Annotated in this window: 63 protein-coding genes; 13 read left to right on the forward strand and 50 right to left on the reverse strand. The window is 69.0% G+C overall.

From position 1 onward, the window contains the following. Positions 1-2,005 (forward strand): glycoside hydrolase family 3 N-terminal domain-containing protein (locus ACFU53_RS05930; RefSeq protein WP_383986460.1); only part of this gene is annotated, 2,005 nt, incomplete at its 5' end. A 209-nt stretch (positions 2,006-2,214) separates the two neighbouring features. Beyond that, on the forward strand, positions 2,215-2,961 hold the full coding sequence (locus tag ACFU53_RS05935; protein WP_383986462.1) for a PH domain-containing protein: 747 nt from the start codon (positions 2,215-2,217) through the stop codon (positions 2,959-2,961). On the opposite strand, the gene ACFU53_RS05940 is transcribed toward ACFU53_RS05935, so the two are convergent. The 4 genes from ACFU53_RS05940 to tsaB are packed head-to-tail and all read right to left on the reverse strand — an operon-like array spanning position 2,909 to position 5,490. Beyond that, positions 2,909-3,187: a hypothetical protein gene (locus ACFU53_RS05940; RefSeq protein WP_383986464.1), complete on the reverse strand. Its 279-nt coding sequence runs from the start codon at positions 3,185-3,187 to the stop codon at positions 2,909-2,911. The two genes, ACFU53_RS05935 and ACFU53_RS05940, sit on opposite strands and share 53 nt — an antisense overlap. Beyond that, positions 3,184-4,287 carry a tRNA (adenosine(37)-N6)-threonylcarbamoyltransferase complex transferase subunit TsaD gene (tsaD, locus tag ACFU53_RS05945; RefSeq protein ID WP_383986466.1) on the reverse strand — a complete coding sequence of 368 codons (1,104 nt, stop codon included), beginning with the start codon at positions 4,285-4,287 and terminating at the stop codon, positions 3,184-3,186. The genes ACFU53_RS05940 and tsaD overlap by 4 nt, the downstream gene beginning before the upstream one ends. 4 nt (positions 4,288-4,291) lie before the next feature. Then, on the reverse strand, positions 4,292-4,828 hold the full coding sequence (rimI, locus tag ACFU53_RS05950; RefSeq protein WP_383986468.1) for a ribosomal protein S18-alanine N-acetyltransferase: 537 nt from the start codon (positions 4,826-4,828) through the stop codon (positions 4,292-4,294). Further along, positions 4,825-5,490, reverse strand: a complete 666-nt coding sequence (gene tsaB / locus ACFU53_RS05955; RefSeq protein WP_383986470.1) for a tRNA (adenosine(37)-N6)-threonylcarbamoyltransferase complex dimerization subunit type 1 TsaB — start codon at positions 5,488-5,490, stop codon at positions 4,825-4,827. The genes rimI and tsaB overlap by 4 nt, the downstream gene beginning before the upstream one ends. Before the next feature lie 124 nt (positions 5,491-5,614). Between tsaB and ACFU53_RS05960 the strand changes: the two genes are divergently transcribed. Next, complete coding sequence (locus ACFU53_RS05960; protein WP_383986472.1) at positions 5,615-6,175, forward strand: hypothetical protein; 561 nt, start codon at positions 5,615-5,617, stop codon at positions 6,173-6,175. A 450-nt stretch (positions 6,176-6,625) separates the two neighbouring features. Here ACFU53_RS05960 and tsaE read toward each other — a convergent pair whose 3' ends face one another. The 4 genes from tsaE to ACFU53_RS05980 form a co-directional block, all read right to left on the reverse strand. Beyond that, positions 6,626-7,168, reverse strand: a complete 543-nt coding sequence (gene tsaE, locus ACFU53_RS05965) for a tRNA (adenosine(37)-N6)-threonylcarbamoyltransferase complex ATPase subunit type 1 TsaE (protein ID WP_383986474.1) — start codon at positions 7,166-7,168, stop codon at positions 6,626-6,628. Further along, the gene (locus ACFU53_RS05970; protein WP_383986476.1) at positions 7,134-8,381 is read right to left on the reverse strand and encodes an alpha/beta fold hydrolase; all 1,248 of its coding nucleotides are present in this window, start codon (positions 8,379-8,381) and stop codon (positions 7,134-7,136) included. Before ACFU53_RS05970 ends, tsaE begins: the two co-directional genes overlap by 35 nt. A 250-nt stretch (positions 8,382-8,631) precedes the next feature. Further along, complete coding sequence (alr, locus tag ACFU53_RS05975; RefSeq protein ID WP_383986478.1) at positions 8,632-9,792, reverse strand: alanine racemase; 1,161 nt, start codon at positions 9,790-9,792, stop codon at positions 8,632-8,634. A 157-nt stretch (positions 9,793-9,949) separates the two neighbouring features. Then, complete coding sequence (locus tag ACFU53_RS05980) at positions 9,950-10,846, reverse strand: L,D-transpeptidase family protein (RefSeq protein WP_383986480.1); 897 nt, start codon at positions 10,844-10,846, stop codon at positions 9,950-9,952. A gap of 230 nt (positions 10,847-11,076) precedes the next feature. On the opposite strand from ACFU53_RS05980, the gene glmS reads away from it, so the two are divergent. The 3 genes from glmS (at position 11,077) to ACFU53_RS05995 (ending at position 15,200) form a co-directional block, all read left to right on the forward strand. Further along, a complete protein-coding gene (gene glmS, locus ACFU53_RS05985) occupies positions 11,077-12,924 on the forward strand; it encodes a glutamine--fructose-6-phosphate transaminase (isomerizing) (protein WP_383986482.1) in 1,848 nt (615 codons plus the stop codon). Positions 12,925-13,016: 92 nt separating this feature from the next. Next, positions 13,017-13,388 carry a holo-ACP synthase gene (locus ACFU53_RS05990; protein WP_383986483.1) on the forward strand — a complete coding sequence of 124 codons (372 nt, stop codon included), beginning with the start codon at positions 13,017-13,019 and terminating at the stop codon, positions 13,386-13,388. Between the two features lie 369 nt (positions 13,389-13,757). After that, positions 13,758-15,200, forward strand: a complete 1,443-nt coding sequence (locus ACFU53_RS05995; protein WP_383986485.1) for an NAD(P)H-hydrate dehydratase — start codon at positions 13,758-13,760, stop codon at positions 15,198-15,200. Positions 15,201-15,288: 88 nt separating this feature from the next. On the opposite strand, the gene ACFU53_RS06000 is transcribed toward ACFU53_RS05995, so the two are convergent. Then, entirely contained in the window at positions 15,289-15,450 is a 162-nt protein-coding gene (locus ACFU53_RS06000) for a hypothetical protein (RefSeq protein WP_351402952.1), read from the reverse strand. Between the two features lie 273 nt (positions 15,451-15,723). Between ACFU53_RS06000 and coaA the strand changes: the two genes are divergently transcribed. Next, positions 15,724-16,713: a type I pantothenate kinase gene (gene coaA, locus ACFU53_RS06005; RefSeq protein WP_383986488.1), complete on the forward strand. Its 990-nt coding sequence runs from the start codon at positions 15,724-15,726 to the stop codon at positions 16,711-16,713. 47 nt (positions 16,714-16,760) lie between these two features. After that, a complete protein-coding gene (locus ACFU53_RS06010; RefSeq protein ID WP_383986490.1) occupies positions 16,761-17,681 on the forward strand; it encodes a DUF389 domain-containing protein in 921 nt (306 codons plus the stop codon). A 109-nt stretch (positions 17,682-17,790) separates the two neighbouring features. Here the strand turns inward: ACFU53_RS06010 and glmM are convergent, their stop codons facing one another. From glmM to rplM, 3 genes are all read right to left on the reverse strand, one after another. Then, the gene (gene glmM / locus ACFU53_RS06015) at positions 17,791-19,149 is read right to left on the reverse strand and encodes a phosphoglucosamine mutase (RefSeq protein WP_383986492.1); all 1,359 of its coding nucleotides are present in this window, start codon (positions 19,147-19,149) and stop codon (positions 17,791-17,793) included. Positions 19,150-19,434: 285 nt separating this feature from the next. After that, positions 19,435-19,962, reverse strand: a complete 528-nt coding sequence (gene rpsI / locus ACFU53_RS06020; RefSeq protein WP_266434993.1) for a 30S ribosomal protein S9 — start codon at positions 19,960-19,962, stop codon at positions 19,435-19,437. Positions 19,963-20,004: 42 nt separating this feature from the next. Continuing rightward, on the reverse strand, positions 20,005-20,448 hold the full coding sequence (rplM, locus tag ACFU53_RS06025; protein ID WP_257566581.1) for a 50S ribosomal protein L13: 444 nt from the start codon (positions 20,446-20,448) through the stop codon (positions 20,005-20,007). A 336-nt stretch (positions 20,449-20,784) separates the two neighbouring features. On the opposite strand from rplM, the gene ACFU53_RS06030 reads away from it, so the two are divergent. Both ACFU53_RS06030 and ACFU53_RS06035 read left to right on the forward strand, forming a co-directional pair. Continuing rightward, positions 20,785-21,159 (forward strand): hypothetical protein, encoded by a 375-nt coding sequence (locus tag ACFU53_RS06030; RefSeq protein ID WP_383986494.1) that lies wholly within the window; start codon positions 20,785-20,787, stop codon positions 21,157-21,159. Positions 21,160-21,222: 63 nt separating this feature from the next. Next, entirely contained in the window at positions 21,223-22,107 is an 885-nt protein-coding gene (locus ACFU53_RS06035) for a hypothetical protein (protein ID WP_383986496.1), read from the forward strand. 21 nt (positions 22,108-22,128) lie between these two features. On the opposite strand, the gene truA is transcribed toward ACFU53_RS06035, so the two are convergent. From truA to ACFU53_RS06200, 33 genes are all read right to left on the reverse strand, one after another. Then, entirely contained in the window at positions 22,129-22,992 is an 864-nt protein-coding gene (truA, locus tag ACFU53_RS06040; RefSeq protein WP_383986498.1) for a tRNA pseudouridine(38-40) synthase TruA, read from the reverse strand. Between the two features lie 140 nt (positions 22,993-23,132). Further along, positions 23,133-23,642, reverse strand: coding sequence for a 50S ribosomal protein L17 (gene rplQ / locus ACFU53_RS06045; protein WP_383986500.1), 510 nt, complete (start codon positions 23,640-23,642; stop codon positions 23,133-23,135). Positions 23,643-23,825: 183 nt separating this feature from the next. Next, positions 23,826-24,848, reverse strand: a complete 1,023-nt coding sequence (locus ACFU53_RS06050) for a DNA-directed RNA polymerase subunit alpha (protein WP_003966937.1) — start codon at positions 24,846-24,848, stop codon at positions 23,826-23,828. 134 nt (positions 24,849-24,982) lie between these two features. Then, positions 24,983-25,387, reverse strand: coding sequence for a 30S ribosomal protein S11 (gene rpsK / locus ACFU53_RS06055; RefSeq protein ID WP_003956432.1), 405 nt, complete (start codon positions 25,385-25,387; stop codon positions 24,983-24,985). A 66-nt stretch (positions 25,388-25,453) separates the two neighbouring features. Continuing rightward, positions 25,454-25,834 carry a 30S ribosomal protein S13 gene (rpsM, locus tag ACFU53_RS06060; RefSeq protein WP_060890912.1) on the reverse strand — a complete coding sequence of 127 codons (381 nt, stop codon included), beginning with the start codon at positions 25,832-25,834 and terminating at the stop codon, positions 25,454-25,456. A gap of 213 nt (positions 25,835-26,047) precedes the next feature. Beyond that, positions 26,048-26,161, reverse strand: a complete 114-nt coding sequence (rpmJ, locus tag ACFU53_RS06065) for a 50S ribosomal protein L36 (RefSeq protein WP_003998809.1) — start codon at positions 26,159-26,161, stop codon at positions 26,048-26,050. A 71-nt stretch (positions 26,162-26,232) separates the two neighbouring features. After that, complete coding sequence (gene infA / locus ACFU53_RS06070; protein ID WP_003948620.1) at positions 26,233-26,454, reverse strand: translation initiation factor IF-1; 222 nt, start codon at positions 26,452-26,454, stop codon at positions 26,233-26,235. 239 nt (positions 26,455-26,693) lie between these two features. Beyond that, positions 26,694-27,530: a type I methionyl aminopeptidase gene (gene map / locus ACFU53_RS06075; RefSeq protein ID WP_383986502.1), complete on the reverse strand. Its 837-nt coding sequence runs from the start codon at positions 27,528-27,530 to the stop codon at positions 26,694-26,696. A gap of 181 nt (positions 27,531-27,711) precedes the next feature. Beyond that, positions 27,712-28,374, reverse strand: coding sequence for an adenylate kinase (locus ACFU53_RS06080; protein ID WP_383986504.1), 663 nt, complete (start codon positions 28,372-28,374; stop codon positions 27,712-27,714). Further along, positions 28,374-29,687, reverse strand: coding sequence for a preprotein translocase subunit SecY (gene secY / locus ACFU53_RS06085; RefSeq protein WP_383986506.1), 1,314 nt, complete (start codon positions 29,685-29,687; stop codon positions 28,374-28,376). The genes ACFU53_RS06080 and secY overlap by 1 nt, the downstream gene beginning before the upstream one ends. A 242-nt stretch (positions 29,688-29,929) precedes the next feature. After that, positions 29,930-30,385, reverse strand: coding sequence for a 50S ribosomal protein L15 (gene rplO / locus ACFU53_RS06090; RefSeq protein ID WP_383986508.1), 456 nt, complete (start codon positions 30,383-30,385; stop codon positions 29,930-29,932). A 2-nt stretch (positions 30,386-30,387) separates the two neighbouring features. Continuing rightward, positions 30,388-30,570, reverse strand: coding sequence for a 50S ribosomal protein L30 (gene rpmD / locus ACFU53_RS06095; protein ID WP_045559458.1), 183 nt, complete (start codon positions 30,568-30,570; stop codon positions 30,388-30,390). Continuing rightward, positions 30,570-31,178 carry a 30S ribosomal protein S5 gene (gene rpsE / locus ACFU53_RS06100; protein ID WP_007384078.1) on the reverse strand — a complete coding sequence of 203 codons (609 nt, stop codon included), beginning with the start codon at positions 31,176-31,178 and terminating at the stop codon, positions 30,570-30,572. The genes rpmD and rpsE overlap by 1 nt, the downstream gene beginning before the upstream one ends. A gap of 39 nt (positions 31,179-31,217) precedes the next feature. Then, positions 31,218-31,601: a 50S ribosomal protein L18 gene (rplR, locus tag ACFU53_RS06105; RefSeq protein WP_383986510.1), complete on the reverse strand. Its 384-nt coding sequence runs from the start codon at positions 31,599-31,601 to the stop codon at positions 31,218-31,220. A 3-nt stretch (positions 31,602-31,604) separates the two neighbouring features. After that, entirely contained in the window at positions 31,605-32,144 is a 540-nt protein-coding gene (gene rplF / locus ACFU53_RS06110; RefSeq protein WP_383986512.1) for a 50S ribosomal protein L6, read from the reverse strand. A gap of 24 nt (positions 32,145-32,168) precedes the next feature. Continuing rightward, on the reverse strand, positions 32,169-32,567 hold the full coding sequence (rpsH, locus tag ACFU53_RS06115) for a 30S ribosomal protein S8 (protein WP_046704424.1): 399 nt from the start codon (positions 32,565-32,567) through the stop codon (positions 32,169-32,171). 214 nt (positions 32,568-32,781) lie between these two features. Further along, positions 32,782-32,967, reverse strand: coding sequence for a type Z 30S ribosomal protein S14 (locus ACFU53_RS06120; protein ID WP_003948630.1), 186 nt, complete (start codon positions 32,965-32,967; stop codon positions 32,782-32,784). Positions 32,968-32,972: 5 nt separating this feature from the next. Further along, on the reverse strand, positions 32,973-33,530 hold the full coding sequence (rplE, locus tag ACFU53_RS06125) for a 50S ribosomal protein L5 (protein ID WP_383986514.1): 558 nt from the start codon (positions 33,528-33,530) through the stop codon (positions 32,973-32,975). Further along, positions 33,530-33,853 (reverse strand): 50S ribosomal protein L24, encoded by a 324-nt coding sequence (gene rplX, locus ACFU53_RS06130; RefSeq protein WP_037694132.1) that lies wholly within the window; start codon positions 33,851-33,853, stop codon positions 33,530-33,532. The genes rplE and rplX overlap by 1 nt, the downstream gene beginning before the upstream one ends. A gap of 2 nt (positions 33,854-33,855) precedes the next feature. Beyond that, positions 33,856-34,224 carry a 50S ribosomal protein L14 gene (gene rplN / locus ACFU53_RS06135; RefSeq protein ID WP_003992364.1) on the reverse strand — a complete coding sequence of 123 codons (369 nt, stop codon included), beginning with the start codon at positions 34,222-34,224 and terminating at the stop codon, positions 33,856-33,858. Positions 34,225-34,354: 130 nt separating this feature from the next. Continuing rightward, positions 34,355-34,642 carry a 30S ribosomal protein S17 gene (rpsQ, locus tag ACFU53_RS06140; RefSeq protein ID WP_037694127.1) on the reverse strand — a complete coding sequence of 96 codons (288 nt, stop codon included), beginning with the start codon at positions 34,640-34,642 and terminating at the stop codon, positions 34,355-34,357. Then, on the reverse strand, positions 34,642-34,866 hold the full coding sequence (gene rpmC, locus ACFU53_RS06145; RefSeq protein WP_003998824.1) for a 50S ribosomal protein L29: 225 nt from the start codon (positions 34,864-34,866) through the stop codon (positions 34,642-34,644). Before rpmC ends, rpsQ begins: the two co-directional genes overlap by 1 nt. Next, positions 34,866-35,285, reverse strand: coding sequence for a 50S ribosomal protein L16 (rplP, locus tag ACFU53_RS06150; protein ID WP_004927269.1), 420 nt, complete (start codon positions 35,283-35,285; stop codon positions 34,866-34,868). Before rplP ends, rpmC begins: the two co-directional genes overlap by 1 nt. Positions 35,286-35,290: 5 nt before the next feature. Further along, entirely contained in the window at positions 35,291-36,127 is an 837-nt protein-coding gene (gene rpsC / locus ACFU53_RS06155) for a 30S ribosomal protein S3 (protein WP_046704426.1), read from the reverse strand. Then, entirely contained in the window at positions 36,127-36,474 is a 348-nt protein-coding gene (gene rplV, locus ACFU53_RS06160; protein ID WP_004571827.1) for a 50S ribosomal protein L22, read from the reverse strand. The genes rpsC and rplV overlap by 1 nt, the downstream gene beginning before the upstream one ends. Before the next feature lie 41 nt (positions 36,475-36,515). Next, a complete protein-coding gene (rpsS, locus tag ACFU53_RS06165; protein WP_013001415.1) occupies positions 36,516-36,797 on the reverse strand; it encodes a 30S ribosomal protein S19 in 282 nt (93 codons plus the stop codon). 12 nt (positions 36,798-36,809) lie between these two features. Next, positions 36,810-37,646, reverse strand: coding sequence for a 50S ribosomal protein L2 (gene rplB / locus ACFU53_RS06170; protein ID WP_037694116.1), 837 nt, complete (start codon positions 37,644-37,646; stop codon positions 36,810-36,812). A gap of 38 nt (positions 37,647-37,684) precedes the next feature. Next, entirely contained in the window at positions 37,685-38,104 is a 420-nt protein-coding gene (gene rplW / locus ACFU53_RS06175) for a 50S ribosomal protein L23 (RefSeq protein ID WP_371577705.1), read from the reverse strand. Further along, positions 38,104-38,763 carry a 50S ribosomal protein L4 gene (gene rplD, locus ACFU53_RS06180; RefSeq protein WP_383986518.1) on the reverse strand — a complete coding sequence of 220 codons (660 nt, stop codon included), beginning with the start codon at positions 38,761-38,763 and terminating at the stop codon, positions 38,104-38,106. The genes rplW and rplD overlap by 1 nt, the downstream gene beginning before the upstream one ends. Positions 38,764-38,770: 7 nt before the next feature. After that, positions 38,771-39,415: a 50S ribosomal protein L3 gene (rplC, locus tag ACFU53_RS06185; RefSeq protein ID WP_200300729.1), complete on the reverse strand. Its 645-nt coding sequence runs from the start codon at positions 39,413-39,415 to the stop codon at positions 38,771-38,773. Positions 39,416-39,432: 17 nt separating this feature from the next. Next, a complete protein-coding gene (gene rpsJ / locus ACFU53_RS06190) occupies positions 39,433-39,741 on the reverse strand; it encodes a 30S ribosomal protein S10 (protein WP_003948644.1) in 309 nt (102 codons plus the stop codon). Positions 39,742-40,149: 408 nt separating this feature from the next. Further along, the gene (locus ACFU53_RS06195) at positions 40,150-40,473 is read right to left on the reverse strand and encodes a hypothetical protein (protein WP_383986520.1); all 324 of its coding nucleotides are present in this window, start codon (positions 40,471-40,473) and stop codon (positions 40,150-40,152) included. 40 nt (positions 40,474-40,513) lie between these two features. Then, the gene (locus tag ACFU53_RS06200; RefSeq protein ID WP_383986522.1) at positions 40,514-41,230 is read right to left on the reverse strand and encodes a YoaK family protein; all 717 of its coding nucleotides are present in this window, start codon (positions 41,228-41,230) and stop codon (positions 40,514-40,516) included. A gap of 164 nt (positions 41,231-41,394) precedes the next feature. Here ACFU53_RS06200 and ACFU53_RS06205 point away from each other — a divergent pair, with 164 nt between their 5' ends. Then, complete coding sequence (locus ACFU53_RS06205) at positions 41,395-43,068, forward strand: RNA ligase family protein (protein ID WP_383986524.1); 1,674 nt, start codon at positions 41,395-41,397, stop codon at positions 43,066-43,068. A 6-nt stretch (positions 43,069-43,074) separates the two neighbouring features. Further along, entirely contained in the window at positions 43,075-45,906 is a 2,832-nt protein-coding gene (locus tag ACFU53_RS06210; RefSeq protein ID WP_383986526.1) for a poly(A) polymerase, read from the forward strand. A gap of 9 nt (positions 45,907-45,915) precedes the next feature. Here ACFU53_RS06210 and ACFU53_RS06215 read toward each other — a convergent pair whose 3' ends face one another. Beyond that, positions 45,916-46,746, reverse strand: a complete 831-nt coding sequence (locus tag ACFU53_RS06215; protein WP_383986528.1) for a hypothetical protein — start codon at positions 46,744-46,746, stop codon at positions 45,916-45,918. 142 nt (positions 46,747-46,888) lie between these two features. On the opposite strand from ACFU53_RS06215, the gene ACFU53_RS06220 reads away from it, so the two are divergent. Next, complete coding sequence (locus ACFU53_RS06220; protein ID WP_383986530.1) at positions 46,889-47,068, forward strand: hypothetical protein; 180 nt, start codon at positions 46,889-46,891, stop codon at positions 47,066-47,068. Positions 47,069-47,129: 61 nt separating this feature from the next. On the opposite strand, the gene ACFU53_RS06225 is transcribed toward ACFU53_RS06220, so the two are convergent. The 4 genes from ACFU53_RS06225 to fusA form a co-directional block, all read right to left on the reverse strand. Further along, a complete protein-coding gene (locus ACFU53_RS06225) occupies positions 47,130-48,200 on the reverse strand; it encodes an endo-1,4-beta-xylanase (protein ID WP_383986532.1) in 1,071 nt (356 codons plus the stop codon). A 13-nt stretch (positions 48,201-48,213) separates the two neighbouring features. Further along, positions 48,214-51,369: a glycosyl hydrolase 115 family protein gene (locus ACFU53_RS06230; protein ID WP_383986534.1), complete on the reverse strand. Its 3,156-nt coding sequence runs from the start codon at positions 51,367-51,369 to the stop codon at positions 48,214-48,216. A 184-nt stretch (positions 51,370-51,553) separates the two neighbouring features. Continuing rightward, positions 51,554-52,747, reverse strand: a complete 1,194-nt coding sequence (tuf, locus tag ACFU53_RS06235) for an elongation factor Tu (RefSeq protein WP_327728180.1) — start codon at positions 52,745-52,747, stop codon at positions 51,554-51,556. Between the two features lie 169 nt (positions 52,748-52,916). Then, a complete protein-coding gene (gene fusA / locus ACFU53_RS06240; RefSeq protein WP_383986535.1) occupies positions 52,917-55,043 on the reverse strand; it encodes an elongation factor G in 2,127 nt (708 codons plus the stop codon). Positions 55,044-55,074 lie beyond the last annotated feature (31 nt).

The following is a 55,074-nucleotide window of genomic DNA, read 5'->3' on the forward strand; positions in this document are numbered from 1 at the left end:
CATCATGACCGCGAACCGTTTCGGCATCCCCGCCGTCGCCCACGAGGAGTGCCTCGCCGGTTTCACCGCCTGGCGCGCGACCGCCTACCCGGTCCCCCTGGCCTGGGGCGCGACCTTCGACCCGCCGCTTGTGGAGGAGATGGCCCGGCGCATCGGCCACGACCTGGCCTCCGTAGGCATCCACCAGGGACTGTCCCCCGTCCTGGACGTCGTCCGCGACCCGCGCTGGGGCCGGGTCGAGGAGACGATCGGCGAGGACCCTTACCTCGTGGGCACGGTCGGCACGGCGTACGTACGGGGCCTGGAGTCGGCCGGCATCGTGGCCACGCTGAAGCACTTCGCCGGATACGCCGCGTCCGTCGGCGCCCGCAACCACGCGCCCGTACGGGCGGGTGTACGGGAGTTCGCGGACGTGACACTCCCCCCGTTCGAGATGGCGTTGCGCGAGGGCGGCGCGCGTTCGGTGATGGCGGCGTACACGGAGACGGACGGAGTCCCGGTCTCGGCAGATCCGGGGTTGCTCACCGAACTCCTGCGCGAGGACTGGGGCTTCACCGGCACGGTCGTCTCCGACTACTTCGGTGTCGGCTTCCTGGAGACGAATCACCGCGTGGCGGGAAGCCGCGCGGAGGCCGCGCACGCGGCCCTGGCGGCGGGCCTCGACGTGGAACTGCCGACCCTGCGCTGCTACGGCGAGCCGCTGGTGGAGGCGGTCCGCGCGGGCGGGATCCCGGAGTCCCTGGTGGACCGTGCCGCCCGCCGGGTCCTGCTCCAGAAGTGCGAGCTGGGCATGCTGGACGAGGGCTGGTCCCCGGAGCCGGCCGTCGACAGCATCTCCCTGGACTCGACGGCGAACCGCACCCTGGCCCGCCGCCTGGCCGAGGAGTCGGTGGTCCTGCTGGACAACCCGGACGGTGCACTCCCCCTCGCCCCCGACATCCGTGTCGCGGTGGTGGGCCCCCGCGCCGACGACCCCCTCGCCATGCTCGGCTGCTACTCCTTCCCCTCCCACGTCCTCCCGGCCCACCCCGGCACCCCCCTGGGCATCGACATCCCGACGGTCCTCCAGTCCCTGCGCACGGAACTCCCCGACGCGAAGATCACCTACGCGGCGGGGAGCGATGTCGACGGCGAGGACACGGGTGGGTTCCCGGAGGCGGTCGCGCGGGCGTCCGAGGCCGACGTCTGCGTGGCGGTACTGGGCGACCGGGCGGGCCTCTTCGGCCGGGGTACGTCCGGCGAGGGCTGCGATGCCGAGGACCTCCGCCTCCCGGGGGTGCAGGCGGAGCTGCTGGACGCGTTGATCGCCACGGGTACGCCGGTGGTGGCGCTGCTGCTCACCGGGCGCCCGTACGCGCTGGGCCGCTGGAACGGGCAACTGGCGGGCGTGGTCCAGTCGTTCTTCCCCGGGGAGGAGGGCGGCCCGGCGGTGGCGGGAGTGCTGTCGGGCCGCGTCTGCCCGTCCGGCCGCCTCCCGGTGAGCGTCCCGCACCGCCCCGGTGGCCAGCCGTGGACGTACCTCCAGCCGCCGCTGGGTCTCCTGGGCGCCGCGAGCAACATCGACCCGACCCCGCTGTATCCCTTCGGGCACGGCGGCTCGTACACGACGTTCGAGTGGACGGACTTCGAGGACGAGAGCGGGGACGTGTCGGTGACCGTCCGCAACACGGGGGAGCGGGCGGGGGCGGAGGTCGTCCAGCTGTACCTGCACGACCCGGTGGCCTCGGTGACCCGCCCGGACGTACGCCTCATCGCCTACCAGCGGCTGGAGTTGGAACCCGGGGACGCCTCCCGCGTGACGTTCCGCTTCCACCCTGACGTGTCGTCGTTCACGGATCGCTCGGGACGGCGCGTGGTCGAACCGGGCGCCCTGGAACTACGGCTGAGCGCGTCGAGCACCGACGTACGCCACCGGGCGCGGTTGACGCTGACGGGGCCGGTACGCGAGGTCGGCCCGGACCGCCGCTTGCACTGCGGGACGGAGGTCCTGGCCGTGGAGAGCTGAGGGCCGCCGGTTCAGTCCGCCTGGGCCGCCGCGTACGAGACGAACGCGGCCCAGGCGGAGGGGCCGAGGCCGAGGTGGGGGCGGGTGGTGTCCTTGGAGTGACCGCCCGATCACCGTACCGTCCACCGAACAGCCGCGCACTCCCCCCTCCGTACACGCCGCACCCCTCCTCTTACCCCACGTTCACAGAGGCGGGCTACAACAACCCGATGAGCAACGGAATCGAGCGGGAGTACCGAAGACGGCGAGGAATGGCACCCGCATCTCTCGTCATGCTGGCCGCGGCGGTACTGATCACCGCCATGGCGGTGAACGCGATGGCAACGCTCGGCCCGTCTGCCGGGGACGCGCTGGCCGTCGCGGCCTGGCTGACCATCGCCACCCGAGTGGTGCTGGAGCAGTTCCGGGCGCGTACGTCCGTCACAGCCGACGGGGTCACCGTACGCGGAGCGATACGCACCCGCGGCTGGGCCTGGTCCGAGATCTATGGCATCCGGGTCGAGGACATCAAGTGGGGCACCCCCCGCTGGTCGGGATACCTCTACGCCACCGACGGAAGCCGGGTCCGCCTCCCCCACGTGGACGAGTACCAACTGACCGACCCGATCGCCGAGATCGCCGACCTGTGCGCCACCGCCCTACAACTCGGGCTCACCTCGCTGGATACGCGACCGGACGTGGAGGAACGCATCGCGCGCGGGACGCGACGGCGCAAGGCGTGGCAGCGGGCGGCCATGGCAAGCGCGGTGGTCATGGGCGCCATGTTCGTCGTCGACTTCTGGCTGCTCCTCACCGACCGGCCGACGGACACGTACCTGCTGCTCCTGGGCGTCCCACTGGTCTGCGCGCCGTTCCTCTTCCTTGCCCTGGACCGCATCGGCGAACGTCAGCACCGACGCGGCCTCACGCCCCCTGCCCCACCGACTCGAACCTCCACCGGTGCACCGCCCGATTGAGCAACTCCCCGTCCGGATCCGGCAGTTCGGGCAACTCGGCATCGTACGCCGCGTCCCACCACGTAATGACCAGCACTCGATCCTGCGGCGCCCGAAGGATCTCCCGCCGTAGCGGCCGTACGGAAAACGCCCGGTCCTGGGCCTGAACCTGGGCCCGAGCCCAGGCGAGAAGGTCCTCCCCCCGCCCGGTGACCGCCCGCGCCTCCCACATCAACGCGACCGTCACGAGTACAGGTTCTCTTTGCTGACCTCGTGCACGTGGTCATGCCCGTGCCCGGCGGCGCGCCCCGGCACATGCGGGTCCGTCACCGGCAGTGAGGAGTCCGCAGACAGGTCCCAGTCCGAAGCGGCCCGCCCTCGCGCCACCATCTCGGCGCCCAGCGCGGCCACCATCGCCCCGTTGTCCGTGCACAACTTCGGCCGGGGCACCCGGAGTCGGATGCCGGCCGCCTCGCACCGCTCCTTGGCGAGCACCCGCAGCCGGGAGTTGGCGGCGACACCGCCGCCGATCATCAGATGATCCACCCCCTGATCGCGGCAGGCCCGTACGGCCTTGCGCGTCAGCACGTCCACCACGGCCTCCTGGAAGGACGCGGCGACGTCCCGCACCGGAACGTCCTCCCCGGCCGCCCGCTTCGCCTCGATCCAGCGGGCCACGGCGGTCTTCAGACCGGAGAAGGAGAAGTCGTAGACGGGGTCGCGGGGCCCGGTGAGCCCGCGCGGGAAGGTGATCGCGTTCGGGTCGCCCTCCTTCGCGTACCGGTCGATGACGGGACCGCCCGGGAACCCCAGGTTCAGCACGCGCGCGATCTTGTCGAACGCCTCCCCCGCCGCGTCGTCGATCGTCGCGCCCATGGGCCGCACATCCGACGTGATGTCCGTGGACAGGAGCAGAGACGAGTGCCCCCCGCTCACCAGCAGCGCCATCGTCGGCTCGGGCAGCGCCCCGTGCTCCAGTTGGTCGACGCAGATGTGGGAGGCGAGGTGGTTGACGCCGTAGAGCGGCTTGCCCAGCGCGTACGCGTACGCCTTCGCCGCCGAGACGCCCACGAGCAGCGCACCCGCGAGCCCCGGCCCGGCGGTGACCGCGATGCCGTCGAGGTCCTTCGCGCTCACCCCCGCCTCCTTCAGCGCGCGGTCGATCGTCGGGACCATCGCCTCCAGGTGCGCGCGGGAGGCGACCTCGGGCACCACGCCACCGAAGCGGGCGTGCTCGTCGACGCTCGACGCGATCGCGTCGGCCAGCAGCGTCGTACCGCGCACGACGCCGACGCCGGTCTCGTCGCAGGAGGTCTCGATCCCCAGGACCAGGGGTTCGTCAGCCATGGACCTAGCCATTGATCTCGGTTCCTTGTACGGATACGGATGTGGAGGGGTCGTTGAGGCGCATGACCAGCGCGTCCACGTTCCCCGGCTGGTAGTAGCCGCGGCGGAAGCCGATCGCCTCGAAGCCGAAGCGTTCGTAGAGCTTCTGGGCGCGGACGTTGTCGACCCGGCATTCGAGCATCACCTGGGCGCACTCGAAGGCGGTGGCGGCCCGCAGCAGCTCGGTGAGGATCAGCGCGCCGAGGCCGGTGCCCCAGTGTTCACGGGCGACGGCGATGGTCTGTACGTCGGCGACGTCCCCGGCGGAGGCCAGGCCCCCGTAGCCGACGATCCGCCCGTCGCCGTCGCCGTCACCGTCACCGTCGCCGTCCGCGTCCTCGGCCACGTAGTACCGCCGGGTCGCCTGGGGTCCACGCGCGTGGGCGAGGTCCGACCAGAACATGCCCCGGGACCAGGCGTCCTCGGGGAAGAGGTCCTTTTCCAGCTCCAGGACGGGCTCGATGTCCCACCAGCGCATCTCGCGCAGCACCGGGATCGTCACTTGGGGGTGACCACCTTGTAGTTCTTGGGCACCTGGGCGTCGGGCCGGCGCAGATACAGCGGCCGGGGCGCCTCCAGTTCCTCGCCCGCCGCGAGCCGTTCGGCCGCCAGCGCCGCGAGGGCGGCCGCGGAGACGTGCTCGGGCGCGCGGGCGTCCGGGAAGGTGTCGGGGTAGAGGACCGCCCCGGCCCCCACGGCGGGCAGCCCGGCCACAAGCTCCGCGATCTCGGCGGGCCGGTCGACGGCCGGCTCCGTCACCCGCGTCCGCGCGTCCTCGTATCTCGCCCAGTACACCTCCTTGCGCCGGGCGTCGGTGGCCACCACGAACGGACCCTCGACCGGTCCCTCGATCCCGGCCGCGTACGCGAGCCCGTCGAGGGTGCACAGGCCGTGGACGGGGACCCCGAGGGCGAGGCCGAAGGTGTCGGCGGTCATGAGGCCGACGCGCAGCCCGGTGTACGGGCCGGGGCCGATGCCCACGACGATGCCGGTGACGGCGCCGAGGCGGGTGCCCGCCTCGGCGAGGACCCGGTCGACGGCGGGCAGCAGGAGTTCCCCGTGGCGACGCGCATCCACCTGGCTCGACGCGGCGACGACGTCCGTCCCGTCGTGCAGCGCGACGGTGACGGCGGGGGTGGCGGTATCCAGAGCGAGCAAGAGCACGCAAACAGCCTACGGCGCTTCGGCCCGCGCCACGGCCGACCCGGTGCACGCTCCCTCTGCTGCTACCGTCACAGCACAGACGTGCTTCAAGGGCGTACGTGGGTACGAGAGGTGGGCTCAGAAGGTGGCCAGTAGCAGCTCGGTATTCGTGGCCGGGCTCACCGCGGCGGCCATCGCCGCAGTCGGTTTCCTCACCTATCAGGCGTCGGCGCACGTGCCCGACGACCTCGGGAAACCGTCCCCCTCCAAGTCCTCGGCGCTCCCGAAATCCAAGGCGCCCGCCGAGCAGGAGAAGGACACCGACGAGGTACTCCCCGACAACTCGGGCAGCGGCGAACGCGTCGTCTACTCCCTCGACGGGGACCGCGTCTGGCTGGTCGGCGCGAACGAGAAGGTGACCCGAACCTTCGAGGTCACCCCCAGCACGGTCGACCCCACCCCCGCCGCCTACACGGTCACGTCCCGCTCCGCCGCCGTCACCGGCTCCGACGGCGCCCCCATCGAGAACGTCGTCCGCTTCGCAACGGTCGACGGCGTCTCCATCGGCTTCAGCGCGGCGGTCGACGGCTCCACCCCCGAGCCCGACCCCACCACCAAGACGGGCGGCATCCGCGAGGCCCGCGAGGACGGCAAGGCGATGTGGGAGTTCGCGGGCATCGGCACGAAGGTGGTAGTGGTCGAGTAAGGGGTGCCTCGTCAGCACGGGGGCGCGAATCGCACGGGCGCGGGGAACTGCGCGACCAGCCCCCACGTACCCGCAGCCGCGACACGACGCCCAACACCCCTCTCAGGGCGTCAGACGGCTACGCGGCCCGGGGGTGTCGCCGCTCCGAAGGCCGCCGCTCCTCCGCTTTCACCGGCGGAGCCGGCGGCGTGGAAATCACCTTCGCCGCCGCACACGCAGCCAACAGGTCCCGCATCGACATACCGCCTGCCCCGGAGGGCTGTCGCTCTGATGCCGGCATGGACGCCTCCTGGTGCCACGGCGAACCAAGTTAGGTAGACCTAACCCAAGGACTGGTTACCATGTGACCACGCCGAGGACGACCAACGCAACATCTTGCCGACGCCTTGTCGGAACAACCACCCGGCGTTACTCGGGCAAACACCCGGCGTTACGCGGACAGCGCACCAGTTACGCGGACAGCACACCCAGCTCGACGGAGCCCCACCGCTCCCCCAGCCCGGTGACGGTCACATGCCGTACCTCGTCGGTCGTGTCGCCGACCGCCCGGTGGATGACGACGTTCAGCCGGTCGTCCGTCAGCTCCTCGACCTTCCCCTCGCCCCACTCCACCACGATCACCGAATCCGGCAGCGAGACATCGAGATCGAGGTCCTCCATCTCGTCCAGCCCGCCGCCCAGGCGATACGCGTCGACATGCACGAGCGGCGGCCCCTGAACCAGCGACGGATGCACCCGGGCGATGACGAAGGTCGGCGAGGTGACCGCACCCCGCACCCCCAGCCCCTCCCCGAGCCCCCGGGTCAGGGTCGTCTTTCCGGCGCCCAACTCCCCGTTGAGCATCACGAGATCACCCGCGCGCAGGAGCTTGGCCAGGCGACGGCCCAGCTCCAGCATCTGGTCGGGAGAATTTACGGTGATCTCAGAAGACGACGAAAAAGACGAAGAGGCCCCGGACTCACCCGGGACGTGCGGTGCTGCTGGCGCTTCCATAGCCACTTACGGTAGCCCCCGCCGGAACGGCCCCCGCGCGGGTGAGAAGGTCGGCGAGCCGGTCGGTCACCACCTCTGGGTGCTCCAGTATCACCAGATGCCCCGCGTCCGGCACGAGCACCAGCTCCGCGTCCGGCAGCAGATCGGCGATGGCCTCGCTGTGCTCGCTCGGCGTGACGAGGTCCTTGACCCCGGCCAGCACGAGCACCGGCAGCTCGGCGAACTCCGTCAACGCCTCGGTCTTGTCGTGCTCGGTGAACGCCGGGTAGAACTCGGCGACGACATCGATGGGCGTGCCCTCGATCATCCGCTCGGCGAACCGCTCGACCGCCGGATCGACGTCCCGCGACGCGAACGAGTACCGCTTGATGATCCCCGCGAACAGATCGGCGGTCGCCCGCCGCCCCCGCTCCACCAGCGCGGCCTGCTGCCCCAGCGCCTTCAGCACACCCGGCAGCACCCGCCGCACCACGTTGACGCCGGCGACCGGCAGCCCGAAGTTGACCTCACCGAGCCGCCCCGACGACGTACCGACCAGCGCGACGGCGACGACCCGCTCGCGGATCAGCTCCGGGTAGTGCGCGGCCAGCGCCATCATGGTCATGCCGCCCATGGAGTGCCCGACGAGCACGATGGGCCCCTCGGGCACCGCCGCGTCGATGACTGCCTTGAGATCGCGCCCGAGCTGGTCGATGGTGACCGGCAGCCCGTCCTGCACCTGGGCCACGCCCCGGCCGGAGCGGCCGTGGCTGCGCTGGTCCCAGTGCACGGTCCGTACGACACCGCGCAGCGCGGCCCGCTGAAAGTGCCAGGAGTCCTGGTTGAGGCAGTAGCCGTGGCTGAAGACGACGGTGACCGGGGCCGGGGCCTTGCGGCCGAAGAGCCGGCGTCTGCGGGGCGAGAGGCCGGCCTCGGGCTCGACGTCGTCGACCTCGTAGTACAGCTCGGTGCCGTCGTCGGCGTACGCCTTGCCGGGAGTGCCGCGCAGCGCCCCGTACGGGGCACTGGAGTCGAGCGCGAGGCGGGCCTTCCTGCGCATGCCGCGCCCCACGGTGAGCCGCTCTATGGCGACGCCGGCCGCCGCACCCGCGGCGACCACGCCTATCGCCGCCCCCGCGACACCGGCTCTGCGCCAGACCCCGTCGCCGGACGCGGCCGTGGCGGCGGCCGCGCTCGCGACGGCCTCCACGGCCTCCGCGCTGCTCTCGCTCACGTCCCGCTCCTCTTCGCCGACGTCCGGTCCCGCTGCCGATCCTGCTACCACTACCGCTCCGCACATCAGTACGGAGTTACCAGTCTCGTTCGTCTTTCACTTACTCGTGTTCAGGCACCGACCGCTCATGCCCTCACGCGCACGTGCCCCGGATCACACACCCGTGATCACACGCCCGTGATCACACGCCCGTTGTCGCACACCCGTGATCACATACTCATGGGCCGCACTCGCGGCCGCACGCGCCCGCTCACTCACCCGTATTGACGTAGACGCGCGGAACGCGGGTTCCAATGCGCGTCACGATCTCGTACGCGATGGTTCCGGCCGCCTTCGCCCAGTCCTCGGCGGTCGGCTCGCCCCCGTCACCGGCCCCGAACAGCACGACCTCGTCCCCGGCGGCGGGTTCGTCCCCGCCGAGGTCGACGACGAACTGGTCCATGGCGACCCGGCCCGCGACCGTCCGCCACTTGCCGCCGACCAGCACGGGCCCGGTGCCGGAGGCGTGCCGGGGGATGCCGTCCGCGTAGCCGACGGGCACCAGGCCGAGGGTCGTGGCGCCCGGCGTGACGTAGTGATGGCCGTAGCTGACACCGTGGCCCCCGGAGACGTGCTTGACCAGCGCGAGAGAGGCGCTGAGCCGCATCACCGGCCGCAGCCCGAGGTCGGCCGAGCTGCCCAGCTCCGGGCTGGGCGAGATGCCGTAGACCGCGATTCCCGTCCGTACGAGATCGAAGTGCGCGTCCGGGCGGGTGAGCGTGGCCGGCGAGTTGGCGATGTGCCGCACCTCCGGGCGGACGCCCTGGCCCTCGGCGTACGTGACCATCTCGCGGAAGCGGGTCAGCTGGGCCTCGATGGAGGGGTGCCCCGGCTCGTCGGCGCAGGCGAAGTGCGACCAGAGTCCGGTGACCGTCACGAGCCCCTCGGCCTCCGCGCGCAGCGCCTCGGCGACGAGCTCCGGCCAGTCGTCGGGCTGGCAGCCGTTCCGCCCGAGCCCGGTGTCGGCCTTGAGCTGCACGCGCGCGCGTGCGCCGACGTGGCGGGCGGCGTCGGTGACCTCCCGCAGCGCCCACATCCCGCTGACCGCGACGTCCAGGTCGGCCTCGACCGCCTCGCGCCAGGGCCCGCCCGGCGCCCACAGCCAGCACATGAGCCGCCCGGACAGCCCAGCCGCCCGCAGCGCCAACGCCTCCTCCGGCGTGGCCGTCCCCAGCCAGGTCGCCCCCGCATCGACCGCCGCCCGGGCACACCGCACCGCCCCATGGCCGTACGCGTCCGACTTGACCACGGCCATCAGCTCGGCCCCCGGCGCCAACGCGCGCAACGTCCGCACATTGGCCCGCAGGGCATCCAGATCGATCTCGGCACGGGCCCGCAGGGGCGCGCTCCGCAGAGGTGCTGTCTCACTCATGTCAGCCCCAGTGTCTCAGAGCCCACGAAAGCCCCTTCGAACGGGCGCAGCCCGGCGCAGAAGGGGCCGCGCCCCTTCAGGGGCGCGGGGAACCGCGCGACAAGCCACGACGGACGAGCACCCCGCATCCGACAGAACCGCCCACCCCGAACCCGCCTCACTTCCCAGGCCGCTTTCCCCAGACAAAAACCCGATCCTTCTCCTTCAAAACCCCCCACAACGCCCGCGCATCCGCCAACCGCAGATTCACACACCCCATGGACCCGATCTCCGTGTAGATGGACCCATAAACCGCATGAAACGCCTGCCCCCCACTGAAGAACTGGCTGTACGGCATAGGCGTGTTGTACAGCGTCGACCAGTGGTTCTTGTGCTTCCAGTACACCTTGTGCCACCCCGCACGCGTCGGATACTGCTTCCGCCCACTCCGCATCGGCACCGGCCCGAACACCACCTTCTTCCCCTTCTGCACCCACGTCAGCTGCCGCGACAGGTCCACACACGCCACCCGGTACGTCCGCACCGGACACTTCCCGGCCGCGTTGGGGTTCTTCCGGGCGGACAGCAACTGCATCCGCGCCCAGGTCACCGGCCCCGCGAAGCCGATCGCCGGCTTGATGCGCTGCTTGATCTGGAACGCCCGGACGGCGAGGCAGTCGGCCCGCGACTGCTTCCCGTCCACCTTCCGCTTCAGATACCGCTCGACCTGCCGCTGGTACGGCCCCGTCAGCTTCGTGCAGGTGACCTTGGCCCCGGCGAACGCCTCGGCCTCGCTCAGCGGCACGTACTCGACGAGGTCGTACGTCCCGGCCGCCGCGTCTCTCGGCTCCGCCGCCTCCTCCTCCCCACCGGGCACGTACACCCGCGGTGGCAGCACCTGGTCGGGCGTGTCGATCTGCCAGGGCTGATGAGGGCCGGGCGGCACGCCGGGGACGAGCTGCTCGGCGCCGGGGCGGGGAGCGGGCGGCGCGGGGTCGGCCACGGCGGCGTCGGCGGGGAGGACGGGGAGGACGGCCACGAGGGCGAGGGTCACGGAGACAGCCCGGAACGTCATTTGTCTGCTCGTCAGTTGCCTGATGGTCGGTTGCCTGGTCGTCATTTGTCTGCTCGTCATGTGATCAGCGATACGTGCCGCACGCACACGTGTGAGGGCGCCGCGCGTACGGTCACCCGATATCCGCGCGGGAAGTCACCCGATATGAGGGCTCACCGGACGCCACCGGCGTCACGTACAGTCACATACGGCACACGACAGGTCGCGAACGGTACGACACAGGGGTTGATATGTGCGGAATCGTGGGATACGTCGGCTCGCAGTCAGCGCTCGACGTGGTCCTCGCCGGGCTGAAGCGGCTGGAGTACCGGGGGTACGACTCCGCGGGCGTGGCGGTATTGGCCGACGGGGGCCTGGCCGCCGCGAAGAAGGCCGGGAAGCTGGTCAATCTGGAGAAGGAACTGGTCGGCCGCCCGCTGCCGGCCGGTTCGACGGGCATCGGTCACACCCGCTGGGCCACCCACGGTGGCCCCACGGACGCCAACGCCCACCCGCACCTCGACAACGCGGGCCGGGTCGCCGTCGTCCACAACGGCATCATCGAGAACTTCGCAGCGCTGCGCGCCGAACTGGCCGAGCGGGGCCACGACCTGACCTCCGAGACGGACACCGAGGTCGTCGCCCATCTGCTCGCCGAGGAGTTCTCGTCGTGCGACGACCTCGCGGAGGCGATGCGGCTGGTGTGCCGCCGGCTGGAGGGGGCGTTCACGCTGGTCGCGGTGCACGCGGACGCGCCGGACGTGGTCGTGGGCGCGCGCCGGAACTCGCCTCTGGTGGTCGGTGTCGGCGAGGGCGAGGCCTTCCTCGCCTCGGACGTCGCCGCGTTCATCGCGCACACGCGGTCGGCGATCGAGCTGGGCCAGGACCAGGTGGTCGAGCTGCGCCGCGACGGCGTGACGGCGACGACGTTCGACGGCCGTCCCGCCGAGGTCCGCTCCTACCACGTCGACTGGGACGCGTCGGCGGCGGAGAAGGGAGGCTACGACTACTTCATGCTCAAGGAGATCGCCGAGCAGCCCAAGGCGGTCGCGGACACGCTCCTCGGCCGTATCGACGCGGCGGGCTCACTGTCCCTGGACGAGGTCCGGATCCCCGACCCGGAGCTGCGCGAGCTGGACAAGGTGGTCATCGTCGCGTGCGGTACGGCGTTCCACGCGGGCATGATCGCCAAGTACGCCATCGAGCACTGGACCCGTATCCCCTGCGAGGTGGAGCTGGCGAGCGAGTTCCGCTACCGGGACCCGATCCTCGGCCCGCACACCCTGGTCATCGCCATCTCCCAGTCCGGCGAGACCATGGACACCCTGATGGCCCTGCGCCACGCGCGCGAACAGGGCGCCCGCGTCCTCGCCATCTGCAACACCAACGGCTCGACGATCCCCCGCGAGTCCGACGCGGTCCTCTACACCCACGCGGGCCCGGAGGTCGCGGTCGCCTCGACGAAGGCGTTCCTGACGCAGCTGGTGGCCTGCTACCTCGTCGCCCTCTATCTCGGCCAGGTACGCGGCACCAAGTGGGGCGACGAGATCCGGGCGGTGATCCGCGACCTCTCCCGCATCTCCCGCGAGGTGGAGCGGGTCCTCGAAACGATGGAGCCGGTACGGGAGTTGGCGCGCACCCTCGCCGACAAGAACACGGTGCTGTTCCTGGGCCGCCACGTGGGCTACCCGGTCGCCCTGGAAGGCGCCCTGAAGCTCAAGGAGTTGGCCTACATGCACGCGGAGGGCTTCGCGGCGGGCGAGCTGAAGCACGGTCCGATCGCCCTGATCGAGGAGGACCTCCCGGTGGTCGTCGTGGTCCCGTCCCCCGCGGGCCGCTCGCTCCTCCACGACAAGATCGTCTCCAACATCCAGGAGATCCGCGCGCGGGGCGCCCGCACGATCGTCATCGCCGAGGAGGGCGACGAGGCGGTCGTCCCGTACGCCGACCACCTGATCCGTATCCCGGCAACCCCGACCCTGCTCCAGCCCTTGGTCGCCACGGTCCCCCTCCAGGTCTTCGCCTGCGAACTGGCCACGGCGAGGGGGAACGAGGTGGACCAGCCACGCAACCTGGCGAAGTCGGTGACGGTGGAGTGAGTTGGTGGGTTGGTGGGTTGGTGGGTGGTGAGTGGTGAGTTGGAGGGCCGGAGTGGGACTCCGCTCGTCGAGGTCACCGTAGGGTGCGGATCATGCCCATCATCGGAGTCGGCATCGACGTCGCCGAGATCGACCGTTTCCGCGCCTCCCTGGAACGCACCCCCAGCATGGCCGAACGCCTCTTCCTCCCCAGCGAACTCCTGCTCCCCAGCGGCGAACGCCGGGGCATCGCCTCCCTCGCGGCCCGCTTCGCCGCGAAGGAGGCCCTCGCGAAGGCCCTCGGCGCCCCCAGTGGCCTCCGCTGGACCGACGCCGAGGTCTACGTCGAACCCTCCGGCCAACCCCGCCTCCGAGTAACCGGCACGGTCGCGTCCCGCGCGTCCGAACTGGGCGTCAAGTCCTGGCACATCTCTTTGAGCCACGACGCGGGGGTGGCATCGGCGGTGGTGATCGCCGAAGGGTGAGAGGCGCCGCCCAAAGCCACCCCAGCTCACCCAGCTCACCCCAGCTCACCCAGCTACCCCGGCTGCCCAGCTGCCCAGCGGCACGACTGCCCGACTGCCCAGCCGCCCGACTGCCCGACTGCCCAGCCGCCCGACTGCCCGACTGCCCGGCCGCCCGGCTGCCCGGCTGCCCGGCTGCCCGGCTGCGGGCAATCGTGCCGCTGTGGCGGCACGGGTGGGCGCAGCGGCACCCGGCGAGCGCCGGTGAGCGCCGGTGAGCGCCGGTGAGCACCGGCGAGCGAAACCGCCCCCCGCCCGGCGGCAGCGGAGGGTGCCCCGACACCCAGGCCCAGCTGCACCCACCCCCCTCCGCAAGGCAGACTCATCCCCATGCGCTCAGCCCACCGCGTAGAAACCGTCCGCACAGCCGAACGCACGCTGATGGCCCAACTCCCCGACGGCGCCCTGATGCAACGCGCGGCCGCAGGCCTCGCCGCGGCCTGCGCCGACGCCCTCCCCCGCCGTGTCTACGGCAGCCGCGTCGTCCTGCTCACCGGCAGCGGAGACAACGGCGGCGACACCCTCTACGCCGGCTCCCGCCTGGCCAAACGAGGCGCGGGAGTGACAGCCGTCCTCCTCACCCCCGACCGCACCCACCCGGAAGCCCTCAAGTCCCTCCTCCGAGCAGGCGGCACCACAGCCACCCCCCAGACCGCCGCCGACCTCATCCACCACGCCGACCTCATCCTCGACGGCATCGTCGGCATCGGCGGCAAGGGCGGCCTCCGCCCCGAAGCCGCCCGCCTCGCCGCCCTCGTCGCCGCCTCCCCCGCCACGGTCATCGCCGTGGACCTCCCGAGCGGCATCGAACCGGACACCGGCGAAGTGCACGGCGCCGCCGTCCGCGCCGACCTCACCGTCACCTTCGGCACCCACAAGCCGGGCCTCCTCATCGACCCGGCGCGCGAGTACGCCGGCTCGGTCCGCCTGATCGACATCGGCCTGGCGAGCACCCTCCCGGCCACCCCCGCCCTGGAGTCCCTCCAGCACGCCGACGTGGCCGCTCTCCTCCCCCACCCGTCCCAGGAGAGCGACAAGTACCGCCGAGGAGTCGTAGGGATCGCGGCGGGCTCGACCCGCTACCCGGGCGCGGCGGTCCTCGCGGTCGCGGGCGCCCTGCGCGGCGGAGCGGGCGCGGTCCGCTACGTCGGCGCGGCCACCGACGCGGTTCTCGCCCGCTTCCCGGAGACCCTGGTCTCGAACACGGGCCCGAAGAAGGCGGGCAGGGTCCAGGCCTGGGTGGCCGGCCCCGGGGCCGGCGACGACCCGGCCCCCGTCGCCGAGGCCCTCTCCACCGATGTCCCCGTCCTGCTCGACGCCGACGGCCTCCGCCTCGCCGACCGCGAAACAGTACGCACCCGCCCGGCCCCGACCCTGATGACCCCGCACGCCGGAGAAGCCGCAGCCCTCCTCGGCATCTCCCGCGAGGAGGTCGAGGCCTCCCGCCTCACCGCCGCCCACGACCTGGCCCGCGCCTACGACGCGACCGTCCTCCTCAAGGGCGCCACCACCCTGATCGCCGCCCCGGACCCCGACACCCCGGTCCGCGTCAACGCCACCGGCACCCCTTGGCTCGCCACCGCGGGCAGCGGCGACGTCCTCTCGGGCCTGGCGGGCTCGCTCCTGGCGGCCGGGCTCTCCCCCCTGGACGCGGCGAGCGTGGCGGCGTACGTCCACGGCCTGGCAGGCCGCTACGCCGCCAACGGCGCCCCGACGGGCGCACACGACGTGGCGAAGGCGATCCCGGCGGCCTGGCGGGACATCACAGCCTGACGCCCGCCCCGCCGGGGACGCCCCTCAGCCCACCGGCTCAGCCGTCTCCCCGCACCGCCCCCTCAACTCCCCTCCCCGCTCTGCGCCCTCAGTCCCCCTCCTCGATCCGGTCGATCGCCTCCCGCACCATCCCCAGATACTCGACCTCCTCGCACCGGGGCTTACTCCCCATCCGGTACATGTCAATCGCGTCGTGGAGATGCTCGCCCAGATCCTCATCCGGTAGATCCGCCGAAAGCTCACTGCACACCCGCCCCGCGAGCTCCGCTTCACCGCGCGTAGACCCACGTCGAACAGCGTCCCGTAACCGCAGACGCACGCCGAAAGCCATCCCAATCCCCCAATTCCCCCTGGTCGACCGGGAGGCGGCTCCCTCCCGACCGCCCGGACGCTAGTCCTCCCCCCACTCAAGGTCCATACCTTCGTCACAGTTCACGCACAGCGAAGGGCAAATCCGCTACTGTGCCCCCCGGCGTGACGGACCCCACCCCGCCACCCGTTCAAACTCCGTTAACAATGGACTGTGATCTCACCGGTCTCCTCGTTGCCGCGGAGCGCCCACCGGCCCAGGCCGGAGGCGACTCCCTACGTCGACCTCACCCGTGCCGAGTGGAGCGCGCTGCGCGAAAAGACGCCGCTCCCGCTGAACGCCGAGGAGGTCGAGAAACTACGCGGTCTGGGCGATGTCATCGACCTCGACGAGGTACGGGACATCTATCTGCCGCTGTCCCGGCTCCTCAACCTCTACGTGGGCGCCACCGACGGCCTGCGCGGCGCCCTGAACACCTTCCTGGGCGAGCAGGGCTCCCAGTCCGGCACCCCGTTCGTCATAGGCGTCGCCGGCTCCGTGGCCGTCGGCAAGTCCACCGTCGCCCGTCTCCTCCAGGCCCTCCTCGCCCGCTGGCCCGAACACCCGCGCGTGGAACTGGTCACCACCGACGGCTTCCTGCTCCCCATGAAGGACCTCCAGGACCGCGGCCTGGTCTCCCGCAAGGGCTTCCCCGAGTCGTACGACCGCCGGGCCCTGACCCGTTTCGTCGCCGACATCAAGGCCGGCAAGGACGAGGTGACGGCCCCCGTCTACTCCCATCTCATCTACGACATCGTGCCCGAGCAGCGGCTCACGGTCCGCCGCCCCGACATCCTCATCGTCGAGGGCCTCAACGTCCTCCAGCCCGCCCTCCCCGGCAGCGACGGCCGCACCCGCGTCGGTCTCGCCGACTACTTCGACTTCAGCGTGTACGTCGACGCCGGCGCCGACGACATCGAACGCTGGTACCTCAACCGCTTCAAGAAGCTCCGTCAGACCGCCTTCCAGAAGCCCGACTCGTACTTCCGCAAGTACACCCAGGTCTCCGAGGACGACGCCCTCGACTACGCCCGCACCCTCTGGCGCACCATCAACAAGCCCAACCTCGTCGAGAACATCGCCCCCACCCGAGGCCGCGCCACCCTCATCATCCGCAAGGGCCCCGACCACAAGGTTCGCCGCCTCAGCCTGCGCAAACTGTGAACCGCAGACTCCCCCAGCTGTAACCACGGCCTGTTAGAAAGGGCGGCATGCTGCATCTCCGCCTGATCACTCCGGCCGACAAGACCGACGAGGTGGTGCGCCTGGTCGAAGAGACGGTCGGCACCACCCATCTGGTCGTCATGCCGGGCGCCGCCCGCAACCCCGCCGGAGACGTCGTGATGTGCGACGTGGCGCGCGAGGCGGGCGACGAACTGATCGGCGCGCTGCGGGCGTTGCACCTGGACAGGACCGGCTCCATCGCCGTCGAGAACATCGACCTGTCGCTCTCCGAGCGCGCCGACAAGGCGGAGAAGGACGCGCCGGGCGAGGGTGCGGACGCGGTCCTGTGGGAGCACCTGACGGACGCGACCCACGAGGAGTCGACGCTCTCCGTCACCTACGTCGCCTTCCTCACCCTCGCCACGATGATCGCGGCCTGCGGTGTGGTCCTCGACAACGCGATCCTGATCGTCGGCGCGATGGCGGTCGGCCCCGAGTTCGGCCCCCTGGCCGGCATCAGCACATCCATCGTCCAACGCCACCCTCGCCTCGCCCTGCGCTCCCTGATCGCGCTCCTCGTGGGCTTCGCGGTGGCCATGGCGGCGACGGTCGGCTTCAGCCTCTTCATGGACGCGCTCGACCTGTTCAGCCGCGAACAGCTGGACGCCGAGCGCCCCAACACGGCCTTCGTCTACGCCCCCGACGCCTTCTCCTTCGTCGTGGCCGTCCTCGCCGGAATCGCCGGCACCCTCTCCCTCACCTCGGCGAAGTCGGGCGCCCTGGTGGGCGTGGCCATCTCGGTCACCACGGTCCCGGCGGCCGCGAACGCGGCAGTGGCCCTGAGCTACGGCGACACGGCCCAAACGGTCGGCTCCACCAACCAACTCCTGCTGAACCTCCTGGGCATCGTCCTGGCAGGCACCCTCACCCTGCTGCTCCAGAAGTGGCTGTGGTCCAGGCCCCGTTAGGGGCGCGGGGCTGTGTCAATATGCGGCTCCGCCGCGCGGGCGCGACAAGCCACGAATCACCCGCAGCCCGCAAAGCACAGCTCCCCGCCCCGAACCCGGAACGCCAGAACTACCCGAGCGCAGACTTCACAACGTCAGCAAGCCGACCCGCAACCGAACGCGCCTGCTCGATGTCCGCAGCCTCCACCATCACCCGAACAAGTGGCTCGGTCCCGGACGGCCGCAACAACACCCGCCCCGTAGACCCCAGTTCCCCCTCGGCCTCGGCCACAGCCGCCGCCAGCTCCGCGGACGTCCCCACTCGCGCCCGATCCACATCCGGCACATTGATGAGCACCTGCGGCAGTCGCTCCATCACCCCGGCGAGATCCTTGAGCGTACGACCGGTCTGCGCGACCCGAGCGGCCAGCAGCAGCCCGGTCAGTGTCCCGTCCCCGGTCGTCGCGTGGTCGGAGATGATCACATGCCCGGACTGCTCGCCGCCGAGGGCGTACCCGTGCTCCTTCATCTCCTCCAGCACATACCGGTCCCCGACCGCGGTCTGAACCAGCTTGAGCCCCTCCCGCTCCAACGCCAGCTTGAAGCCGAGGTTGGACATCACGGTGGCGACCACGGTCTCCGACCGAAGCACCCCCCTCTCCCGCATGTCCAGCGCGAGCACCGCGAGGATCTGGTCCCCGTCGACCTCGTTGCCCTCGTGGTCCACGGCGAGGCACCGGTCCGCGTCCCCGTCGTGCGCGATACCGAGGTGCGCCCCGTGCTCGACGACGGCGGCCCGCAGCTTCCCGAGGTGCGTCGACCCGCACCCGTCGTTGATGTTGAGCCCGTCCGGCTCGGCCCCGATCGTGACGATCTCGGCGCCGGCGCGCGTGAACACCTCCGGCGAGACCCCGGCGGCGGCACCGTGCGCCTCGTCGAGGACGACCTTGATCCCGTCGAGCCGGTTGGGGAGGACGGAGAGCAGATGCTCGACATACCGCCCGAAGCCGTCGTCGTACGAGCTGATCCGCCCGACGCCCGCCCCGGTGGGCCGGTCCCAGGGAGCCCCGGTGCGGTGCTCCTCGTACACGCCCTCGATCCGGTCCTCCAGGTCGTCGGCGAGCTTGTGGCCGCCGCGGGCGAAGAACTTGATGCCGTTGTCGGGCATGGCGTTGTGGCTGGCGGAGAGCATCACGCCGAGGTCGGCGCCCAGCTCGCCGGTGAGGAACGCCACCGCGGGGGTGGGCAGCACACCGACGCGCAGCACGTCGACGCCCGCGCTGGCGAGGCCGGCCACGACGGCCGCCTCCAGGAACTCCCCGGACGCTCGCGGATCCCGTCCGACCACCGCCACCGGCTTGTGGCCCTCGAACGTTCCCACCTCGGCGAGTACGTGTGCCGCCGCGACGGAGAGTCCGAGCGCGAGCTCGGCCGTCAGATCCGCGTTGGCGACACCGCGCACGCCGTCCGTGCCGAAGAGTCGTCCCACTGTGGTGTCCTCCGAATTGCTGAGAATGTGCGGCTCGTACCTGATGGTCCCCTACCGGGCGGTCCCGCACCGGGTGTCCCCGAGTGTCCCGGCATTCCCCGGACCAAGTTCATCCCCTGAGACTGTCCTCCCCCTTTCGGGGTTGTACGGACACTCTGTGCATAAGCCTGCGATAAACGATCGACGCTGCTACGCAAACCGCCCCGGCGGCACGGGGTACGTGCCACCGGGGCGATACGCGCAATGCGCAACGCATGCGAACGCGCGATACCGCGCGAGCGCGATTTAGCGCTTGCTGTACTGCGGAGCCTTGCGGGCCTTCTTCAGACCGGCCTTCTTGCGCTCGACCGCACGGTCGTCGCGGCGGAGGAAGCCGGCCTTCTTGAGGGCGCCACGGTTGTTGTCGACGTCGGCCTCGTTCAGCGCGCGGGCGACACCGAGACGGAGCGCACCGGCCTGACCGGAGACGCCGCCACCGGCGATGCGGGCGATGACGTCGTAGCGACCTTCGAGCTCAAGAACCTTGAAAGGCTCGTTGACCTCCTGCTGGTGCACCTTGTTCGGGAAGTAGTCCTCGAGCGTACGCCCGTTGATCTTCCACTTGCCGGAGCCCGGGACGATCCGGACGCGGGCGATGGCGTTCTTGCGACGGCCCAGGCCGGCGGCCGGCTGCGGGTCGCCGAAGCGGCCGGCGAGGGACTCCGAGGTGTACTCGCCCTCGACGGGGACCTCGGACTCGGTGGTGTAGCTGTCAATGTCGACGAGCTCGGTCTCGGTCTCTTCGACCGGCTGCTCAACGGTGGTCTCGGCCACGATTCTCCTCAGATTTCTTCAGGCTTGGGGGTGTGGCCGGACTTACTGCGCGACCTGGGTGATCTCGAACGGCACCGGCTGCTGGGCAGCGTGCGGGTGCTGGTCGCCCGAGTAGACCTTCAGCTTGGAGAGCATCTGGCGGCCGAGAGTGTTCTTGGGGAGCATGCCCTTGACGGCCTTCTCGACGGCCTTCTCGGGGTTCTTCTCCAGCAGCTCGTCGTAACGGACGGAGCGCAGACCACCCGGGTAGCCGGAGTGGCGGTAGGCCATCTTCTGGGTCCGCTTGTTGCCGGACAGGTGCACCTTGTCCGCGTTGATGATGATGACGAAGTCACCAGCGTCGACGTGGGGGGCGTAGATCGGCTTGTGCTTGCCGCGCAGAAGGGTGGCAGCGGTGGTCGCCAGACGACCCAGGACGATGTCCTGGGCGTCGATGACGTGCCACTGGCGAGTGATGTCGCCGGGCTTGGGGCTGTACGTACGCACGGTTCGTAGCCTTCGCTTCTTCAGTGAGGTTCCTGACAGGTCACCGAAGACGATCACGACAGCCCTTGCCGCACAGCGGTGACGCATACCGCGTGCTGGCTCGCTGGTCATCGGCCCGGTGGACCGGTGTAAGGGCCCCTCACGTGAGAATGAGCAAGCCAATACACATAACGAACACGCAGCTTAGCCGGGCGCCCCCGGGCGGGTCAAAACGGCCCCCGGCCGGGGTCCGTGAGGCCCGTTGATCCACTTCGCCCACGGGTTCGATACGATCCGGCCTCACGCGCCGCGAGGCACGTGATCAGACACGCAAACTGTACAAAACGGGGTCCACGTATGAAGTTTCGCAAGAGTGTTGTCGCCTCGATCGTGGCGGCCGGTGTCGCGCTGACGCTGGGCACCGCCGGGACGGCGTCCGCGTCGACCTACTACTCGGTCCCGGGCGGCCAGGTGAAGTTCACGTCCAAGGGCGAGATCCTCAAGGTCTGGGACACCAAGGCGGGCAAGACCGGTCTCTACGTCTCGGTCTACGACCTGTCCGCGAAGAACCCGACCATGGACTGGTGCAACGTCAAGGGCAAGGGCAAGAGCAAGACCTGCAACATGAAGTTCACGAACGGGCACAAGCTCGAGATCAACGTCTTCTCCTACACGAAGATGAGCGACCACAGCACGCGCAAGCTCGTCGCCAGCTGGAAGGACAAGGCGTAACCCGTTAACCGGCGTAACCCATAACTGAAGAAGGCCTCCCCTCGCCCGTCTAAACTGCGGCCCATGAGCTTTGGGCAGGGGGGGTCTCAGTGGAGCCCCGGGGGTTCCCACAATCCGTGGGACAATCAGTGGAATTCCACCAGTAACCAGACCCCGGACTGGGCGTCACTCGCCGAACAGTCCGAAATACGCAACAGACGCCGCAGACTCCTGTTGATCGTCGGCGGCGCCCTCGCCACGGTCGGCATAGGCGTCGCCGTGGCCGTCGCCGTCGTCGACGCCGACAGGGGCAACACCACGGCGAACGGCCCGAACGACATCCCGGCCACGGCGGACATCCCGAGCGCCAGCGCCAAGACGGACCCGTCGTTCGCACCGACCTCGGCCCCGCCGCCACTGGACCCGAAGGACTTCATCTCCAGCTCGGGCAAGGACAAGGCGCCGATCAGCCCGGACATCCTCTTCCCGGGCTCCCAGCTGACCAAGCGCGACAACGACGTCTACAAAAAGGGTGCCACGGCCTCGACGACAGACTGCGCCTCGGCCGTCGAGGGCACCCTCGACAAGCTTCTGACCAGCAACGACTGCACCCGCTTCATGCGCGTGACCTACTACCGGGACAAGGTCGCGGTCACGGTCGGCGTCGCCCTGTTCGACACCGAGGCCAAGGCCACCAAGGTCAAGGCGGACTGGGACAAGAAGAGCACCATCGTCTCCCTCTCCGGTGAGGGCGTCCCCGCCTTCTGCCGTACGACGGTCTGCCGTACGACCGCCAACTCCTACGGCCGCTACGCCTACTTCACCCTCGCCGGCTTCACCAACGGCACGGACGTGACGGAGAAGGACAAGGCCGCCTTCGCCGCCGGCGACGACCTCAGCAAGTCCACCTTCGACCAGATCCGCCGCCGGGGCGAGACCCAGGCGGCCGCCGCGGCCAACGCGCAGTAAGCCGTATCCGGCCGCCCGGGGTCAGCAGCAGCCGGCCCCGGGTGCCCCCGGCAGACTCCGCCGGTTCCGCGCCTCCTTGTTCCGCGCGGCCAGCAGCTCGTCCGCCGGGTACCCGACCTCCTCCAGGGTCAGCCCGTGCGGCCGTACGACATGCACGGCGGAGTCCCGTACACCGGCGGCCAGCACCTTCCCGGGCCACTCGGCCCCCCGGTGCCCGTCCCCCACGAACAGCAGCGCCCCGATCAGCGACCGCACCATGTTGTGGCAGAAGGCGTCGGCGCGCACGGTGGCGGTGATGATCCCGTCATCGCCCCGCACGAGGCTCAGCTCCTGCAACGTACGAATGGTGGTCGCCCCCTCCCGCCGCTTGCAGTAGGCCGCGAAGTCGTGCTCCCCCAGCAAGCTTCGGGCCGCCTCGTTCATGGCGTTCACGTCCAGCGGCCAGTCGTGCCACAGCACGTGATCGCGAAGCAACGGATCGACGCCGCCGGGATTGTCGGTGACGCGATACGCGTACCGGCGCCAGACGGCCGAGAACCGGGCGTTGAAGCCCTCGGGAGCCTCGGTGAGGGCCCAGACCCGTACGTCCCGCGACAACCGCCCAGCGAGCCGCTTGAGCAGCTTCTCGCGATGCTCCTCCCAGAGCCCGTCGGGCAGATCCACATGGGCCACCTGCCCCCGTGCGTGCACCCCCGCGTCCGTCCGCCCGGCCACGGTCAGCTCGTACGTCTCCTTGGCCCGCGTCACGGTCCGCAGAGCGTCCTCGATCTCCCCCTGCACCGTCCGCTGCCCCCGGGCCTGCTTGGCCCACCCGGAGAACGCACTCCCGTCGTACGACAGGTCCAGCCGGATACGGACATGGCCGGGCGCTGCTTCATCACTCACACGAAGATCCTCTCAGGTACGGAAAAGCGGGCCCGCTCCTCATGGGAACGGGCCCGCTCAAGCGCGCCCCGTAAGGGGCGCGGGGTACTGCGCGAACAACCACGACGAACCGCAGCCGAAATCGCATTCCCCGCGGAGCGCTACGCGTCCTTGGACTCCTCGGCGGCCTCATCGGCAGCGTCGTCAGCCTTGGTGGTGTCGACCTTGGCCTCAGCAGCCTCGGTGACCTCCGCGTCCTTGGCGGCACGCTGGGTGGCAGCCTCGGCCTCACCGGTGGCCTGCTGCGCGACCGTCAGCGCCTCGACCAGCTCGATGACAGCCATGGGCGCGTTGTCGCCACGGCGGTTACCGATCTTGGTGATACGGGTGTAGCCACCCGGACGGTTCTCGTACCGCGGGCCGATCTCGGTGAAGAGCGTGTGCACGATGCTCTTGTCCGTGATGACCTGGAGCACCTGGCGGCGGTTGTGAAGGTCGCCCTTCTTCGCCTTGGTGACCAGACGCTCGGCGTACGGCCGCAGACGGCGGGCCTTCGCCTCGGTGGTGGTGATGCGACCGTGCTCGAAGAGGCTCTTCGCGAGGTTCGCGAGCAGCAGCTTCTCGTGCGCGGCACTGCCGCCCAGACGGGCACCCTTGGTGGGCTTCGGCATGGTGTTTCTCCTAGGTGTCTGCCCCGGCCGTATCAGGTACCGAGGTCAGTATCCGAGCAAGCGGGTGCTAGTCGGAGATCCGGACGACAGCCCCGAAGGGGCTTCGTCCGGAAGGGGCGCGGGGAACTGCGCGACAAGCCGCAGCGCACCCGCACCCAAGAACGTACGGTCGGTCCCGAGCTCTCAGTACTGCTCGGTCTCCACGAACCCGGCATCCGCGTCGTCATCCGCGCCAAAGGCGTCAGCGGCGGCGGTCGGGTCGAATCCGGGCGGGCTGTCCTTCAGGGCCAGGCCCATACCGGCCAGCTTCGCCTTGACCTCGTCGATCGACTTCGCACCGAAGTTACGAATGTCGAGCAGGTCGGCCTCGGAACGAGCCACGAGCTCACCCACGGAGTGGATGCCCTCGCGCTTGAGGCAGTTGTACGACCGAACGGTGAGCTCCAGCTCCTCGATCGGCAGCGCCAGATCGGCGGCGAGCGCGGCGTCCGTCGGGGACGGACCCATGTCGATGCCCTCGGCGTCGATGTTGAGCTCACGGGCGAGCCCGAACAGCTCGACCAGCGTCTTACCGGCGGAGGCCATGGCGTCACGCGGACGCATCGCCTGCTTGGTCTCGACGTCGACGATCAGCTTGTCGAAGTCGGTGCGCTGCTCGACACGGGTCGCCTCGACCTTGTACGTGACCTTGAGAACCGGCGAGTAGATGGAGTCGACCGGGATACGGCCGATCTCCTGGCCCACCTGCTTGTTCTGCACGGCGGAGACGTAACCGCGGCCGCGCTCGACCGTCAGCTCCATCTCCAGCTTGCCCTTGCCGTTGAGGGTGGCGAGGACGAGGTCGGGGTTGTGCACCTCGACACCGGCCGGGGGCGCGATGTCGGCGGCGGTGACCAGACCCGGGCCCTGCTTGCGCAGGTACATCACGACCGGCTCGTCGTGCTCCGAGGAGACGACCAGCTGCTTGATGTTGAGGATCAGGTCGGTGACGTCCTCCTTGACGCCCGGCACGGTGGTGAACTCGTGCAGGACACCGTCGATACGGATGGACGTGACCGCCGCACCCGGGATCGACGACAGGAGCGTACGGCGGAGGCTGTTGCCGAGGGTGTAACCGAAGCCCGGCTCCAGCGGCTCGATCACGAACCGGGAGCGGAACTCGTCGACGACCTCTTCGGTCAACGAGGGACGCTGAGCGATCAGCATGAAGTGAATCCTTCAGTCATGGGCACCCACTATTTGATGCCCTTGAGTACTACAAGGGTACGGGCGGTATGGCCCCGAAGAGCCATACCGCCCGAAAACCTCAGACCAAGCAGCCGTACATCCGACCCGAAGGGTCAGACGCGGCGGCGCTTGGGCGGACGGCAGCCGTTGTGCGGGGTGGGCGTGACGTCCTGGATGGAGCCGACCTCGAGACCGGTCGCCTGCAGCGAACGGATGGCCGTCTCACGACCCGAACCCGGGCCCTTGACGAACACGTCGACCTTGCGCATGCCGTGCTCCTGCGCGCGACGGGCGGCCGACTCGGCGGCCATCTGCGCGGCGAACGGCGTGGACTTCCGGGAGCCCTTGAAGCCGACGTGGCCGGCGGAGGCCCAGGAGATCACGTTGCCCGAGGGGTCCGTGATCGAGACGATCGTGTTGTTGAACGTGCTCTTGATGTGCGCGTGGCCGTGAGCGACGTTCTTCTTTTCCTTGCGGCGCACCTTCTTGGCAGCGCCCTGACGACCCTTGGGGGGCATCTATAACTCCTACGGGAGGTGGTCGGTCCTACAGCGAAGACCGCTGGACGGCGAGTCCGCTGCGGACTACTTCTTGCCCGGCTTCTTCTTACCGGCGATGGCGCGACGCGGGCCCTTGCGGGTACGGGCGTTCGTGCTGGTGCGCTGACCGCGGACGGGCAGACCACGACGGTGACGGAGACCCTGGTAGCAGCCGATCTCCACCTTGCGGCGGATGTCGGCCTGTACCTCGCGACGGAGGTCACCCTCGGTCTTGATGTTGCTGTCCACGTACTCGCGGATCGCGACGAGCTGCTCCTCGGAGAGGTCGCGAACGCGGGTGTCGGGGTTGACGCCGGTCGCTGCCAGCGTCTCCTGGGAGAGAGTCCGGCCGATGCCGAACACGTAGGTGAGGGCGACCTCCACGCGCTTGTCGCGCGGGATGTCAACACCGGAAACGCGTGCCATTCAATGGCTCCTGGTGATTGTCGGAGGTCTTCCGCAGAACCGGATCCCGGCCGCCGGCCTCTTCCGTTTCGAAGAGTAGGTACGACCCGGGTCCCCGGCCTCCGAGCCGGGGGTGTCAGGCACAGTGCGCGCCTGGATCCTGCGTATGAACAATTCAGCTCGCGTCGCGCGAATCTCTGCGATGTCGATGCAGAGGGAGTGGTCGAACGTGCGTCAGCCCTGGCGCTGCTTGTGGCGCGGGTTCTCGCAGATGACCATGACCCGACCGTGACGGCGGATCACCCTGCACTTGTCGCAAATCTTCTTGACGCTCGGCTTGACCTTCATGGGGTGAGGTTCTCCGGGTCAGTGCCACCACCCGTATCCCGGAACCGGGGCACGGAGAGCGGGGGCAAGATCTACTTGTAGCGGTAGACGATCCGGCCACGCGTCAGGTCGTACGGAGACAACTCCACCACGACCCGGTCGTCAGGGAGGATACGGATGTAGTGCATACGCATCTTGCCGCTGATGTGTGCCAGGACCTGGTGGCCGTTCTGGAGCTCGACCTTGAACATGGCGTTCGGAAGAGACTCGACGACAGTGCCCTCGATCTCGATGGCACCTTGCTTCTTGGCCACGCTTCGCCCTTCGAATCGACTACCTTGATCGACTCGGCGTAACCGAATGAAGACACACGGAAACACGAGAGCCGACGAGTCAGTCTACGTCAGGGCCTCCAGAAACACGAATTCGGGTAAGGATGCCCAGGGTGGAAGATCCTTATGCCGCCCGGCAGGAGCGCCCCTTCAGGGGCGCGGGGAACTGCGCGAGCAACCACGCCCCACCCGCACCCGCACCCGCACCCGACGACGAGAACTCAGCCGACCGGATCAGGAGCCGCAGTGATCCCGAACTCCGCGAGCTTCGCCCGGCCCCCATCGGGCGAGGTCAGCACCAGCGGCCCGGCCTCCGTCAACGCCACCGAGTGCTCCCAGTGCGAGGACCACGTCCCGTCCGTGCTCACCACGGTCCAGTCGTCCGCGAGAACCTCGGTCTTCGGCGTACCCAAGGACACCATCGGCTCGATCGCGAGACAGAACCCGGGGACCAGCTTCGGCCCCTTCCCCCGACGCCGCTCGACGTAGTTCAGCAGATGCGGGTCCATGTGCATCTCCGTCCCGATGCCATGGCCGCCGTAGTCCTCGACGATCCCGTACTTACCCCCACCCGGCTTCGGCTGCCGGCGGATGTACGTCTCGATGGCCCGGGAGACGTCCACGAGCCGGTTCCCCACCTTCATCGCGGCGATCCCGGCCCACATGGACTCCTCGGTCACCCGCGACAGCTCGATCAGCTCCGGAGCGTGGCCGGAGCCCACGAACGCGGTGTACGCCGCGTCGCCGTGCCAGCCGTCGACGATCGCGCCGCAGTCGATGGAGATGATGTCGCCGTCCTTCAGGACGACCTCGTCACTCGGGATGCCGTGGACCACGACCTCGTTCACCGATGTGCAGATGGTCGCCGGGAAGCCGCCGTACCCGAGGAAGTTCGACTTGGCCCCGTTCTCCGCGAGCACCTTGCGGGCCACCTCGTCGAGGTCCTTCGTGGAGGCGCCCGGCACGGCGGCCTCCCGAGTGGCCGCGTGAATGGCGGCGACGACCAGCCCCGCCTCGCGCATCTTGGCGATCTGCTCGGGGCTCTTGATCTGCACCATCAGGCTCTCGCCTCTCCACTTCCGGTAAGCACGTCTGGGGTCAAGTGTGCCGCACCCATCAATTGAGCAATCACAACGGCGAATCACCATGTCCGCGAGAGCGGCGGCGGACAGGCCCTAGCCGCAAAAAGCAGCCGCGGCGCCCCTTACGGACACCGCGGCCTGCGTACTGACCGACGACCTACTTGTCGTCGTCCTCGCGCTTGAGCGCCTCCATGGCGCGCTGGGTGACTTCCTCCACCGGGCCGAGGGCCGAGATCGTCACCACGAGGCCCTGGGCCTTGTAGTAGTCGATGATCGGCTCGGTCTGGGTGTGGTAGACCTCCAGACGCTTGCGGACGGTCTCCTCGGAGTCGTCGTCGCGCTGGTACAGCTCGCCGCCGCAGGCGTCGCAGACGCCCTCCTGCTTCGGCTTCTTGTACGTGACGTGGAAGACGTGGGCGGAGTCGTTCCGGCAGATGCGCCGGCCGGCGATCCGCTTGACGACCTCCTCCTCGGGGACCTCCAGGTCCAGCACCGCGTCCAGGTTCATGGACTCGTCCTGGAGCGTCACGTCCAGCGCCTCGGCCTGCGAGACGTTGCGCGGGAAGCCGTCGAGCAGGAAGCCGTGCTCGGCGTCCGGCTGCTCCATGCGGTCCTTGGCCATCGCGATGGTGACCTCGTCCGGCACCAGCTCGCCCTTGTCCATGTAGGACTTCGCGAGTTTGCCCAGCTCCGTCTGCTTGCTGATGTTGGCCCGGAACAGGTCGCCCGTGGAGATGTGCGGGATCGACAGGTTCTGGGCGAGGAACGCGGCCTGCGTTCCCTTACCGGCGCCCGGCGGCCCGACGAGGACGATTCGCATCAGCGGAGGAACCCTTCGTAATTGCGCTGCTGGAGCTGGCTCTCGATCTGCTTCACCGTCTCCAGACCCACACCCACGATGATCAGGATGCTGGTACCGCCGAAGGGGAAGTTCTGGTTTGCCCCGAGGGGGGCCAATGCCATCGTCGGCACGAGAGCGATCAGACCCAGATACAGCGAACCCGGCCAGGTGATCCGGTTGAGTACGTAGCTCAGGTACTCGGCGGTCGGTCGGCCAGCCCGGATTCCCGGGATGAAGCCACCATACTTCTTCATGTTGTCCGCGACTTCCTCGGGGTTGAACGAGATGGCCACGTAGAAGAAGGCAAAGAAGATGATCAGGAAGAAGTAGATCGTGATGTGCGCCGGCGCTGCGGTGTCCGCGAGATTCTTGGTGACCCAAGTCGCCCAACCCGCCGTGGAGTTGGAGAACTGCACGATGAGCGCCGGGATGTAGAGCAGTGACGAGGCGAAGATCACAGGGATGATGCCCGCCTGGTTGACCTTCAGCGGAATGTAGGTCGACGTGCCGCCGTAGGACCGGCGGCCGATCATGCGCTTCGCGTACTGGACCGGGATGCGGCGCTGGGCCTGCTCGACGAAGACCACGAGCGCGACCATGACCAGGCCGACGGCAATCACGATGGCGAACTCGATCCAGCCGCCCGCCAGGTCGCCCTGCTCCTTGATGGCCCACAGCGCGGACGGGAAGGTGGCGGCGATCGAGATGAACATCAGGATCGACATGCCGTTGCCGATGCCGCGGTCGGTGATCAGCTCACCGAGCCACATGACGACGGCCGTACCGGCGGTCATGGTGATGACCATGACCATGGTGGTGTAGATCGAGCGGTCGGGAACGATCTGGCCGGCCAGCTGGCAGCCGCTGAACAGCGAGCCGCTGCGGGCGGTGGCGACGAGGCCGGTGCCCTGGAGGATGGCCAGGGCCACCGTCAGATAACGCGTGTATTGCGTGATCTTCGACGTGCCTGCCTGCCCCTCCTTCTTCAGGGCTTCCAGACGCGGGATCACCACGGTCAGCAGCTGCAGAATGATGCTCGCCGTGATGTACGGCATGATGCCGAGCGCGAAGATCGTGATCTGCAGCAGCGCGCCACCACTGAACATGTTGACCAGACCGAAGAGACCCGAGTTGGTCTGGGCCTGGTCGATGCAGAACTGGACGGCGGTGTAGTCGACACCGGGGATCGGCACATGCGTGCCGATCCGGTAGATCACGATGATGCCGAGCGTGAAGAGCAGCTTCTTGCGCAGGTCGGGCGTCTTGAACGCCCGGGCGAACGCGGTGAGCACGGTGCCTCCTGCGACCCCCGCGCTACTGCGTCAAGGGTGACGGTTTTGAGATTCTGATGAGGACGTCTTACGTAACGTTTAACTGCCGCGTCGAGTGCCCGGTTAGGGGTCCCCTGTGAAAACGGACAGTGCAGGCCACCTTACCGGCGGGACTGCCTCCCTAGGAACGACCAACCGGGGATACCCCATATGTGGGGTATCCCCGGTCGGGATCGCTCAAGTCATCGAGACACCTGATGTGTTCAGACGAGCTCGGTGACGGTACCGCCGGCGGCGGTGATCTTCTCCTTGGCGGAGCCGGAGACGGCGTCGACCGTCACCTGCAGCGCCACGGAGATCTCGCCCTGGCCGAGGACCTTGACGAGGCTGTTCTTGCGGACGGCACCCTTGTCGACCAGGTCGGCAACGGTGACCTCCCCACCCTCGGGGTAGAGGGCGGCGAGCTTGTCCAGGTTCACGACCTGGAACTCGACCTTGAACGGGTTCTTGAAGCCCTTGAGCTTCGGAAGACGCATGTGGAGGGGCATCTGGCCACCCTCGAAGCGCTCCGGAACCTGGTAACGGGCCTTCGTACCCTTGGTACCACGACCGGCCGTCTTACCCTTCGACGCCTCACCACGACCGACACGGGTCTTGGCGGTCTTGGCGCCCGGGGCGGGACGGAGGTTGTGGATCTTGAGCGGGTTGTTCTCCGCCATGATCAGTCGACCTCCTCGACCGACACGAGGTGGCGGACGGTGTGCACCATGCCGCGGAACTCGGGGCGGTCCTCCTTGACGACCTGCGTGTTGATGCCCTTGAGACCAAGGGAACGCAGGGTGTCACGGTGGTTCTGCTTGCTGCCGATGTACGACTTCGTCTGCGTGATCTTGAGCTGAGCCATTACGCAGCACCAGCCCCGGCACGCGCACGCAGCAGAGCCGCGGGAGCGACGTCCTCGAGCGGCAGACCACGGCGGGCCGCGATCTCCTCGGGACGCTGCAGACCCTTCAGGGCCGCCACGGTCGCGTGCACGATGTTGATCGCGTTGGACGAGCCGAGCGACTTCGACAGGATGTCGTGCACACCGGCGCACTCGAGCACGGCACGCACCGGGCCACCGGCGATGACGCCGGTACCGGGGGAAGCAGGCTTGAGCAGGACGACGCCCGCGGCCTTCTCGCCCGTGATCGGGTGCGGGATGGTGCCCTGGATACGGGGGACCTTGAAGAAGTGCTTCTTGGCCTCCTCAACACCCTTGGCGATGGCGGCCGGCACCTCCTTGGCCTTGCCGTAACCGACACCCACGGTGCCGTCACCATCGCCCACTACGACGAGCGCAGTGAAGCTGAAGCGACGACCACCCTTCACAACCTTGGCGACGCGGTTGATCGCGACAACGCGCTCAACGTACGCGGTCTTCTCGGCGGCAGCTGCGCCGCCGTCACGGCCCTTCCGGTCCCGCCGCTCGCCGCCACCGGCACCGCCACCGCGGCGCTGGGGTCCAGCCATTGGATTTACCTCTCTCTTTCCGCTAGCTACGCAGCGAGCTCAGAACTTGAGCCCGGCCTCGCGGGCAGCGTCGGCCAGGGCCGCGATGCGACCCGCATACCGGTTACCACCACGGTCGAACACGACGACCTCGACACCGGCGGCCTTGGCACGCTCGGCGACCAGGGCGCCGACCTTGCCGGCCTGCGCCGACTTGTCCTCCGACGCGCCACGGATGGACGTGTCCAGGGTGGACGCCGACGCAAGGGTGTGACCCTTGAGGTCGTCGATCACCTGGGCCACGATGTGGCGGTTCGAGCGGGTCACGACCAGGCGGGGACGCTCAGCCGTACCGTTGACCTTCTTACGGATCCGGATGTGGCGCCGCTTGATGGCTGCACGCTTGTAAGCGTCGCCCTTAGCGATCTTCGTACCGTATGCCATGGCTTACTTACCCGCCTTTCCGACCTTGCGGCGGATGACTTCGCCCTCGTACTTGACGCCCTTGGCCTTGTACGGGTCGGGCTTGCGCAGCTTGCGGATGTTGGCCGCAACCTCGCCGACCTTCTGCTTGTCGATGCCCTCGACCTGGAAGCGGGTCGGGTTCTCCACCTTGAAGGTGATTCCCTCGGGCGCCTCGACGGTGATCGGGTGGCTGTAGCCGAGCGCGAACTCGAGGTTCGAACCCTTGGCCTGCACGCGGTAACCGACACCGCTGATCTCGAGCTTCTTCACGTAACCCTGGGTCACGCCGGTGATCATGTTCGCCACCAGCGTGCGGGACAGGCCGTGCAGGGCCTTGTTCTGACGCTCGTCGTTGGGGCGGGTGACGTTGAGAACGCCGTCCTCACCCTTGGCGATGTCGATCGGCGAAGCGACGGTGTGGGTCAGCGAGCCCTTGGGGCCCTTGACCGAAACCGTACGGCCGTCGATGGTGACGTCCACGCCGGCGGGAACCGTGATGGGGAGCTTGCCAATACGCGACATAGCTGTTTCCTCCGTTCCCTTCCGCTACCAGACGTAGGCGAGAACTTCTCCGCCTACGCCCTTCTTGCCGGCCTGCTGTCCGGTGAGGAGACCGTGCGACGTGGAGATGATCGCCACGCCGAGGCCACCCAGCACCTTGGGCAGGGAGGTGGACTTCGCGTAAACCCGGAGACCGGGCTTGGAGATCCGCTTGATGCCCGCGATGGAGCGCTCACGGTTCGGGCCGAACTTCAGCTCGAGGACGAGGTTCTTGCCGACCTCGGCGTCCTCGACCTTCCAGCCCGTGATGAAGCCCTCCTGCTGGAGGATCTCCGCGATGTGAGACTTGATCTTCGATGCCGGCATCGACACGGAGTCGTGGTATGCCGAGTTCGCGTTCCGCAGACGCGTAAGCATGTCTGCGATCGGATCAGTCATGGTCATGAATTGGCCTTCGGCCTCTCTCGCCGGGGTTTCCTGTATGCGCCATCCCTCTCCCCACTCGGTGGCGGGACGGGTGCGGTGCGGGGACCTACGGCGTAGTAAGTCGTACGGGCTACCGTCAGGCGCCCAACCCTCCAAGCCTAAGCCATGGATGGGTGGGCGCCTGACACGCCCAGTGCTTACCGAGAGCTTCCAGAATCCCTAAAAGAAGGGACTACCAGGAGCTCTTGGTCACGCCCGGCAGCTCGCCACGGTGAGCCATCTCACGAAGGCACACGCGGCACAGGCCGAACTTGCGGTACACGGAGTGGGGACGGCCACAGCGCTGGCAGCGCGTGTAACCACGCACGCCGAACTTGGGCTTGCGAGCAGCCTTCGCGATCAGAGCCTTCTTCGCCATCTCGCTCACGCCTCCTTGAAGGGGAAGCCGAGGTGACGGAGGAGCGCGCGGCCCTCAGCGTCGTTGGTCGCCGTGGTCACCACGGTGATGTCCATACCCCGGGTGCGGTCGATCTTGTCCTGGTCGATCTCGTGGAACATGACCTGCTCGGTGAGACCGAAGGTGTAGTTGCCACGGCCGTCGAACTGCTTGGGGGACAGACCACGGAAGTCGCGGATGCGCGGAAGCGCGAGCGACAGGGTGCGGTCCAGGAACTCCCACATGCGGTCGCCACGGAGTGTGACGTGGGCACCGATCGGCTGGCCCTCACGCAGCTTGAACTGCGCGATGGACTTACGGGCCTTGGTGACGGCCGGCTTCTGACCGGTGATCGTGGTGAGGTCGCGGATGGCGCCCTCGATCAGCTTGGAGTCGCGGGCGGCGTCGCCCACACCCATGTTGACCACGATCTTGACGAGACCGGGGGTCTGCATGACGTTCTCGTAGGAGAACTCTTCCTGCAGCTTGCCCGCGATCTCCTCGCGGTACTTCGTCTTGAGACGCGGAATCGTGGTGGTAGCCATCAGATGTCCTCACCCGTCCGCTTGGCAACGCGAACCTTGTTGCCCTCGTCGTCGAAGCGGTAGCCGACACGCGTGACGACCTTCTTGCCGTCCTTCTCAACGACCAGCTGGACGTTGGAGACGTGGATCGGCGCCTCGACCGTGACGATGCCACCGGCCTGCGAACCCTTGGCGGTCGGGCCGGCCTTGGTGTGCTTCTTGACCCGGTTGACACCCTCGACCAGGACGCGGTCCTCGCGGGGGAAGGCCGTGATGACCTTGCCCTGCTTGCCCTTGTCCTTACCGGTGATGACCTGGACCAGGTCGCCCTTCTTGATCTTCATGCTTACAGCACCTCCGGCGCGAGCGAGATGATCTTCATGAACTTCTTCTCGCGCAGCTCCCGGCCCACCGGGCCGAAGATACGGGTGCCACGAGGGTCGCCGTCGTTCTTGAGAATGACAGCGGCGTTCTCGTCGAAGCGGATGTACGAGCCGTCCGGACGGCGGCGCTCCTTGACGGTGCGAACGATGACCGCCTTGATGACGTCACCCTTCTTCACGTTGCCGCCGGGGATCGCGTCCTTGACGGTGGCGACGATGACGTCACCGATGCCCGCGTAGCGGCGACCGGAGCCACCGAGCACACGGATGCAAAGGATTTCCTTCGCACCAGTGTTGTCGGCGACACGCAGTCGCGACTCCTGCTGGATCACGTCTATCTCCTGTTTGTCTGCCGGTTCCCGGCAGGGGCCTCAGTACGAGGACCCCTGCCGAGCCTGGCGGAACTGACCTGCGGGGTTTGCTCCGCAGGCGTACTTTTTGGAATTCCCTTGCGGGAATTACCTACTTGGCCTTCTCGAGGATCTCGACGACGCGCCAGTGCTTCGTGGCGGACAGCGGCCGGGTCTCCATGAGGAGGACACGGTCGCCGATGCCGGCGGCGTTCTGCTCGTCGTGCGCCTTGAGCTTGCTCGTGCTACGGATGACCTTGCCGTACAGGGCGTGCTTCTTGCGGTCCTCGACGGCGACGACGACGGTCTTGTCCATCTTGTCGCTGACGACGATGCCCTCACGAGTCTTGCGGAAGCCGCGCGCCTCGGTGTTCGTCTCAGTCACGTTGTTCTCGCTCATCAGGCGCTCTCCACCGTTTCGATGCCCAGCTCACGCTCGCGCATCAGGGTGTAGATCCGCGCGATGTCCTTGCGGACCGCCTTCAGACGGCCATGGTTCTCAAGCTGTCCGGTCGCCGCCTGGAAGCGGAGGTTGAACAGCTCTTCCTTGGCTTCGCGAAGCTTCGCCAGAAGCTCCTCGTCACCCAGCTCGCGCAGCTCGGACGCCTTGGTACCGGCCGACATCACGCTTCACCTGCCTCGCGCTTGACGATCCGGCACTTCATCGGCAGCTTGTGGGCTGCGCGAGTCAGGGCCTCACGGGCGATCTTCTCGTTGGGGTAGGACAGCTCGAACATGACCCGGCCCGGGTGCACGTTCGCGATCCACCACTCCGGCGAACCCTTACCGGAACCCATGCGGGTCTCGGCAGGCTTCTTCGTGAGCGGGCGGTCCGGGTAGATGTTGATCCAGACCTTGCCGCCACGCTTGATGTGGCGGGTCATGGCAATACGGGCCGCCTCGATCTGGCGGTTGGTCACGTACGCCGGCGTGAGGGCCTGAATGCCGTACTCGCCGAACGCGACCGTCGTACCACCCTTGGCCTGACCGCGGCGCTTCGGGTGGTGCTGCTTGCGGTGCTTGACCCTACGGGGGATCAGCATGTCCCTCAGGCCTCCGTTCCGGTGCTCTCAGCCGGAGCGGCGGCGGCGGGGGCCTCGGCCTTGGGGGCCTCGGCGCCGGCAGCCTGCTGCGGCTTACGACCGCGACCGCCACGCTCGCCACCACGGCCACCACGGGCCGGGCGGTCGGCGCCGCCGCCACCACGGGCCGGGCGGTTGCCGGCGCGGGCAGCGGCGTTCTCGGCGCGGACCTCGGCGATGTTCTTGACGTCGCCCTTGTAGATCCAGACCTTCACACCGATGCGGCCGAAGGTCGTCTTGGCCTCGAAGAAGCCGTAGTCCACGTTCGCGCGGAGCGTGTGCAGGGGCACACGGCCCTCGCGGTAGAACTCCGAGCGGGACATCTCGGCGCCGCCGAGGCGGCCACCGCACTGGATCTTGATGCCCTTGGCGCCGGCCTTCATCGTGCCCTGCATGCTCTTACGCATGGCGCGACGGAAGGAGACGCGGGAGGAGAGCTGCTCGGCGACGGCCTGGGCCACCAGCTGAGCGTCCGTCTCCGGGTTCTTGACCTCGAGGATGTTGAGCTGGACCTGCTTCTTGGTCAGCTTCTCCAGGTCGCCGCGGATACGGTCGGCCTCGGCGCCACGGCGGCCGATGACGATGCCCGGACGCGCGGTGTGGATGTCGACGCGGACGCGGTCACGGGTGCGCTCGATCTCCACCTTCGAGATACCGGCGCGCTCCATGCCGGACGTCATCATCCGACGGATGGCGACGTCTTCACCGACGTAGTCCTTGTACAGCTTGTCGGCGTACCACCGGGACTTGAAGTCCGTGGTGATGCCGAGCCGGAACCCATGCGGGTTTACCTTCTGGCCCATTACCGGGTTCCTTCCTTGCTGCTGACGACCACGGTGATGTGGCTGGTCCGCTTGCGGATCCGGTAGGCCCGGCCCTGGGCGCGCGGACGGAACCGCTTCAGGGTCGGACCCTCGTCGACGTACGCCTCGCTGATGACCAGCGAAGAGGCGTCCGTGTGGTCGTAGTTGTGCGCGGCGTTGGCGATGGCGCTGTCCAGCACCTTGCCGACCGGCACGCTCGCGGCCTGCGGGGCGAAACGCAGGACCGCCTGAGCCTCCGTGGCATCCATGCCACGGATGAGGTCCACCACACGGCGGGCCTTCATGGGCGTAACGCGGATGTACCGCGCCTGGGCCCTGGCTTCCATGGTTGTCCTTCCAGTGTCTGTCATGGTCATTCCACCCCGCGTTAGCGGCGCTTCGACTTCCGGTCGTCCTTGACGTGACCCCGGAAGGTGCGCGTCGGCGAGAACTCGCCGAGCTTGTGGCCGACCATCGACTCGGTGACGAACACCGGAATGTGGGTCTTGCCGTTGTGCACCGCGATCGTGTGGCCGAGCATGGCCGGGATGATCATCGAGCGACGGGACCAGGTCTTGATGACGTTCTTGGTGCCGGCTTCGTTCTGTACGTCCACCTTCTTGATGAGGTGTCCGTCGACGAAGGGCCCCTTCTTGAGACTGCGCGGCATCTAAACCCGCTCCTAGCGCTTCTTGTTCGTCTTGCGGCGGCGGACGATGTACTTGCTCGAAGCCTTCTTCGGCGAGCGAGTACGACCCTCCTTCTGACCCCAGGGGCTGACCGGGTGGCGACCACCGGAGGTCTTGCCCTCACCACCACCGTGGGGGTGGTCAACCGGGTTCATCGCCACACCGCGGACGGTCGGGCGGACGCCCAGCCAGCGCTTGCGGCCGGCCTTGCCCCAGTTGATGTTGCTCTGCTCGGCGTTGCCGACCTCGCCGACGGTGGCGCGGCAGCGCGCGTCGACCAGGCGGATCTCACCGGACGGCATGCGGAGGTGGGCCATCGAGCCCTCCTTCGCGAGCAGCTGCACGGAGGTACCGGCGGAGCGGGCGAACTTGGCACCGCCACCGGGACGGAGCTCGATCGCGTGGATCGTGGTACCGACCGGGATGTTGCGGAGGGCCAGGTTGTTGCCCGGCTTGATGTCGGCCCCGGGACCGTTCTCCACGCGGTCGCCCTGCTGCAGGTTGCGCGGGGCGAGGATGTAGCGCTTCTCGCCGTCGGCGTAGTGCAGCAGCGCGATGCGCGCGGTGCGGTTGGGGTCGTACTCGATGTGCGCGACCTTCGCCGGCACGCCGTCCTTGTCGTGACGACGGAAGTCGATCACTCGGTAGGCGCGCTTGTGTCCGCCACCCTGGTGGCGAACGGTCACACGACCGGCGTTGTTACGGCCGCCCTTGCTGTGCAGCGGGCGGACCAGCGACTTCTCCGGCGTGGACCGCGTGATCTCGACGAAGTCGGCGACGCTGGAGCCACGACGGCCCGGCGTAGTCGGCTTGTACTTGCGGATTCCCATTTCTCAGTCCTCGTCCGATATCGGACGATCCGACCCGCTTACGCGGTCGGACCGCCGAAGATGTCGATACGGTCGCCCTCGGCAAGGGTCACGATGGCGCGCTTGGAGCCGGCACGCTGACCGAAACCGGTCTTGGTGCGCTTGCGCTTGCCGATGCGGTTGATCGTGTTGACCCCGGTGACCTTGACCGAGAAGACCGCCTGGACGGCCTGCTTGATCTGGGTCTTGTTGGCGCCCGGCGCGACGATGAAGGTGTACTTGCCCTCGTCGAGCAGCGCGTAGCTCTTCTCCGACACGACCGGCTTCAGCAGGACGTCACGGTGGTCCGTGAACGCCTTGCTGGGCGCGGTGACGACGGTGTTCTTGCCCTCGGTCGCGTGGCGCTTCGCCTTGGCGACGCGCGCGGCCTTGGCGGCCTTCGCAGCCTTGGAGGCAATGCTCGGGTGACGCGTAGCCATCAGGCCTCGCTCCCTTCGGTGTCGTTGGCCGTGTTCGGGCCGGACACGAAGGACTCAAGGGCGGCCTGAGTGAAGACCACATCGTCCGAGACGATCACGTCGTACGTGTTCAGCTGGCCCGGCTCCAGGATGTGCACCTGGGGCAGGTTGCGGGCGGAGAGCCACGCGGCCTCGTCGGCGCGCTCGACGACCAGGAGCAGGTTCTTGCGCTCCGAGATCTTGCCGAACAGCGTCCGGGCGGCCTTGGTGGAGGGGTTCTCGCCCTCGATCACGCCGGAAACGACGTGGATGCGGTTGTGGCGGGCCCGGTCGGTGAGGGCGTGGCGCAGGGCCGCGGCCTTCATCTTCTTCGGGGTCCGCTGCGAGTAGTCACGCGGCTGCGGGCCGTGGACGACGCCACCACCGGCGAACTGCGGCGCACGGGTCGAGCCCTGACGGGCGCGGCCGGTGCCCTTCTGGCGGTACGGCTTCCTGCCGCCACCACGGACTTCACCGCGACGCTTGGTCTTGTGCGTGCCCTGACGGGCAGCCGCGTTCTGCGCGACGACGACCTGGTGGATCAGCGGGATGCTGATCTTCTCCACGCCGAAGATCTCCGCGGGGAGCTCGACGCTTCCGGTCTTCTCGCCTGCAGGCGAAAGGATGTCAACAGTGCTCATCGGTACCTCAGGCCCCCTTGGCCGCGGTGCGGACCAGGACGAGGCCGCCGTTCGGACCGGGGACAGCGCCCTTGATGAGCAGCAGACCCTTCTCCGCGTCAACGGCGTGGACGGTCAGGTTCTGGGTGGTGACCCGCTCGTTGCCCATGCGGCCCGCCATGCGGAGGCCCTTGAACACGCGGCCCGGGGTGGCGCAGCCACCGATGGAACCGGGAGAGCGGTGCTTGCGCTGGGTGCCGTGACCGGCGCCGAGGCCCTTGAAGTTGTGACGCTTCATGACACCGGCGAAGCCCTTGCCCTTGCTCTTGCCGGTCACGTCCACCTTGACGCCGGCCTCGAAGACCTCGGCGGAGATCTCCTGGCCCAGCGTGTACTCGGAGGCGTCCGCGGTGCGGATCTCGACGAGGTGGCGGCGGGGGGTGACGTCGGCCTTGGCGAAGTGACCCTTGAGGGGCTTGTTCACCTTGCGAGGGTCGATCTCGCCGAAGGCGATCTGGACCGCTTCGTAGCCGTCGGCGTCGTTCGTACGGACCTGGGTCACGACGTTGGGGCTGGCCTTGACGACGGTGACCGGAACAACACGGTTGTTCTCGTCCCACACCTGCGTCATGCCGAGCTTCTCGCCCAGGATGCCCTTGATCTGCTTAGCCATTCTCAGACCACCGGCCTTCAGAGCTTGATCTCGATGTCGACACCGGCCGGGAGGTCGAGTCGCATCAGAGAGTCAACGGTCTTGGGGGTGGGGTCGAGGATGTCGATCAGGCGCTTGTGCGTGCGCATCTCGAAGTGCTCGCGCGAGTCCTTGTACTTGTGCGGCGACTTGATGACGCAGTACACGTTCTTCTCAGTGGGCAGCGGCACCGGGCCCGCGACCGACGCACCAGTGCGGGTCACCGTCTCGACGATCTTCTTCGCCGAGGAATCGATGACCTCGTGGTCGTAGGCCTTGAGCCGGATGCGGATCTTCTGTCCCGCCATGGCTACTCAGTAGTCCTTTGTCTGGTTTAACGCTCTGGAACCCGGTGTTCCTTGACCCGCTTCTCCGACCCACGCGGTCGGGTGTGTCGCGCTTCCACTCACACAGATGCCCCTTGTTCGAGCATCCCCTGTCCGGGAAACACGGCCCTTCCGGAACCGCAGGCCGGGAGCAGAAGCCCACCGGGTGCCTGGCCGGCGCCGCACTGACACTTCCCGAAAGATTCCCGTACGTCCGTCCCAGCGCTGCCATCAGGCAGTTGGGACGACGAGTACTGTGGGACTCGCTTCCGGTCCTCCCGGCGGGAGGCGCGCAGCATCAACACTCGACCGAGCAACCCCGCTAGTCTGCCATACAGCCCAGCACCTCCGCCAATCGAGCCGGAGAGATTACCCCGAGAGTGACGCAGGTCAAACCCGGGAGCCGCTGCCGCCGTTCGGGGCGTCGACCCGGACGTCGTCCGATGTGTCGTGCGGGGTGTCGTGCGGGGCATCGCTCGCGTTGTCGTGCGGGGCGTCGCCGGCGCTGTCGTCCGGGGAGTCACCCGATGTGTCGGGAAACACGTAGCGGACCCCGAGCATGATCGCGCCGAAGGCCGCCAGCGCCAGCACGGTGCGCAACCATCTCATCCCCCCGGTCCAGTCCTGGGGTACACCGAGGGCGCACCAGAAATCAACGGCTATTCCGGCGAGAATGAGGGCCGCACCGACGAGGCGGCTCGCTATGAGAGTCATGCGGCCATGATCCCCAGCGGCTTCGTGGGGGCGTCTCGATTCAGCCGGGCTCCGACGCGCGCTGTCGCGGCGTCGCCCAGTAGACCGCGCCCAGGACCAGGACCAGCGCGGCGGGCAGCAGCAGGACCACCGCCGGATGCACCTCCTCGTGCAGGAGCCAGGCGCCCAGCAGGCCGCCGGTGAACATCGCGCCGACCGAGGCGAGGCGGCGCCCCTCGTCCCCGGAGTGCGCCCCGATGCGGGTGTCGGGGATCGGGGGCAGGCCGCTGAGGAGCGCGGTCAGGGCGCGGGTGGACACCGTGGTGGGCACGTCCGCGACCCGTGCCCGCAGGGTGGTGACGTTGCGTACGCCCATGGCCGCTGCGACCAGGGCGACCACCGCGAAGTGCGGGCCGTCCGCCGGGGCGCCCGGTGCGTCGACACCGGTGCGCCAGGCGACCAGTCCGCCGAGCCCCAGCAGCAGGGCCTCGCCGATCAGCGCGGGCACGAACCAGCGGCGGCCGTGGGCGTCCACGCTCGACTCGAACCGGGAACCGAGCACCGCGCCGACCGCGAACCCGGCGAACGAGACGCCCGCCGCGGCCGGGGACAGACCGGCGGCGCCGGTGAGCGCGAAGGAGAGGAAGAGGAGGTTCCCGGTCTGCACGGCGGTGAACACCGGGCCGAGCACGAGGAAGCTGACGGCCTCGATCATGCCGGTCGTCAACGTGAGCGCCACCATGATCGAGGTGAGCCCGACGCCCGCTCGGTGCTTCATACAGGGACCTGCTTCACAACGAGGCCTGCTTCACAACGGGGCCTGTTTCATGCCCGGGCCTGGTTCATAACGGGACCCTAAGCCGCCCGTAATCCGCTCGCCCGTCCCCGCCCCGCGCTCCTACGCTGATCAGGTACGTCGGCTGTCACGGGGGAACGTTCACCATGCGCACGCACTATCCGCGGACCAGGCATCTGCCCTGGTCCCCCGGCGCCACCGCCGACGATCTCCGGGTCACCGGCCTGTCCGGCCTGCGCGGTCGCGAGGTCGTCGTGACCGAGAAGCTCGACGGCGAGAACACCACGCTGTACGCCGACGGCCTGCACGCCCGCTCGCTCGACTCCGCCCACCACCCCTCCCGCACCTGGGTCAAGGCGCTCCAGGCCCGCATCGGCCACGCCATACCCGAGGGCTGGCGGGTGTGCGGGGAGAACATGTTCGCCCGCCACTCCCTCCCGTACGACAACCTGGACAGCTGGTTCTACGGCTTCTCGGTGTGGGACAGGGACGGGCGCTGCCTGGGCTGGGACCGGACGGTGGCCTTTCTGCGCGGACTCGGGGTTCCCGTGCCGCGTGTGCTGTGGCGGGGCCTGTTCGACGAGCGGGCGTTGCGCGGCCTGCGGCTGGACCTCGGACGGCAGGAGGGATACGTCGTTCGGGTCGTGGACGGCTTCGGCGCGGAGGACTTCGGCACGTGCGTCGCGAAATGGGTGCGGGCCGGGCACGTACGGACGGACACGCACTGGATGCACGCGGCCGTCGTCGAGAACGGGCTGGGCGCCCAGGCCCCGCTGTGGGCGGTGCGTTCCGGCGCGCCCGCCGACGCCGACGCGCTGGCGGAGGCCGTCGGGCTGCCCGGCGAAGGGGACCGGAAGGCCGTCGCCCGCTTCGACCCGGCGGGGCGGACCGGGGACGACCGGCTCGTCGGCGTGCTGGCCGCACTGCTGCACGACCACGACCAAGGCGGCCGGCGGGCACGGCTCGCGGCGCGGCTGGCCGGGGGCGTGGGCATGCCGCTCGCGCGCCGGGTCGCCGACCTCGTGGGGCTGCACCCCGCACTGCACCGGCCGTATCCGGACCAGGACCGCGGGACCGGCCTGGCCCGGCTGTCCCTCACCGCCGATCTCGGTCTGCTGCACGCGGTCGCCCGCGCCACGGCGGCGACGGACGAGGCGCGCGAGCAGGTGGAGTGGTCGGCGCTGCACGCCGAGGAGGTCCGGGCCCTGGACGAGGCAGCCCTGCGGGAGGCCTTCGCCGGGCTGTCGCCCGACGCGGCCGTCCGCTGCCGGGCCGAGGCGCGGGAGGCGTACGCGCGGGGGCGCGTCGTGAGTGTCGAGGAGGCCGTGGCCGCGACGTGGCGGTGGCGGTCGGGGGCCTTCCCGAGGCTGATCCAGCTGGTCGGGCCCGCGGGCAGCGGGAAGAGCACGTTCGCGCGGGGGCTCGGGGGCGTGGACGCGTACGTATCGCTGGACGATCTGCGCGAGGCGCGCGGCGCACGCGCCGACCAGCGGGCCAACCCGGACGTACTGCGCGCCGGGCTCGACCGGCTGGACGGCGCGCTGGCCGCAGGCGGGACGACGGTGTGGGACGCCACCTCGCTCACCCATCAGCAGCGCTCGCTCGTGCACACGGTCGCTCACCGCCGCAACGCCCTGATCACCCACGCCGTGGTCCTCATCGACGAGGACGAGCTGACAGGACGCAACACCCGCCGCGAGCACCCGGTACCGCCCGAGGTGCTCGCCGCCCAGCTGCGCCGCTTCGCCCCGCCGTATCCGGGCGACGCGCACCGCACCTGGTACATCGGGGCGAGCGGGACCATAGAGGAAGAGGTCTGAGGAACCGTGCGTACGAGCGAGGAGATCTATCACCGGGTGCGCTGGGACGCGCGCTTCGACCCGGCCCGCTTCGTGCTCGGCATCCTTCAGCGGGGCGCCGCGCCCAAGCGGGTCCCGCTGCCCGCGTTCGTGCCCGGCGGCGAGATCCCGTGGCACCGGGTGCTGTTCTTCGAGGCGGACGGCGAGGTGGTCTGGGACCGGGGCACGGGGGTGGACCGGATCGACGCGACGAAGGCGGGGCGCGTACGGGAGGCCCGTCTGCTCCGAGCGCCGTTCTTCACGGCGCGCACGCCGTATGCGTGGGACGGGGAGGGGTGGGCCCCCGTGACTCGTTCACCGCGCGGGGCCGCGTCCGTCTCCGTGTCCGGCTCCGCAGGCGTACGGGTGCTGACCTGGAACACCCTCTGGGACCGGTACGACGCCGACCTCATCGACAGCGCCGGGCGCAGGCCGTTGCTGCTGCGGGCGCTGCGCGACGCCGATGCGGACGTGATCGCGTTGCAGGAGGTCGAGGCGGAGCTGCTGGCCATGCTGCTGCGCGAACCCTGGGTACGGGCGGACTGGACGCTGGGGACGGACCCGCGCGGGCGGGACGTGGACGAGTGCGGTCTGCTCATCCTGAGCCGGTTGCCGGTCCGCGAGGCCGCGTTCCACGCGCTGGGCCCGCACAAGGCGGTGACCTCCGTCGTGGTGGAGACGGCCACGCGGCCCCTCGTCATCGCGGCCACCCATCTGAGCAGCGACCATTCCGAGAACGGTGCCGGTCGCCGCGCCTCCGAACTGGCCCGGATCGCCGAGGGCCTGGCGGCCCTGGACGCCGATCTCGTCCTGTTGGGCGACTTCAACGACGGCGGCGACACACCCCAGGTGACGCTCGGCATGCGGGACGCGTGGAGCGAGACGCACGGCCCGGACGACAGGACGCCGACCTTCGACCCCGGCATCAACCCGCTGGCGGCGGTGTCGTCCCTGACGGGGCGGGTGTCACGGCTGGACCGGGTGCTGGTGCGCGGGCGGGGTCTGGGGGTGCGGTCGGCCGAGCTGTACGGGGACGCGCCCTCGCCGGACGGGCTGTACATCTCGGACCACTACGGCGTACGGGCGGAGGTGGGACCTGACGCCCCGGGCACCGCCTTCGCGTGCCTCGACGTCCGGCCGACCGCCCGTACGGCACTGGCGTGGCTCCCTCCCGAGGAGCTGTGGCCGCCGCTGCAGGACATCCGCCGGGAGCACGACCCGCAGATCCACCGCTGGCCCCCGCATGTGAACCTGCTCTTCGGCTTCGCACCGGAACACGCGTTCGAGCAGGCGGCCTCGGTGCTCGCGACGGCCACGACGGCTCCGTTCGAGGCCCGGCTGGAGGGCGTGCACTGGTTCGGCCACCGGGACGACGCGACCGTGTGGCTGGACCCGGCGGCGGACGGCGAGGAGCACTGGGCCGAGCTGCACAGCACCCTCGTACGCCACTTCCCGCACTGCCGCGGCCGGCACTCCGGCTTCACCCCGCACCTGAGCCTGGGCCGCACCACCGACCCGAACACCCTGGCCGCCGCCTGCGCGGCCCGGCTCGCCCCCATGCCGGCCAGGGTCGGCGAGCTGGCGCTGCTGTCGCGACGCGGGGACGAGCCGATGCGCGTACGAGGGACGGTGAGCCTGGGGACGGGAGAGGTGCGCTGGCACGACGAGCCGGCGCCGGCCGAGATCGGCGGAACCGCCGACGCCGCCGTGGCCGACCGGGTCACCCGCCTCCTCACGGACACGTTCCCCGCCGGCGTCGTAACCGTGGTCGGCTCCCGGCGCATGGGCTGCGCGCTGCCCGGCGCGGATCTGGACCTGGTGGCGGCGCTGCCCGGAACGGTCGAACTGGCCACCGTACAGGCGAAGTTGAGTGAAGCGACGCGTGAGGCCGCGGAGGTGCGCGAGGTGGTCGGCGCACGCGTACCCGGTCTGCGGCTGCGGCTCGACGGGCTGGCCGTGGACCTGGCCGTCGTGGCCACCGGGTCGATGGACCCGGCGCAGGCGGTGGACCGCCGGGCGGAACTGGGCGAGGCGGCGGCGATCGCGCTCAGCGCGGTGAGCGACGCGGATGCGGTGGTGGACTCGGCGGGCTCCCACGGGCCGGCCTTCGCCCGGTTGGCCAGGCAGGTCAAGGCATGGGCGAAGGCCCGGGGCCTGGACTCGGCACCGTTCGGCGGCCTGCCGGGCCTGGCCTGGTCCGTCCTGGCGGCCCACACCGCGAGCGAGGCGGGCGGCCTGCCGCAGGCCGATCTCCTACGGCACTTCTTCGCGACGTGGGCGGCATGGGACTGGCGCGAGCCGGTGGGAGTCCCCGTAGGCACCTCCGGCCGCTTCCCCCTCCCCTTCCCTCTCCCCCTCACCATCACGACGCCCTCGGCCCCGGTCCGCCCCTGCACGGACCAGGTCACCGAGGGCATGCGCGACCTGATCACCCAAGAGCTGTTCCGCGCCTGGGAGTTGCTGGAAGCGGGAAGTCCGTGGGCCGAACTCCTCACCCCTCCCCCACTCCACCGCCGCCACGCCGCCTGGGCGATCGTGACGGTGGACGGGGGTGGAGGAGACGGCACGGACGGGGCCGCGGACGAGGGCCGGGTACGGGGCAGGATGCGGGCCCTGATCACGGACCTCGCCGAGGCGGCCCCCGAGTGCCACGCCTGGCCCCGGCCCTTCACCACGAACCCCGCCCGCTACGCCATCGGCCTGGGCCCGACCCCACCGACCACAGCCGACCTGACCGCCGTGGCGGAACGCAGGCTGCGGGGTCTGGCGGGGGTCACGCTCACGAGGGCCGAGGGCGGCGAGGTACCGACGCTCCGCTGAACGCGGAGGTCAGCGCACGTCGACGTAGTCCGCCGCGCTGGTGGCGACGCCGGTCGTCGAGTTGCCGTAGTACACCCAGCGGTAGGAACCGTCGGTGGAGGCGGTGACCGTCGTCCTGAGTGCACCCGTGCTGCTGGTGGTGGCTTTCTTGACCGTCTTGAAGGTGTCGGTGCCCTTGGCGCGGAACTGGAGGCTGGCGGTGCGCCCGCTGTAGGCGCCGAACTTCTTCGTGCTCCAGTTCGCCCGGGTCAGCTTGCCCGTGACGGTGATCTTCTTGCCCTTGGCGACCGGCTCGGGCGTGGCGTTGACGGTGGCCTTGGCCGCGCGCTTGAGCTGGACGGTATTGGACCGCTTCTCGGTCTCCCCGGCCTTGAGGCCCCCGCTGGCCTTGAACAGACGGAGCGACACGGCGACCTTCCACGTAGTGGCGTCGTTGTTGGAGTCGACGTGCTCCTGGCTCGGGTGCGGGTCGATGTAGAGGTTGCCCTCGCAGCGAGCGTGCCTGGAGTCGATTTCGTAGCAGGTGTAGCTGCCCGGTCCGATGAAGTTCTCTCCGGTGTCGGCGGCCTTCTTCAGGTCGCCCCGGTAGAGGAACGGGTACGCGCTCCAGCTGCCCGCCGTTCCCTCGACGCTGTACCCGGCCGGCAGCGCCAGGTTGAACGTCATGGGCGGCTCCACCTCCTTCGTCGTGCCCACCACGATCGGCTTGCCGTTGTTGATGACGATGTCCGACACGGTGATACCGGTGTCCGCCGCGTGGGCCGCCGGCGCGTTCAGCACCGAGAGACCCAGCGCCCCCACGAGCGTGGCCACCGCGACGGTCCGTCTGCCTGACTTCATTCACACCTCTTTCAAAAGGGCGCGGATATGGAAGGCGGCAGATTACCAATGACGTGATCACGCCCTCCCGGCCGCCCAGCGGTGTAGGCCCAGGGCGCGGAGAATCGGGCACCCCCGGGTGCCGTCACGACCATGGCAGTCTGTGAGCCCTGTGCGGAGCCAGGTCCTGGTGTGGGCCCGGGACATCGAGATCGCCCGCCGTCCACGCCTGTCCGCCCGCCACACTCACGCGAAGAGCAACCTGGAACACGAGGATCCGGGAAGCCCTGCGGGAGCTGAGCGCGCCGTCCTGGACGAGGCGATGAAAGCCTTCCGCGAGTGAGCTGGAAGTGGGAGTACGCCTTCGGCGCGGAGGAAGCCGCCGCCCCGGCTTCTGAAAGCCATCACCAGCGCCCCGCCGCCAGCCCCTCCCGCAACGCCCCGTACGCCGCCTTCCGCCCGTACTCCTCGTCCATCGGCGTCGCCGCCCCCTGCCCGCCGAACACCCCCGGCACCCACGAGTACTTGTCCGTGTAGCCCCAGACCGTGAACGACGTGCAGCTCCGCGCCCCCAGGCAGGCATCCAGAAGCCGCCGGTAATAGCTCGCCTGGGCCGCGAGCTTCGCCTCGTCCACCGGCAGGATCATCCGCACGTCCACCTCCGTGAACGCCGTCCGCATCCCCAGCGCCTCGAAGCGGGCGAGGTTCTCGGCGACCTGCCCCGGGAAGCCGTACTGGATGGCGAGATGCCCCTGAGCACCGAAGCCCTGCACCGGCACGCCCTCCGAACGCAACCGCTTCGCCAGTTCGTAGTACGCCGTGGACTTCGCGTTGACGCCCTCCACGTTGTAGTCGTTGAGGAAGAGCTTGGCCCTGGGGTCGGCCGCGTGGGCCCAGCGGAAGGCGTCGGCGATATAGGAGGGGCCCAGCTGCTGCAACCAGATCGAGTTCCGCGGCGAGCCGTCCTCCTCGAAGATCTCGTTCACCACGTCCCACTGCTGGATCCGGCCCTTGTACCGCTTCACCTCCGTGGTGATGTGGGCACGGAGGATCCCGCGCAGCTCCGCCGAGTCGATCGAGCCGTCCGCCACCCCGCTCGTCAGCCAGCCCGGCAGCTGGCTGTGCCAGACCAGGGTGTGGCCGCGGACGACCTGCCCGTGAGCGCGGGCGTAGCGGACGAGGTCGTCGGCCGGCTTCCAGTCGTAGACGCCCCGCCGCGGCTCCACCGACTCCCACTTCATGACGTTCTCGGCGGTGACGGAGTCGAATTCGCGAGCCGTCGTTCTGCGGTACGTGCGGTCCTCGGCCAGCGCGGTCATGTCCACGGCCGTACCGATGCGTACGCCGGCCCGGTCGGCGAGCTTCCTCAAGGACGGGCCGTGCGCCGAGGCCGGCTGCACGGCCACCGTCGTGGACAACAGCGCCCCGGCGACCAGCGCGAGCACGGGCATGCGGAAGCGGTTCGTATGTCTCATCCGTGGTCCTCTCTCAGATCCGGTGGCTCTCCAGCGGCCCCAGATACGTCGGCGTCAGCCCACCCGTGTCGATCACCAAGCGCTGCAACACCACCGTCGGGTCGACCATCCAGAACTTCAGCCGGTGCACCCCGGGCCCGGCGATCGCGTGTCTGGTAGCCGTCACGTTCACGTTGTCCGACGTGTTGCGCGCCCACTGCCTGTTCATCACCCCGTCGTCGGCCCCCGTCACGGCGTTGATGTCGACGACCCGCGGAGCCCCGGAGTCGAAGGACACGGCGTACCGCAGCCCGCCCGTGGCCAGCGCGGGGTTCCGAGGTGAGACGTACGCCCAGACCGTCACCTCATCCACGGCCGACAGCACGCTGACCTCGTACTCCAGGCGCGGCCCGCTACCCCCCGGCGTCTGCCGAGCAGCCGTCACCGGCCACGGGGTCACCCCCGCCCCCGTACGCCCGATCCGCTCGATCCGGCGCCAGCGCACCCGCCCGTCGGACGACCCCACGGCCCGCGCGTAGTGCTCCGCGTCGATCGCCACATACCCGCCCGCCTCGACGAACCCCCGCAGCCCCCGTGCCTCCCGCGCCGACGGCTTCTCCGCGACGGCCTTCACCGTCACCGCCGCCCCAGCCCCGGACACCGTCAAGGCGGCTTCCGCACCCCCCGTCGGCACCCGCCCCCAGTCCACCCGCACCCCCACCCGCACCTGTTCCTCGACCCGCCCCCGAGACCGCTCCACCACCAACCACGGCACCGACGACTCGATCCGGTACGAGAAGGGCGTACGCCCCCGGTTGAAGATCTCCACATACTGCTGGGGCCGCGTCTGGTACGGGCTGAACACCGGCAGCACCGCTTCCTTCGAGGAGCCGGGCCACCACTCCCCCGAGTCGTCCGCCCCGTCGACCGCGACCCCCAACTCCGCCGCCTCCGGCACCTCGATCCGCCGCACCTTGGGGAAGATCTCGTCCGGCAGCGCCACGTTGTCCTTCTCCGGCTGCTGCCACCCGGCGTTCGGGCCGTACCGCTCCACATCCCCGTACCCGATGTGCGGCTGCGTCTGGAAGCCCCGCCACTTCCCGCCCGCCACCTCGGAGTTGAAGCGATCGGCCAACGCGAAGTCGCGTGCCAGGCCGGCCTCGGCGGCCTCCGCGCGGCCGTTGGTGGCCGCCCGCCCCTGGCCCGCGTACAGCAGGTTCTCGAACTCGGCCTCCCGCAACCCGTACAGGTTCGCCGTCGCCAGCACCGCGTACCCGACCAGCTCGAACCACGCGTCCCGCACGCCCTCCGGAAGCCCCCGCGCCACCCGCTCGGCCCGTTTCGCCAGCGCCCGCCACTCCTCCGTGACCCGCTCCAGCTCACGATGGCCGAAGTAGAAGGGCGTCTCCTGGTCGTCGTGGACGATCGCCCGCTCGTCCTTGGTGGGGTCCTTCGTCCCGTCGAGGGTGATCCGGCGGTTCAACAGCTCCGGCTTACGACGGGCCTGGAGCTGCCCGTACGCACCCTGCACCTCGGCGATCTCCGCCGCCGCCTCCGCCCCGAAGCTCTGCCGCGCGAACCCCCGCTCCCACTCCCCCAGGTTCTCCAGCCCCCAACGCCCCGGATTCCAGGCGTAGTCGAGGAAGAACTCGGTCGGCAGCTCGTTCCCCTTCAGGTCGCCGACGTTCACCACCCACAGCCCACGGTTTCCAAAGGAACTCGCCTGGTGCAGCTGCTCCCACAGGTTCGCGAGGTTCGCCGTGTCGACCCACTTGTAGTTGCGCCCGACCCCGACGTAGTCGAAGTGGTAGTACAGCCCGTAACCCCCGGGTCGTACGGGCTCCCCCGGGTCCGGATGCTTACGGATGTTCCCCCAGTTGTCGTCCGTGAGGACGACGGTCACGTCGTCCGGCGCCCGCAGCCCCCGGTCCCAGTACCGCTGGACCTCCTTGTAGAGGGTCCACACCTGCGGAGTCTCCTCCACCGGCCGGCCGGTCACCTCGGCGATGATTCCCCGCTGGGTCTCGATGATCTCCCGCATCAGCTCGATGCCGTCACCGTCCGGCAGACTGGTGTCGCCGTTGCCGCGCATCCCCAGAGTGACGACGCCCTCGAAGTCCTCATCGACCATGCGCCGGATGCCGTCCCGCCAGTACGCCCTGATGGCCTCGGCGTTCCGGCGGTACGACCACTCCCCGGTGCCCCCGTAGGGGTCCCGCCCGGGGGTCACCACATTGCCCGCGCTGTCCCTCACCGCCGGCACCGCATGCCGGTTCCACTCCTCGATCCCCCGCATCATGGGCGCCTCATGGGACGTGCCCATGACAATTCCATAGTGTTTCGCCCGCGCGTGGTTCTCCGGATCGTCCTCGGCGAAGGCCCGCCCCCACACCGCCGGCCAGACGTAGTTCCCCTTCAGCCTCAACAACACCTCGAAGACCTTCGCCCAGAAGTCCGCGTTGAAGCCCCCGGGATGCCCCGGCGCCTTCCCGGGCCCGAAGTACGCCGGCGCCCACGTCCCGAGCGCCGGGTTCTCGTCATTGATGAAGACGCCCCGGTATTTCACGGCCGGCGTCCCCTGGCTGAAGCGCCCCGGCCGCACGTACACCGCCTCACGCCGGACCGGCGGCACATCGTCCCACCAGTACCAGGGCGAGACACCGAGGCCGTACGAGACGTCGTACGCCCCGAAGATCGTGCCGCGCGGGTCGCTGCCCGCCACGACGAAGGCCCGCTTCACCCCGGGCATCGGCCGCTCGACGACCGTCTGCAACGAGGTCTCCCACTTACCCCGCACCCCGCCGACGTCCAGCTTCCCGGCGGCGATCAACCCGTCGATCAGCGGGCTGCGGCCGATGGTGCCCACCAGCACGACCTCGGGGCCGATCGTGCCCCCCGGCCGCACCCCCGTCACCCGCTCGATGTCGTCCCGCAGATCCCCCGCGACCCTCACCACTCCGGGGTGATCCTCGGGGCTGACCACCACCGGGACACCGACCAGCGGAAACCCACCCGGTACGGGCGAGAAGGAGAGGTACGCCCCGGGGTCCGTCGCCCGCGGAGCCCCACCCCCGGCAACCGCCCCGGCCACCCGACCGTCCGCCCACGCACCCCCGGCCTGCGCCGACAGCACCGGCACCGCGGCGATCCCGGCCCCGAGAACACCCCTGCGGCTGACGTACCCAGACATGCCACACTCCTCCACCCGGTATTTGGTCAGCGGCATGACAAATAGTGAAGGGAGTGACCGGCGGGGGGAATGGGTCGTAACCGTCGAATAGTTTCGAAGCGCTCCCCTACGGGGGCACAGCGAAGAGGCCCGTACGACCGAAGTCGTACGGGCCTCTCCAGAGACCTACCGGATCAGTTCAAGATCACTTCGTGATCTTGATGACCTGGCCGGCGCCCACGGTCCGGCCACCCTCACGGATGGCGAACTTCAGGCCCTCTTCCATGGCGATGGGCTGGATGAGCTCCACCTTCATCTCGGTGTTGTCACCCGGCATCACCATCTCGGTGCCCTCGGGGAGGGTCACAACGCCCGTCACGTCCGTCGTACGGAAGTAGAACTGCGGACGGTAGTTGTTGAAGAACGGCGTGTGGCGGCCACCCTCGTCCTTGGACAGGATGTAGGCCTGGGCCTCGAACTCGGTGTGCGGCGTGACCGAACCGGGCTTGATGATGACCTGGCCGCGCTCGACGTCCTCGCGCTTGATGCCACGGAGGAGCAGACCGACGTTCTCACCGGCCTGGCCCTCGTCGAGCAGCTTGCGGAACATCTCGATGCCGGTGACCGTGGTGGTGGTCTTGTCCTGCTTGATGCCCACGATGTCGACGGTCTCGTTGACCTTGAGGATGCCACGCTCGATACGACCGGTGACGACGGTGCCACGACCGGTGATCGTGAAGACGTCCTCGATCGGCATCAGGAACGGCTTGTCGACGTCACGCTCGGGCTGCGGGATGTTCTCGTCGACGGCCTTCATCAGGTCGAGGACGGACTGGCCCCACTCCTTGTCGCCCTCAAGGGCCTTGAGCGCCGAGACCTTGACGACCGGCAGGTCGTCGCCCGGGAACTCGTACTCGGAGAGCAGCTCACGGACCTCGAGCTCGACGAGCTCCAGGATCTCCTCGTCGTCCACCATGTCGGCCTTGTTCAGGGCGACGACGATGTACGGAACGCCGACCTGGCGGGCCAGGAGCACGTGCTCCTTGGTCTGCGGCATCGGGCCGTCGGTGGCGGCGACAACGAGGATGGCGCCGTCCATCTGCGCCGCACCCGTGATCATGTTCTTGATGTAGTCCGCGTGACCGGGGCAGTCGACGTGGGCGTAGTGACGGGTCTCCGTCTGGTACTCGACGTGCGCGATCGAGATCGTGATACCGCGCTGGCGCTCCTCGGGAGCCTTGTCGATCTGGTCGAACGCCGAGGCCTCGTTCAGGTCCGGGAACGCGTCGTGCAGCACCTTGGTAATGGCGGCCGTGAGGGTCGTCTTACCGTGGTCGATGTGACCGATGGTGCCGATGTTGACGTGCGGCTTAGTCCGCTCGAACTTCGCCTTCGCCACTGGGGTCCTCCTGGGAGTGGTTCTGGTACGCCTTACTGCGTCGGCGCCAGGTGATCTTTGCTGGAAAGTCCGGGTCCTTGGGCAAACACCCGTGTTTGCGGGTGTTTGCCCCCTGAGGCTCCGGAGTCAAGCCTAAAGCGTGTGGACGCGGTGCGTTGAACGCGGTGCGTTACTCGCCCTTGGCCTTCGCGATGATCTCCTCGGCGACGTTCCGCGGAACCTCGGCGTAGGAGTCGAACTGCATCGAGTAGCTTGCGCGACCCGAGGTCTTGCTGCGGAGGTCTCCGACGTAGCCGAACATCTCCGAGAGGGGCACGAGGCCCTTCACGACGCGGGCACCGGCCCGCTCCTCCATGGCCTGGATCTGACCACGGCGGGAGTTGATGTCGCCGATGACCTCACCCATGTAGTCCTCGGGCGTGGTGACCTCGACGGCCATCATCGGCTCAAGGAGCACGGGGGACGCCTTGCGCGCGGCCTCCTTGAAGGCCTGCGAACCGGCGATCTTGAAGGCGAGCTCGGAGGAGTCGACCTCGTGGTAGCCACCGTCGAGAAGCGTGACGCGGACGCCCGTCATCTCGTAGCCCGCGAGGATGCCGAACTGCATGGCCTCCTGCGCGCCGGCGTCCACCGAAGGGATGTACTCCTTCGGGATACGGCCACCGGTGACCTTGTTCACGAACTCGTACGAGGCGTCGCCGCCCTCGATCGGCTCGATCGCGATCTGCACCTTGGCGAACTGGCCGGTACCACCAGTCTGCTTCTTGTGCGTGTAGTCGACGCGCTCGACGGCCTTGCGGATCGTCTCGCGGTAGGCCACCTGCGGCTTGCCGACGTTGGCCTCGACCTTGAACTCACGGCGCATACGGTCGACCAGCACCTCGAGGTGCAGCTCGCCCATACCACCGATGATGGTCTGGCCCGTCTCCTCGTCCGAGTGAACCTGGAAGGAGGGGTCCTCCTCCGCGAGACGCTGGATGGCGACACCCAGCTTCTCCTGGTCACCCTTGGACTTGGGCTCGATGGCGACCTGGATGACCGGCGCCGGGAAGTCCATGGACTCCAGGATCACCGGCTGCTTGTCGTCGCTCAGCGTCTCACCGGTGGTGGTCTGCTTGAGGCCCATGACGGCGACGATGTCGCCGGCGCCCACCGACTCGATCTCCTCACGCTTGTTCGCGTGCATACGGTAGATCTTGCCGATGCGCTCCTTCTTGCCCTTGACGGAGTTCAGCACGGCGGTGCCGGACTCCAGGCGACCGGAGTAGATCCGGACGAAGGTGAGCTTACCGAGGTGCGGGTCGCTCATGATCTTGAACGCCAGCGCCGACAGCGGCTCGTCGTCGGACGGCTTGCGCTTGACCACGACCTCGGGGTCCTTCACGTCGTGGCCCTCGATGGCCTCGACGTCGAGCGGGGTCGGGAGGTAGCGCACGACCGCGTCGAGCAGGGGCTGGACGCCCTTGTTCTTGAACGCGGTGCCACAGAACACCGGGGTGACCGTGACGCCGTCGGACTTGCCCGTCGCGATGGTGATGCGACGGATCGCGGCGTACAGCTGCTCCTCGGTGGGCTCCTGACCCTCCAGGAACAGCTCCATGATCTCGTCGTCGTTCTCCGCGACGGCCTCGACCAGCTTGCCGCGGTACTCCTCGGCAGCCTCGGTGTGCGTGGCCGGGATGTCGACGACGTCGTACATCTCGCCCTTGGCGGCCTCGGCGGACCACACGAGCGCCTTCATGCGGACCAGGTCCACAACGCCCTTGAAGTCCATCTCGGCGCCGATCGGCAGCTGCATGACGAGCGGGACGGCACCCAGGCGGTTCGAGATCATGTCCACACAACGGTGGAACTCGGCGCCGGTACGGTCCAGCTTGTTCACGAAGCAGATGCGCGGCACGCCGTAACGGTCGGCCTGACGCCACACCGTCTCGGACTGCGGCTCGACACCGGCGACACCGTCGAACACCGTGACGGCACCGTCGAGGACGCGGAGCGAACGCTCCACCTCGACCGTGAAGTCGACGTGCCCCGGGGTGTCGATGATGTTGATCGTGTAGTCGTTGTCCTCGAGCGGCCAGTGACAGGTGGTGGCAGCAGAGGTGATCGTGATGCCACGCTCCTGCTCCTGCTCCATCCAGTCCATGGTGGCAGCGCCGTCGTGGACCTCACCGATCTTGTAGCTGACGCCGGTGTAGAAGAGGATCCGCTCGGTGGTGGTCGTCTTGCCCGCGTCGATGTGGGCCATGATCCCGATGTTGCGGACCCTGGCCAGGTCAAGTGAAGTGGTAGCCATAAGGCTTCGGTCTTCTCTCGGTCTCGATGGG

The organism is Streptomyces sp. NPDC057474 (genome assembly GCF_042802555.1).
Classification (GTDB): Bacteria; Actinomycetota; Actinomycetes; order Streptomycetales; family Streptomycetaceae; genus Streptomyces.

Coding starts and splice junctions, on each gene's coding strand:
- ACFU53_RS05935 (WP_383986462.1), top strand. CDS start 2,215: ATGAGCAACGGAATCGAGCGGGAGTACCGAAGACGGCGAGGAATGGCA.
- tsaD (WP_383986466.1), bottom strand. CDS start 4,287: ATGGCTGACGAACCCCTGGTCCTGGGGATCGAGACCTCCTGCGACGAG.
- tsaE (WP_383986474.1), bottom strand. CDS start 7,168: ATGGAAGCGCCAGCAGCACCGCACGTCCCGGGTGAGTCCGGGGCCTCT.
- alr (WP_383986478.1), bottom strand. CDS start 9,792: ATGAGTGAGACAGCACCTCTGCGGAGCGCGCCCCTGCGGGCCCGTGCC.
- ACFU53_RS05980 (WP_383986480.1), bottom strand. CDS start 10,846: ATGACGTTCCGGGCTGTCTCCGTGACCCTCGCCCTCGTGGCCGTCCTC.
- glmS (WP_383986482.1), top strand. CDS start 11,077: ATGTGCGGAATCGTGGGATACGTCGGCTCGCAGTCAGCGCTCGACGTG.
- ACFU53_RS05990 (WP_383986483.1), top strand. CDS start 13,017: ATGCCCATCATCGGAGTCGGCATCGACGTCGCCGAGATCGACCGTTTC.
- ACFU53_RS05995 (WP_383986485.1), top strand. CDS start 13,758: ATGCGCTCAGCCCACCGCGTAGAAACCGTCCGCACAGCCGAACGCACG.
- ACFU53_RS06010 (WP_383986490.1), top strand. CDS start 16,761: ATGCTGCATCTCCGCCTGATCACTCCGGCCGACAAGACCGACGAGGTG.
- ACFU53_RS06030 (WP_383986494.1), top strand. CDS start 20,785: ATGAAGTTTCGCAAGAGTGTTGTCGCCTCGATCGTGGCGGCCGGTGTC.
- ACFU53_RS06035 (WP_383986496.1), top strand. CDS start 21,223: ATGAGCTTTGGGCAGGGGGGGTCTCAGTGGAGCCCCGGGGGTTCCCAC.
- rplQ (WP_383986500.1), bottom strand. CDS start 23,642: ATGCCGAAGCCCACCAAGGGTGCCCGTCTGGGCGGCAGTGCCGCGCAC.
- ACFU53_RS06050 (WP_003966937.1), bottom strand. CDS start 24,848: ATGCTGATCGCTCAGCGTCCCTCGTTGACCGAAGAGGTCGTCGACGAG.
- rpsK (WP_003956432.1), bottom strand. CDS start 25,387: ATGCCCCCCAAGGGTCGTCAGGGCGCTGCCAAGAAGGTGCGCCGCAAG.
- rpsM (WP_060890912.1), bottom strand. CDS start 25,834: ATGGCACGCGTTTCCGGTGTTGACATCCCGCGCGACAAGCGCGTGGAG.
- rpmJ (WP_003998809.1), bottom strand. CDS start 26,161: ATGAAGGTCAAGCCGAGCGTCAAGAAGATTTGCGACAAGTGCAGGGTG.
- map (WP_383986502.1), bottom strand. CDS start 27,530: ATGGTGCAGATCAAGAGCCCCGAGCAGATCGCCAAGATGCGCGAGGCG.
- ACFU53_RS06080 (WP_383986504.1), bottom strand. CDS start 28,374: ATGCGAATCGTCCTCGTCGGGCCGCCGGGCGCCGGTAAGGGAACGCAG.
- rplO (WP_383986508.1), bottom strand. CDS start 30,385: ATGGCGGAGAACAACCCGCTCAAGATCCACAACCTCCGTCCCGCCCCG.
- rpmD (WP_045559458.1), bottom strand. CDS start 30,570: ATGGCTCAGCTCAAGATCACGCAGACGAAGTCGTACATCGGCAGCAAG.
- rpsE (WP_007384078.1), bottom strand. CDS start 31,178: ATGGCTGGACCCCAGCGCCGCGGTGGCGGTGCCGGTGGCGGCGAGCGG.
- rplR (WP_383986510.1), bottom strand. CDS start 31,601: ATGGCATACGGTACGAAGATCGCTAAGGGCGACGCTTACAAGCGTGCA.
- rplF (WP_383986512.1), bottom strand. CDS start 32,144: ATGTCGCGTATTGGCAAGCTCCCCATCACGGTTCCCGCCGGCGTGGAC.
- rpsH (WP_046704424.1), bottom strand. CDS start 32,567: ATGACCATGACTGATCCGATCGCAGACATGCTTACGCGTCTGCGGAAC.
- ACFU53_RS06120 (WP_003948630.1), bottom strand. CDS start 32,967: ATGGCGAAGAAGGCTCTGATCGCGAAGGCTGCTCGCAAGCCCAAGTTC.
- rplE (WP_383986514.1), bottom strand. CDS start 33,530: ATGGCTACCACCACGATTCCGCGTCTCAAGACGAAGTACCGCGAGGAG.
- rplX (WP_037694132.1), bottom strand. CDS start 33,853: ATGAAGATCAAGAAGGGCGACCTGGTCCAGGTCATCACCGGTAAGGAC.
- rpsQ (WP_037694127.1), bottom strand. CDS start 34,642: ATGAGCGAGAACAACGTGACTGAGACGAACACCGAGGCGCGCGGCTTC.
- rpmC (WP_003998824.1), bottom strand. CDS start 34,866: ATGTCGGCCGGTACCAAGGCGTCCGAGCTGCGCGAGCTGGGTGACGAG.
- rplP (WP_004927269.1), bottom strand. CDS start 35,285: ATGCTGATCCCCCGTAGGGTCAAGCACCGCAAGCAGCACCACCCGAAG.
- rpsC (WP_046704426.1), bottom strand. CDS start 36,127: ATGGGCCAGAAGGTAAACCCGCATGGGTTCCGGCTCGGCATCACCACG.
- rplV (WP_004571827.1), bottom strand. CDS start 36,474: ATGGAAGCCAGGGCCCAGGCGCGGTACATCCGCGTTACGCCCATGAAG.
- rpsS (WP_013001415.1), bottom strand. CDS start 36,797: ATGCCGCGCAGTCTCAAGAAGGGGCCCTTCGTCGACGGACACCTCATC.
- rplB (WP_037694116.1), bottom strand. CDS start 37,646: ATGGGAATCCGCAAGTACAAGCCGACTACGCCGGGCCGTCGTGGCTCC.
- rplW (WP_371577705.1), bottom strand. CDS start 38,104: ATGGCTACGCGTCACCCGAGCATTGCCTCCAAGGCTGCGAAGGCCGCC.
- rplD (WP_383986518.1), bottom strand. CDS start 38,763: ATGAGCACTGTTGACATCCTTTCGCCTGCAGGCGAGAAGACCGGAAGC.
- rplC (WP_200300729.1), bottom strand. CDS start 39,415: ATGGCTAAGCAGATCAAGGGCATCCTGGGCGAGAAGCTCGGCATGACG.
- rpsJ (WP_003948644.1), bottom strand. CDS start 39,741: ATGGCGGGACAGAAGATCCGCATCCGGCTCAAGGCCTACGACCACGAG.
- ACFU53_RS06195 (WP_383986520.1), bottom strand. CDS start 40,473: ATGACTCTCATAGCGAGCCGCCTCGTCGGTGCGGCCCTCATTCTCGCC.
- ACFU53_RS06200 (WP_383986522.1), bottom strand. CDS start 41,230: ATGAAGCACCGAGCGGGCGTCGGGCTCACCTCGATCATGGTGGCGCTC.
- ACFU53_RS06205 (WP_383986524.1), top strand. CDS start 41,395: ATGCGCACGCACTATCCGCGGACCAGGCATCTGCCCTGGTCCCCCGGC.
- ACFU53_RS06215 (WP_383986528.1), bottom strand. CDS start 46,746: ATGAAGTCAGGCAGACGGACCGTCGCGGTGGCCACGCTCGTGGGGGCG.
- ACFU53_RS06225 (WP_383986532.1), bottom strand. CDS start 48,200: ATGAGACATACGAACCGCTTCCGCATGCCCGTGCTCGCGCTGGTCGCC.
- ACFU53_RS06230 (WP_383986534.1), bottom strand. CDS start 51,369: ATGTCTGGGTACGTCAGCCGCAGGGGTGTTCTCGGGGCCGGGATCGCC.
- fusA (WP_383986535.1), bottom strand. CDS start 55,043: ATGGCTACCACTTCACTTGACCTGGCCAGGGTCCGCAACATCGGGATC.